This is a genomic window from Musicola paradisiaca NCPPB 2511 (genome assembly GCF_000400505.1).
In the GTDB taxonomy this organism is placed as follows: domain Bacteria; phylum Pseudomonadota; class Gammaproteobacteria; order Enterobacterales; family Enterobacteriaceae; genus Musicola; species Musicola paradisiaca.
Genome location: NZ_CM001857.1, coordinates 1326731 through 1384401, shown reverse-complemented (window position 1 = coordinate 1384401; position 57671 = coordinate 1326731). Strand labels below are relative to the sequence as shown.

The window sequence follows — 57671 nt, the reverse complement described above, 5'->3', positions numbered from 1 at the left end:
CGATCTGATAGTAGGGGAAGTTCCAGGGTTCAATCGCCAGCAGCACACCGAGAGGTTCATGGACAATGTGTGATGTGGCGTGCTTATCCGCGGTGGGAAGCGCCTCCGGCGCCAGCAACCGTTCAGCATTGTGAACATAGTATTCGAAAATCTGCGCCGACAATTCCACCTCGGCACGCGCTTCAGACAACAATTTGCCCATCTCCAGCGTCAGGAATCGGGCAAACTCGTCCGCGTTTTGTCGCAGGATATCGGCAGCCTTCTGCAAGATGGCGCCACGTTCGGCAAACCCGGTTTGCCGCCAGGACAAAAACGCATTGTGCGCATTGGTTATTGATTCAGCAACTTCGCTATCCGTAGCATTGGGGAAAGTCTTTATCTGTTCTCCAGTATATGGATTTGTTGTTGCATATCCCATGATGACCTCCGTGAATAAATCCCGGCATACAGCAGGCGGTCTCCCGCAAAATAAGGAGCCCAAACCCGAGGGGACAGTCTGTCATACCGGGCAAGACCATTGTATATACCATCGCAACCATTGCGATCGGATCGGCATCCTTGACGTTGCCAATGGTGTCAAAGATGTCTAGCATCATACGCCGCCCAAAATGCAATACAAGTTTGGCCACCATACGATACAGGACCGATGAGTCATGCAAAAATCAGGGGGTATTCAGGTTATCTCGAAGGCCGTAAAAATACTGCGACTACTAGGCAGTCAAGGGATGAGCCTTGGAGATCTGGCGCGGCAGGCCGATCTTCCCCGCTCCACCGTTCAGCGCATTATCGATACGCTGGCGGAGGAAAATCTGGTGGAAACCGGCGTTTGCGGCGTCAGGCTGGGTTGGGGCATCAGTGAACTGGCCCAGAACGCCTATTCCAACGTGGCGGCGCGTTTGCGGCATCCGTTGGAGAAGCTGTTTGAAAGCACGCGGGAAACCGTCGATATTTCCACTTTTCACGGCCGGGAGGTGCTTTTTCTCGATCGTATTATTTGCGATCAGGCCGTCAGGGTCGTGCCGGTGTACGACCGGCTAAAACCGATGTATGCGATGGCGAACGGCAAGGCCATGCTGTCGCTGATGACTGATGAGGAGATCGTCCGGTTGGTGAATAATGATTTGTCGGCGTTGACGGAAAATACCATCACCGGCATCGACCCGTTGTTGGAGGAAATTCACCAGATCCGCGCAACCGGCGTCGCGATTGATCGTCAGGAACATGCCGAAGGCGTCTGTGCGATCGGTATTCCGTTAGTGGTTCCAGGCAAACAGACGCACGCCATTTCCGTCGTCGTCCCGTCCTACCGTTTCGAGGCGCGGCTGCCGGCTATCCGGGACGCGCTGGAAAATACGCGGGAAGCCTGCCGCACCCTACTGGCGGGCTGACGGCCGTCGTTCGGCGCCGCGCAGACTACAACCTTACACACTGATTGCGTCCTTTTTTCTTGGCCAGATACAAGGCCTGATCAGCGCCATCCTTAAGACGCTGCACATCACAGGGGTTGGCGCTGGAAAAGGAGTAAACGCCGACACTCACTGTGACAATGTGATCCGGCAGCAAGGACTCTTGATGCGGAATTGCGCATGCCCTTATCGCCTCAACCACCTGTGCACCCAGCAACTCCGCCTGCTCGCCGGTCACATTGGGTAGGATCACCGCGAACTCCTCGCCGCCATAGCGGGCCGGCAGCGCACCGGATGGCCAGACTCTTCCCAACAGCACACTGCCGATCTGCGACAGACAGCGATCGCCCCGTACATGCCCATAGGTGTCGTTAAAATATTTGAAGAAATCCACATCCATCATAATCAGCGACAACACCTTGCCTTCGTCACGCATTTTTTCCAGTGATTGCTCCAGATAGCTGTCGAAGCGACGCCGATTCGCCAGCCTGGTTAACGGGTCAACCAACGCCAGCTTTTGCAAAACCCGATTTTTATCGGTTTCCTCCTGGTGTAAACGTGTCAATACGTCCTTATTTCTGACCGTCAGCCGGATCTGTTTCAGCACCAGCGCCCCCATAAAAAGTATGGGAAACAGCACAAACACATTCAGCAGCATCGCCGGGAGATTTTCCATCAGCCAGCGTCGTTGTACCGCAGCTTTTTCCACACTGGCCGCCACCACCAGCGGATAACGTTTAAGCCTGACATACCCCACAATGCGCACTTTATTATCCAGCGTGGTACGCCAGGTTCCGCTACCGCTGGCGAGTTGCTGACGTTGCTGGTCAAACAATCCGCCGGTCGTAAAGTCGTCATTAATATAGGAGGCCGGATCGGGATAGATAAAAATAGCGTGGGCATCGGCATTCATCAGTGATAACACGCTGTTATAGTCGAGCGTAAAATAACGATAAAAATTACCGAAATAATTATGATCGATGGTCGCCAGAAAAATACCTTTGAATTCGCCATTTTCGCCAGTCAATCTTTTCGCCACAGGAATAATATGCCGCCCGGTCGTTGAACTGGTACTGACCCGACTAATATATAATGCCGACGTATTATGTTCTTTGAGCCAAAGAAAATATTCTCTTCGTCCTGCATTATAAATATAGAGCGGCCCTTTGGCGGTGGAGGAAACCAGATTTCCTCTTTCATCAAACAAATAAAACCCCACCAATTGTGGTAGCACCGCCCGATGGGTATCGAGAACGCTTCGCACTTTGCTGGAGTCCAGCATTCCGGTCTGTGCAAACTCCCGTAGCATATCGTCAATGGCGACTTCGACTGGGACGAAGGTATCCTCGGCCTGACGCGACATCGCGAATGATAAGTTGATCACATTATCTTCTGCTTCATCCAGACGGTGCAGATAAGAAGTCCAGAAGTTCCAGACGCTGGTGACGCAGAATATCAGCCCCAACATCACTAAAAATCCCATCATGGTGATGCCCGGTGACGAAAAACGCCGGAACAGGAGCAAAAAGCGGCTAACATGCATAGGGGGAGGATTATTCGATGGCATATCCACTCTCGGAAAAACAGCTCTAAAAACAACTAATTAACAAATTAAACTCTAATTTTAGAGCAAATTATCAGAATAAAACCCCGTTTCATTCTTAATAATCTCACTTTTGTAAGCATAATAGCTAAAAACCCCTCACCTCACCACATACGAGTTCGCATTTCGTCCATCTGTCGGCCTTGCCCTTTTTCAGGGCATAATGCGATACGCCCTCCGCCGGAAAACTCGTTGATGCATCGAAAAAGCGCGCTTTATTAACGCACTCATCAAGCCTTATTATTATTGCATTAACATTTAACAATAATTATCTCTGCCATGATTATTACACCGTGCAATAGCACCAAAATAATGCAAAGGCTGCACGTATAAGACTTTTTTATTACCAGAGCATGTCATGATTTATAAAAGTCGGCACATATTCATTTTTTAACTTTTTTTAGTTTTTTATTTCTAACACAATCAATAAACCGCCATACAACAACATCAAAAAGGCAAAACACTGGCATAAAATTCTTATTTTTTACTAATATTGACAACATAACACTGCTTGGTAATATCAAACACAACACAATTCAGTGTGATTCCACTGTGATGACGATCTGATTTTATTGTTCGCCATCAACCCTGTTATTTCATCGTCGCATAATTAGCGATACGGCGGCCTATTGTCTTGAGTTTTATTTCAGGAATGGAGAATGTAATGAATATTAAAAAACCTTATTTGTTGTTTTTAGGTGACGCTCATGACCAACTGGCCGCCAAGGTGGCAATTGGTATTAAACAATGGCATCCGGAATATTGCGTCGGTCAATACCGTATGCCAGGTTGCCATGCCGATTGCGATTTGCCGGATTTGGACATCCCCGCCGCCCGCGCCGCCGGCGCGCAAACATTGGTCATCGGCGTCGCCAACCGCGGCGGCATCATCTCCGAAGCCTGGATCGCCGTTCTGCGCCAAGCGCTGGAATGCGGCATGGATTTGGCGGCAGGCCTGCACAATAAACTGGCCGACGTGCCGGAACTGAGCGAGCTGGCAGCCCGCCTGGGGCGTTCGCTGTTCGATGTGCGCCATCCAACGCAAACCTATCCGGTAGCCAGCGGACGTAAACGTAGCGGCAAACGCCTGTTGCCGGTCGGCACCGACTGTTCCTGCGGCAAAATGTACACCGCGCTGGCAATTGAAAAAGAACTGCTGTCGCGTAACCGAAAAGCCACATTCCGCGCCACCGGTCAGACCGGGATCCTGATCTCCGGCGCGGGCGTCAGTATCGATGCCGTGGTTTCCGATTTCATCGCCGGCGCGGTGGAAACCTTAGCACCGGATAACGATGCCGATCACTGGGACGTGATTGAAGGCCAGGGTTCGCTGTTCCACCCGTCGTTCGCCGGCGTCACCACCGGGATCATCCACGGCGCGCAGCCGGACGCCCTGGTGCTGTGCCACGAACCTACCCGCACCCACATGCGCGGCGTCGATTATCCGCTGCCGGATCTGCAAGCCTGCATCGACCTTAATCTGGCCATGGCGCGCCTGACCAACCCTCACGCTCGTTTCGTCGGCGTATCCATCAATAGCGCTCATCTGATTGAAGCCGATGCGCTGTCTTATATGACGAAACTGGAACAACAACTTGGCCTACCCGTGGTGGATCCGTTCCGTCAGGGCGTTGGGCGCATCGTCGACCAACTCTGAGGAATTCGGCATGGCGGAACTGATTTTCACCCACGAAAGTTGGGCCCTGCGGGAAACGTTCACCATATCGCGCGGCAGCAAAACCCATGCGGAGGTGATTAAAGTCACCCTGAGCGACGGCAATCACGTCGGACATGGCGAAAGCGTTCCCTATGCCCGGTATGGCGAAAACATCAGCAATGTTGAAGCTCAATTGCACAGCGTAGCCGACGCGATACGACAAGGGATGACGCGAGAAACTTTGCAGGACGCGCTGCCCCCGGGCGCCGCACGCAATGCGCTGGACTGCGCCTACTGGGATTTGGCCAGTCGGCAGCAGGGCAAACCGGTGTGGCAGTTGGCCGGATTACCGCGCCCGACGCCGCTCGTCAGCGCTTATACGCTGTCGCTGGACACCCCGGAGCGTATGGCGCAATCCGCACAACGCAATGCTTACCGCCCATTGCTCAAACTCAAGCTGGCGGACGAACAGGATATCGATCGCGTAGCCGCTGTACGCCGCTGGGCGCCTGAATCGCGGTTGATCGTCGACGCCAACGAAGGTTGGGACGCCGCACTTTATCAGAGACTGGTACCGGAACTGCTGCGGCTGGGCGTCGCCATGATTGAACAGCCGCTACCCGCCCGCGAAGATGCGGCGCTGGCGTCGTTGCCGCGTCCGATTCCCATCTGTGCGGATGAATCCTGCCATGATCGCCGATCACTGGCTGGGCTTGCCGCACGCTATGACATGATCAACATCAAGCTGGATAAAAGCGGCGGGCTAACCGAAGCCCTGCATTTGCGCCATGCCGCACACGCCCAGGGGTTGAAAATCATGGTGGGATGCATGGTCAGCACCTCGCTGTCGATGGCGCCTGCCACGCTGGTGGCCCAAGGCGCTGACGTGGTCGACCTCGACGGCCCATTGCTATTGCAGGACGATCGCGTCGGTGGGCTCGAATGGCGCGATAGCCAATTGTACCTGCCGGAAAACGGCTTATGGGGCCAGGGTCAGTCCCGCACATGTTTAACAGGAGTAGCGTGATGTCTCGTACTGTTTATGTTAACGGGCAATATCTGCCTGAAGAAGCCGCCAAAGTCTCCGTGTTCGATCGCGGTTTTCTGTTCGCCGATGCGGTGTATGAAGTGACGGCCGTCGTCAACGGCCGGCTGGCGGAATACGACGGGCATATGGCGCGGCTGGCGCGTTCCTGCCGCGAGCTGAACCTGCGTCTGCCGGTCAGCATTGAAGCATTGCGAGAGATCCACCTCGCGCTGATAGAAAAAACCAACTTCAGGAAGGTGGCATCTACCTGCAACTTAGCCGGGGCAGCACCGGTGATCGCGACTTTGCGTTTCCCGCCGACGCCGAACCGACGCTGATCTTGTTTACACAGGCACGGCCGGTGATCCATCACCCCTGCGCCGAGAAAGGTATCAAGGTCATTACCTGCCCGGATCTGCGTTGGCACCGACGGGATATCAAAACCGTCAGCCTGCTGATGGCCTGCATGGCGAAGGAATGGGCGCACGAAAAAGGCGCCGACGACGCCTGGCTGGTTGAAAATGGCCTGGTGACGGAAGGCAGCTCCAGCAACTGCTACATTGTCGACGCCAACAACCACGTCATTACCCGTCCGCTCAGCAACGACATCCTGCACGGCATCACCCGTGCCGGCCTGCTGAAACTGGCGGCGCAGCACAACCTGGTGATTGAAGAACGCGCCTTTACACCAGAAGAAGCCCGCCACGCCAAAGAAGCCTTTATCAGCTCCGCCACCACCTTTGTCTGGCCAGTTGTAGAGATTGACGGCGTCACGATCGGCGATGGGCGTCCCGGCCCGTTGGCGCGTCAATTGCGTGAGATCTACGTCGGCATGGTGCAGGCTCAAACGGCTGGATAAACGACATACCGTTTTCTTTCCATCGTTTATCTAAAATCGCCACACCTATCCATCGGATAGATAATGCAAGGGGGAGGCCCGTTAGCGCCTCCCCCCCTTAATCTATTTGTTGCCGTCAGCGATAGGATTACGCTAATGGGAACGGCGGCCCAATCTCACCCTTTGCTGCACAGTGGATTGTCGCCGATTTTGACCTTACCGCATTGCCAGCGGGTTGTTCCATCACTGATGGTATAGCCATTAAGCTCCGGCTTCAGTTTAACATCGTCAGACTTCAGGCCTGACAACAGCACCGGCTCCACGCCCAGAAACCAGACGCGCTTGCCGTCCGTCACCAGTTTGTCCGTGCCACGGACAACCTTGATATCGTCAACGTTCACCCCTGCCGGTAAGCCGGGATAAACACGATCGAACACATAGAATTTCTGTTTATCCAGTGCCGCGTTGAACGTCAGGCAACGAAAGCTGGCGACATCCACATCCTTGCGCGACTCCCCGCGAAAGAACGCCACGCCGTCAACCGACGCCCAGCCGAAGCAATTGCCGAACGCAGCGACTTTCTTGCTGTAGGGAGTCACGGTGATTTCCCGCTCAGCGTAATAGTAATTTTTCTTGTCGAACGCCTGACTACGACCTATCGATTTGAAACTCTCGGCGTCCACGCCCTCCAGCTTCTCGCCGTCCGGCAGCCAGACATGGGTGCGATCGCGGAAGAAGGGGAAATCCAGCGCCTGAAAGGTATCGGCGTCAATATCGTGATTCATGCGTTCGCAACTGAGGTAGGAACCGACATTCGACACCAGGAAGAACTCACCGCGGATCCTGGCGCTTTCCGCATTAAAACCGGCGGGCAGTTGCCGCTGGTTGCAGTAAAAATTGTTGCCCGACGCAGCCAGGATCATGCCCCGACTCTTCTGCAACACCCGGAAATTCTCCGGCGTTGCCCCCGGCAACACCAGCGCGGGCACATTCACCGAAATCTGCAACGCCACCTTCCCATCCACCACCTTATAAGGCGGCGGAACATCCGCATAAGATGACAGCGTCACCATGCCCACACTCAAGGCGCTCAACCAGATCCTTTTCATGGTGCTTCCTTCCTGCTCCGTTATCCAATCAACGCATTACTGCGCATCCGTTTCTTCCCGTTGCATCATCGATATTGCTGATGCCCGATGCAATCTCATCACCGCGATTTCAACCGCGCATCAGAATACCGATCATCCCAAACACGTAACTCTGTACGGATGGCAATATAGCTTGTGCTAAACACCTCGACTCAACTATCTCTCCGTTTTGCGACATTCACCAATATCTGACTAAACGTAAACAGCGGGTTACAGTGAAATGGGCAACAAACGCGCCACCAATGCACTCCATAACTGAACGCCTGTTTCGAGCAGTTCATCATTGAAATCATAGAATGCGTTATGCAAAGGACGGGAAGGCGCCAGACCATCAGCCCCCAACCAGAAATAGGCGCCAGGACAATGCTCCAGCATGCAGGCAAAATCCTCCGATGCCATTGAAGGTTTAACCTGCCAATGTACGCGATCATCGCCCAGAAGCGCCCGGGCGACATCACTGACGGCCAGTGCGGCGGATGGGGTATTCATCGTGACCGGATAACCGGGGAAATAGCGGATTTCCCCCCTGACGCCAAACACCACCGGCAACTGAGCGACGAACTGATCGATCAGGGTTTTTACCCGCTCCCGCACGTCGGCCTGCAGGCATCGGAGCGTACCGCGCAAGATCACTTTTTCAGGAATAACATTGATAGCTTCACCGCCGATAATCTGCGTCACGCTGACCACCGCCGAGGATTGCGGCGACAAACATCGGGAGGTAATGGTTTGCAGCGACAGCACCAGTTGCGATGCGGCGACGATAGGATCCGCGCCGCTTTCCGGCATAGCGGCATGACAACTCTTCCCGGTCAGCTCGATTTCAAAAGAATCCAGCGACGCCATTATCGCCCCTTCGCTCACGCCGACATGCCCGGCGGGCAGCCCCGGCCAGTTATGCAGCGCGTAGATACTTTCCATCGGGAAATGCTGGAATAACCCGTCTTCCACCATCCGACGGGCGCCGCCCAGATTTTCTTCAGCGGGTTGAAAAACGAAATGCACCGTACCGTTGAAATGAGGCTGTTGACCAAGATGACGCGCGGTTGCCAGCAGAATGGCGGTATGACCATCGTGTCCGCAGGCATGCATCACGCCATCATGCAGGGATTTATGTTCGCAATGCCCCCGTTCCGTCACGGGCAGGGCGTCCATATCCGCACGCAACCCTATGGCTGGCCCGTCGCCATTTTTCAGCGTGCCAACGACGCCAGTACCCGCTAACCCGGTATGCACCTGTAAACCGAAGCTCGTCAGTAATTCCGCCACCATGCGTGATGTTTGATGTTCCTGATAGCCGAGTTCAGGACAGGAATGCAGTTGACGCCGCCACCTGACGGCCTGTTCCAGCAACGCCGGAGGAATGCTCATAATCGTCCTACCCCTTCGTTATGCGAGCCGGCAAGAACATACACCACACGCACACCGTTTTATCGATAACTTACTCTACGTCACCGGCCAAACAGAGTGAAATCACCGCTCTGCATAACTCATAACCGGATCCGCCTGCTGAATGGATGAGCATGGCGCGAGAGCAGAACGATAATGCTTACTCATCCCAATTGGCGGAGACCCGTCAGGCCCATACGTTGCGGTATCGTCGGATAAATCATGTTTCTTATCGTCCCTGCATCGCCCCTGTGTCACACTACTGCATTAGGCTGAGTCCCGTCGAAACCCCACCAAGGAGAAAAGATGAGTTACGTACCCGGAGCCGGTCTTTCCGCCAGCCAGGCGATCGATAAACTGGAAGCGCTCTATGACAATGCCGTCACCGCGCTGCGCGCCGCCATCAGCGCCTTTATCACCGACGGCTCGTTGCCGGATGAAGCCGCCCGCGCCAAAGGGCTGTTCGTCTACCCGGAATTGCGCATCAGTTGGGATGGACAATCCCAGAAACATAACAAGACCCGGGCCTACGGCAGACTGACCCACGGCGGCAGTTACAGCACGACCATCACTCGTCCGGCGTTGTTCCGAGCCTATCTGGCCGAACAATTGGCGATTCTGGAGAGTGAATATTCGGCGGTTATCGAAGTGGTTCCTTCCGATAAGGAAATCCCTTATCCCTACGTGATCGACGGGGCTAATCTCGGGTTGAACCGCACCATGAGCGTCGGACTGGCACAGCATTTCCCCACCACCGAACTGTCGCTGATCGGCGATGAAACCGCCGACGGCTTGTTGCCGGATAGCGAGCATTATCCGTTGTCCCATTTTGATGCATTGCGGACTGACTTTTCGCTGGCGCGGCTGCGCCACTACACCGGCACTCAGGCCGAACACTTTCAACCGTTCGTACTCTTTACCAATTACACCCGCTACGTGGATGAATTCGTTCGCTGGGCCTGTGACCAGATTGTCGACCCCGCCAGCCCGTATGAAGCGCTGGCGTGCGCGGGCGGTACGATCGTCACGGCGGATACCGCCTTTCCCGAACGCGCCGTGTCCGACCTGGCATGGAAAAATCATCAAATGCCGGCCTACCACCTTATTTCTCGCGAGGGACGGGGCATCACGCTGGTCAATATCGGCGTCGGGCCATCGAATGCCAAGACGATTTGCGATCACCTGGCCGTATTGCGTCCACACGCCTGGCTGATGATCGGCCACTGCGGCGGGCTGCGGGAAAGTCAGTCCATCGGCGATTACGTGCTGGCGCATGCCTATCTGCGCGACGATCATGTGCTGGATACGGTGCTGCCGCCGGACATTCCGATCCCCAGCATTGCCGAAGTGCAGCGAGCATTGTATGACGCCACCAAAAAAGTCAGCGGCATGCCGGGGGAAGAGGTGAAACAGCGTCTTCGTACCGGTACCGTCGTCACCACGGATGATCGCAATTGGGAGTTGCGCTACTCCGCATCGGCGCTGCGCTTTAATCTGAGTCGTGCGGTCGCCGTGGATATGGAAAGCGCCACTATCGCCGCGCAGGGTTATCGCTTTCGCGTCCCCTATGGAACGCTGCTGTGCGTGTCCGACAAACCGTTGCACGGTGAAATCAAACTACCGGGGCAAGCCAACCGTTTCTACGAAGGCGCGATTTCCGAGCATCTGCAAATCGGCATCTGCGCGGTGGATCTGTTGCGTGCCGAAGCTGAACATCTCCACTCTCGTAAACTGCGCACCTTCAACGAACCGCCATTCCGTTAAGTACAGCCTCCGCCCGTATCCACGCGGGCGGAGAACCTGTTGCCTGAAACCATGAGCCGCCAGATGCCCCCCACCATCAACAGGCATAGGCTTACATTGGCTGTGGGTATGATAACCACCGCAAATCGCTATAACAGGTATTCGCAAACAGCCATTCTCCGTATCGCTACGTATAATGACGTCATACAACCTGATTCATGACAGTAAAAAATCATTGTCTTTGCGCTGATAACGGATTTACATCAAGATCATGATGTTGTCACCCGGCCTTATGACCGACAGAGTTAGGTTTACACGTTAGGCCGCCATGCCTGAAACTGTCCCACATTGACATGCGGCCCGGTAATACTCACTGATGAGGAGAACATATATGTCTGGCAGTAAGAAGAAAAAAAGCCCAATCGGCCTTGATGTTCAGCTATCAGAAAAGATTTCCGGCAAGCTGAACAAGCTGTTGGCGAATTACCAGATTCTCTATATGAATGTACGCGGTTATCACTGGAACATTTCCGGCGCCGCCTTCTTTGAACTGCATGCCAAGTTTGAAGAGATCTACAACGATCTGTTGCTGAAAATCGACGAGCTGGCGGAAAGAATTTTGGCCCTGGGCGGGCAGCCGTTACACGCTTATAGCGATTATCTGAACGTGGCCGATATCAAGGAAGACGTCAACGTCACCGACGGGAAATCCACGCTGGAAGGGCTGCTGGCCGGTTATGCCGCCTTGTTGCAACAACAGCGTGAAATTCTGCCGCTGGCGGCGGAAGCCGGCGATGAAGGCACCGCCTCACTGATGACCGATTACATTCAGGAACAGGAAAAACAGATCTGGATGTATAACGCCTACCTGCGTTAATCCATTCAGCCACCGTCAGGCTGGTACAAACGACAACGGAGCAAGGTTGCAGGCACCCCGCTCCGTTTTTCATTTTACGCCGGCGGTGACGTCACGCCCGACAATCAGAACTCCACATTCACGCCCAGTTGGAAGGTTCGTCCCGGCATCACCGCCAGCTCCTTGTTGTAGAGATCCTGATTGGTCGCCAGCGTCAACTGACGGCTGCTGAGATAATCCCAGTATTTGCGATCGGTCAGGTTATACACGCCGCCGTTCAACCTAACGTGAGGCAGCACCTGCCAGTAGGCGGTCAGATCCACCAGCCCGTAACCGGGAATACGCAGGTAGCTGGACGACGAGTCCGTCAGCGCCGTACCGCTGTTGCTGTAGCTTTGGCGGTTGGTCGCCGTGGCCTGTTTACCTTTCTGGAAGGTGGCGTTAACCGCTGCGCCGTAGCGTTTTTCAGGGTCGTCCCATGCCAAACCGATCACTGCTTTCACCGGCGCCACGCTGTCCAGATCCACATAGCGATCGCCCAGATAGCTGGATTTCGACTTGCCTTCGCTATAGCCCACCGCCAGCGTGGTGCTCACCCCGTTCAAGGTGTTGAACCACGTTCCCCACTGAATACGGCTGCTGAATTCGGCGCCGTAAATATAGGCTTTGTCGCGGTTTTCCGCCTGATAAGCGGTGTAGATGTTGCTCGGAACAGTGGTAAACCGCTCCGGATTGGCGGCGCGGGTGTAACGGGTATAAGCGATAAAATCACGATAGTTGTTGTAGAACAGCGCGGAACGGAAGGCCACGCCTTCGGTAATATCGCCTTTCAGGCCCCATTCGTAGTTATCACTGGTTTCGGTTTTCAGCGAGGTGTTGCCAATCAGCGCGTACTGGGCGCGCCCGGCATAGTTGGATCCCAACCCCCAGGATCCGTACAGCTGGCCGGCATCCGGGAACTGCGCGCCGCGGCGGTACTGCAGATAGGTGCTCAGACGCGGCGCCAGCTCATACTGCAAACTCAGCGACGGCAATACCTGCGTATCGCTGTTCGTCTTATCGTACAACGCCGTCACATCGTCGCTGTCAATCACGCTGCTGCCCGCGCTCAGGCTGGAGAGATTACGCGGTTTGGTATTCTGGTAAGCCACTCGCACGCCCGGCGTGACGGACAGCGTTTTGCCTGCCACCTCGAAATCCATTTTATCCTGCGCAAAGCCGCCCAGGCTGTAGCTGCGGCTGTCCGCTTCCGGCTGCATGATCGCGTTGGCGTAGGTTTGCGTCGGCGCCTGATGGAACGGGCGCTCAGTGTTGGACTGTTGAGCGTTAAAGCCCCAGGTGAACTGATGCATGCCCCACTCTTTCAGCAGGCTGGTTTCGACACCGAAGGTCTTAACATTGTAATCCGAGTAGGTGGTATACATGCTGCCGCTGTCCTGCGGCAGATAGGTCTCGTCCTGCGCTTTGGAACGCTGGAAATACACCCTTGAATCCACCGCATCCACCAGGCCGCCGCTGGCCGCCGCCGTCCAGCTGTGGCGCAGGTTCATGCTCCAACGCTGGGTATCACTCTCCTGGTGCGACGTGCCGACGATGGCGTTGCCGCTGGAGTTCCAGCCGTCATAGTGGGTATGGGTGGTTTTGTCGTAGTAATCCAGCGTACCGGTGAAACGGTGCTGATCATTCGGCTGCCAGATGGCCGACGTCATGACCGCGGTAGAGTGCCAGTTCATGGGATAGGCCGACAACGCATCGCTGTTGGTACGGGTTTCCTGGCCGTCGCGACGACTGATCGCCACAATACCGCGCAATGTCTTATCGCCGCCGGCGACAGTGACGCCATTCTGCCAGCTGCGATTGGCGGAGTCATAACCGCTCTGGTAGCCGAAATAGTGGGTTTTCTGCGCCGAGAGATACTGATCCGGTGATTTAGGGCGGAAAGACACCGCGCCGCCGATGGCGTTGTTCGCCCGTTCAACCGGCGTGGCGCCGGCATCGATACTGATCAATCCATACATGTAAGGGTCGATGTAGTCGCGGCCGATACCGAAGGTGCCAAGCCCGGCGCGTCCGGCATAGCCACGGCTGGTCGCGTTCGGCAACGGAATACCGTCCACGTCGATCGCCACCCGGTTGCTCTCCAGTCCGCGGATGTTGTAGCCGGTATAACCGCTGCGATCGAAACCGCTCTTGCCGGAACCGGAACCACCACTGGAGCCGGTCGTCCCGACCAGCGGCTGATAACGCATAACGGAACCGAAATCGTTGCCGCCGTTTTTGCGGATCTCTTCCTCTGTCACCGTAATGGTGGTGCCGGGCTTTTTCACCCTGGGCGATAAGACGGTAATCTGATCGCCCGTTGGCTGAGATTTATCGGCGGCGGACTTTTCCGTTTTCCTGGTGGTTTCCTCTGCGGTGGATGTCTCTGCCGCCAATGTTTGGCAGGCCAGACCGGACAACACGCCGGTCAGAATAATCCGGCTCAGGCCGGTGCGATGTGTTTCTGTGTTTCGATGCAAGAACATACTGCAACCTCGATAAATAGTTGTCGTTATCTTCCTGCCCAGCATTACTTTTCAGTCTGTTTCGCCCGTTCGGAGCCAACCCCGACCACCCTGCCGCGATACCTAAGACGCACGGGCCTGACAGCCGATCGGTATTTCTCTTTCAGGTCTATTGTTATGGTTCGTCCGCCAAAGCAGACCAAGGTTCATCCCTGAACACGTCGCCATCATCAGCGACGCAATACAATCTGCGGCACCGCCGCTTCGGCATGCTGGCCGACCAGTACATCCGCCTGATACCAACGCGCGATAGACGCCGCATCCAGCACCTCGGCCGGCGCGCCTTCCGCCGCCTTGCGCCCATGGCATAGCACCAGCACGCGGTCAGCCCACAGGGATGCCAGATTCAGATCGTGCAACACGCAGCACACCGCCAGCCGGCCCGGTGCCGTCAGCGATCTGAGCAGGCGCAGCAATTGCTGCTGGTGATAGAGATCCAGCGCCGAGGTCGGTTCATCCAGAAACAACCACCCGCGCGGCCCATCGTCGTGCCACAGCTGCGCCAACGCCTGCGCCAGACGCACCCGCTGCTGCTCGCCGCCGGACAGTTGCGGATAGATGCGGTTACGCAGATGCGTGCAATCCGTCAGGTCAAGCACCGCGTCAAGCGAGCGCGGATCCGGCCGGGACGACCAGGGCGAGCGACCCATCGCCACAACTTCGGCGACGGAAAACGGCGCCGTCAGCGTATTTTCCTGACGCATCACCGCCCGTTGACGCGCCAGCAGGCCGGGGGCCAATCGGATAACGGGCGGTTCAACAACCGACAGTCACCCCGTTGAGGCGTGAAATAGCCGGTCAGCAACCGCAGCAACGTCGATTTGCCGGCGCCGTTCGGCCCGATCAACGCCACCAGCTCGCCCGGCGCCAGCGTCAGGGACACATCATCAATCAGAACACGCTCGGCCAGTTGGTAGCCGAGATGGCTGGCGATCAGCGTGCCCGTAGCGATCTCAGCCATGGCGCCGCCTCAGTATCAGCCATAAAACCAGGGGCCGCCGACCAGGCTGGTCAACAACCCGACCGGCATTTCCGCCGGCGCCGCCAGAGTCCGCGCCAGCGTATCCGCCAACAGCAGCAAGAATGCGCCGCCCAACGCAGAACCGGGTAACAGCCAGCGGTGATCCACACCCAGCGTGATACGCATCAGATGCGGCGTCACCAGCCCGACAAAACCGATAATGCCGCTCACCGATACCGCCGCCGCCACCAGCAATGCGCCCAGGATGACAATCCGACGCCGGGTGCGACGCACATCCACGCCAAGGTAGTGCGCCTCTTCCTCCCCCAGTTGCAACAGATTGAGCGGTTGCGCCAGCCGGTGCAGCCACGCACAGACCGGCACCACCAGCGACGCCACCGCGATCACCGTCGGCCACTGCGCCTGCCCCAGACTTCCCATGCCCCACAGCGACAATTGCCGCAGTTGTTGATCATTACTCAGCCAGGCAAGCACGCCGGTAAACGCGGTGCAGACGGCGTTGATGGCGATCCCCACCAACAGCAACTGCGCCAGCGAACGTGTTCCCGACACACTGAGCACGAACAGCAGCAGCATGACCAACAGGCCGCCGATAAACGCCGCCAGCAGCGGCAGATAAAGCGCCATCAGCACGGGCAGCGCCACAGGAAATAGAATGGCCAACGCCACGCCGAGCGCCGCGCCACTGCTGACCCCCAGCAACCCCGGATCCGCCAGCGGGTTACGAAACACCCCCTGCATAGCGGCGCCGGACAACGCCAGCGCCATGCCCACCAGTAACGCCAGCAATACGCGCGGCAAACGGATATGCAGCCACACCTGCCACGACAGGCTGTCCAGCGGGCTGGCTAACAGCAGCGCCGGCGAGAGTTGCATCGCTCCGCTGCCCGCCGCCGCCAGCGCCAGCAACACCAGCGCGCCGGCCAGCAAAGACAGCATCATCCCCGGCCTGATTCTCACTGTCCGGCTTCCACCGTTTGACGCAGGCGCAGCAGCTCTGCGGGCGTGTCCAGACTGAAGCCCAGCATCGCCATATCGTCCACCACCACCACACGGTGTTGCCGTCCCGCCGGCGTCATCGCCAGCCCCGGCAATGCCCAGATATCACCGCCGCCCAGCGAACGCATACCGTCCGTCGTCACCACCACCCAATCAGGCTGACTGGCGACCACACCTTCCTGCGACAGCGGCTGGTAGCGATTGACGTCCTGCATGGCGTTCTGCAACCCGGCGGCGCGAATCGCCGCGTCGGCGGCGGTACCTTGCCCGGCCGCCATCGCCGACATGCCGTGATGGCTGAGCACAAACAGCACTCGCGTCGGCAACGGTTGGGAAGGCAGCGCCGCCAGCTGTGCATCAAGCTGTTGCGTCAGATCGCGGCCCTTAGCCGCAATGCCCAGCGCCTCGGCAATGGCCGTAATCTTGGTATTGATGCCGGATAAGCTCTGCGGCGCGGGCACGGCGACGACGCGCACGCCGCGCCCGGCAACCTGCTCCAGCGCCGCCGATGGCTGGGCCAACGCGCTAACCAGTACCAGCGTGGGCTTCATCGACAAGATGCCCTCCGCATTCAGCTGGCGCATATACCCCACATCCGGCAAGGTTTTCACGGACGCCGGATGCAGGCTGGTACTATCGCGGGCGACCACTTGCCCGCCCGCGCCCAGCGCAAACACGATCTGGGTGACGTCGCCGCCGATGGCGACGATGCGCTCCGCCGCCAGCAGCGAACCGGGCAACAGCAATAACATCAGCCAAAAACGTTTCATGCCGTTTCCCCTACCGCCCGTTGCGCCGTGACCTGTTCACGCCAGCGCGTCTGTTCCGGCTCGCCCTCTGTGCGCTGCCCGAACAGCTGGGCGATCGGCGTACCATCGGCGGCGAACAGTTCCAGGCTGGTCACTACACCGTCTTGGGTGGGCTTGCGCGTGACCCAGCTTTCGGCAATGGCGCTTTCCAGCAGATGCAGGGTGAAGTCGCGGTTGAACACGTTGAGCCAATTCTCCATCGGCGTCACTTGCTCAATCACGCCGGTGAAAATCTGTACGCAGCCCCGATTGCCGACAAAAATCATGATTTCATTCCCGTCCTGCTGCGCTGCCGCCAGCACGCGAGCCAGCGCACGGTTATCCACCTGACAGGCCAGGTCGTCGTTCACCGCCCGAAACGCCTGCCGGCGCGTAACATGGTGGCGTTTAAGCAACGAGAAGAATTCATGGACGTCAGTCATCGCCCGCCATTCCCGCTCCAGCAACGCGACGTCCGCCGGCGCGCTATCCGACTCAGGAACAATCGGCGACAACGACAACGGCGGGTTATCCACCCATGTAAATTGCGCTACCACCGACTGCCAGGCGACCATATCCGTCTGCGCCGTGGCATACACTTTCAGCACCGCATCGCCGTGCAGATCGAAGAACTGAATGCTGTGACGGTCGCCGCGCGCCGTATTTTCCGTCAGCGCGAAAATGCTGCCCCACTGCTGTGGAAACCAGCGCAGGTCGAGTCCGCGCGGGTTCAGCACCAGCCCGGCATGTTCGCCAAACCGCTGATTACGGTAATAACCGACTTGTTCATGCACGGCGTATTCGTTGCGGGTAATCGATTTGGTTTCCCCCACGGTCTCCAGCGTGGCCAGCAACACGCCGGCACCGCCAGACAGACGGCAGGCGTCATAACCGACGCGCAAAAAAGCCAGCTCCGCCTCACGTCCGCCCATCATATGCGCTAAATCGCGGGCATATTTACGTGGGTGCGCGGCTTTAAGTTGTTGATAATGGGTGTAATCGTGATGCATGTGAGAAACTCCATCAAACGCGCCATCCGCTGGCAATGTGAAACAAGATTCGCTTAGTTGTTAATAATAATTATTATCATTACAAAAAATTAAAAACAAGATGATTAACAACAACTGATTTACATCATTCTCACAATATAACTATGGCTATATCACCGTACCGGGTGAATGGAGGCCAGCCTGACACCCCCTCCCGTCGAGGATAAATATTCCAGCACTGAGAACCGCTACGCAGGGAAAAAATAACGTTTTGAAATAAGGCACAAGAATAAAATCATGCAGATTAATTCATTGCTAATCACTAAAATAAATATAACTCAATACATTAACCATCGATTGAAAACCATAAAAAGCACGTTTTATCAACGGCTATAAAATTAACCACACGATATCCCCCGTCAGTAAAACCTCTTTTTATTATCCTCTTCGGCTATCGGGCCTTAACTATTTGTCATGCATCTATTGTTGAGGCAACAAGAAATAAAAAGACCATGACGGCGTTATCGTCAGCGACGAAACATAGCGGCGACATACCTCAATCATTCGAATTGCCAAACCATCAGCCGACGCACTGAACAAGACAACACCGTAAATCTTCAGGGCCAGGTTAAACATGATGTGCGCCACGCAGTGATGCGGCGACTCCGCACGCCTGACGGCTACAGGGTTTTTACCAGACGGCACAGAGATAAATCGCTGGTTTAATGTCATACAATTTTAGGGAGAAAACCGATAGGTTAAACGGCGTTGAATAACCACCAGGATGGCTGAAAAAAAATAATAAAGACTCTCTATTATATCCTTAAATAAAAAATGCTTTTTAAATAAACCCGAAACGAATTTATATTTTTCTTTTTATTTTCACTTTCCCTCAATCAACCCTCAACCATGTTCACACAACGATTTTGTGACTATTTTTTCTCATTATAATTTCCTGACTCGATACATCGCCAAATATTTTTCGACTTGCAATACCGAATATTCAGGAAACTATAATGAGCACTACATCGCCGCTGGCGCTTTTCTGCCAGCTTGTCACGGGTCATTTTCTATCAGAAAAAATCTGGCACAAAAATGATATTAAAGCCAAATTCCTGTTGCGCTCGGCAACACTGCCATTGACTACCCGGCGACATCTGCAAAATATTTTATCCATTCCGGCAATGCGTACTGCGGTAAAAGCCAGGCCTATGCTGCCGACAAAAATACATCGCCCTTATTTACATGCGGGTATGCGTGCGACCGATCGCGTTGACGCCATCGGGCATCATTACCGGTTTATCGATACCATCGGCAATCCCTTTCTAAAGCAGGCGTTTCTCACCATGGGAGACCACTGCCTGGCTCGTTTTTCCGGCAAAAACAACGAGATATTCTCGCTGCTGTGCAGCATTTCCCGTTATGACAAAGAGGGCGAAACGACACTACGCATCCGCTTTAATGGCGTCATCCTCGCGTCGTTGTCGTTCACGGTGATTCCCCATCAAAACGGACACGCAATCATGATCGGCGGGCTGCAGGGAAAAGGGAACGACAATACGCGGGAGCGCACCAAGGAGGCGACCAAGGCCAGCTTCGGTCTGTTTCCCAAGCGTCTGCTGCTGGAATGTTTACTGACGCTGGCGGAAACGCTGAAGATTGATACGATCCTCGCCGTCGGCGACGGTAGCCATGTCTATCAGAACCTACGCTACTATTTCCGTAAAAAGAAAGTGCTGTTCGCCAGCTACAGTGAATTCTGGGCTGCCGTGAACGCGGTTGAAATGCCGCAGCAGCTTTACCGCATCCCAGCAGCGATCCCGAGAAAGAATATGGCAGACTTACCCAGCCGCAAGCGTTCGGAGTATCAACGCCGCTATCAGTTACTGGATGACGTTCAGAACCGGATACGCAACCTGAACCCTTACAGCAAAGACGTTACCCCGTTCACACCGGCACCGACGTTCGACACGGACACATCGACACAGGAAGCGTTACCGGTATCGTCATAACCCGCCTGGCTACATTTCCGGCAGGAACAGATAGTCGGCGGCGGTCAGCGAACCGCCCGGAGCACGGTCGTAAGCCACCGTATCAGGTTGGATCGCCGCGCTCCGGATGGCGGACAGCACCGCGTCCGAAAGCGTAGTTAGCCAGCATCCGCGAAATACCACGCCAAACGCCGTGCGCCCCGCGCCCTGTTGTTCGCCAGTCATCACCACCAGCCGCAGCTGTCCGGCGGCTTCCCCCAGGTACGGTGCCACCGCCGCCGCCGCAAAAATACGCACGGTTTCATAGGCCATCAATCGATCGCTTCCGGCGGCGCCAGACGCCAGCGAAGATTGCGCAATCAGCGCCAAAGGCGGCTGGCCGCCAACGAAAGTGACCGGGAGGCGCCCCATACCTGGAATAAAAATAAAATCAACAGGATAACCCGTCACCAGACCAAAGGCCTCTGACGGTGCAGTACGACACATGACATTTCCCAACGGTTTATCGAATTCTCTTTATTGCACTTTATATTAAAAAAGAACAATGACAAGCAATGAGAAAATCATGAATAAAAATTAACCCAATGAAAAACAGATAAATTATCGCCACACCACATACATGGGCATTGTTTTATATCGATAGATAAATCGGTCATACCCGGTTACGCAGGTATAATGACGTATCCCTGATGCTGGCAGACACGATGATGACTCTTACTCCGCTACAGGCACGCATTGTGCGTGCGCTCATCACCCATATCCGTCGGGAAAAACTGGCGGTGGGGCACCACCTGGCCGAATCCGTACTGGCGCAAGCGCTGGGAACATCCCGCACCCCGGTCAAGCAGGTTATGCAATACCTGATGGAAAAAGGCGTGGTTATCTACGATCGCAATCGTGGTTTTTTTCTGGCGCAGCACGCGGAAGCATTGAGAGATTTGCTGACCGAGTTGCTGGATCAGGCAGAAGACCCGCTCTATCTGCAACTGGTCGAGTGGCGCGTCACCCGTCAGTTGCCGGAACAGTTTTCAGAAACGGAACTGCTGCTGCAATTGGAGGTGAAGCGGCCGACGCTGCACAAAGCCTTACTGCGTTGTCAGCAGGAAGGATGGCTGGAACACCTGGCCGGGCAAGGATGGCGCTCGCTGCCGGTTATCGACTCGGTGGCGGCGTATGAAGAAAGCTTCGCCCTGCGGACGATCATCGAACCGGCGGCGCTGTTAACCGCCTCATTTCACATTGAACCACAGCAGCTGGCCGCCTGCCGCCAACAGCAGGAATATCTGGCCGAAGAAGGGTATCTGACGATGACGCCGCTCGAAATGTTCGAAACCAACGCGGGTTTCCACGAACTGTTGGCGCAATGTTCAGGCAATCGCTTTCTGTTGCAAACCGTCAGACACCTGACGCGGCTGCGAAAACTCGTCGGGTTGGTGGAGTACCGGCAGGAAAAATTCCGCCCGCAGCGCAAACACCATGCGCAGGAACATCTGCAAATCATTCACTATCTGGAGTGCGGCGACAGGCTGAGCGCGGCCGACTTTATGCGGGTTCATCTGGAAAAAGCGCGACGACAAAAAGTCATTGCGGAACTGTTTGTCGCTCATCCGACACCGTAGCGGCAGACAGACTGTCGACGCAAACCGAGCACCCCCGGCCGCGATTTTTAGCCTGATAAAGCGCCATATCCGCCGCTCTCATCCAGGCCCGGTGATCGGACATCTCCGAGCTAAACTGCACCAAACCGGCACTGATGCCAATACGCAACAAGGGCGTATGGTGCAACTGCACACTTTCCAGGTACTCCCGCAGGCGCTCGACCACCAACCTCGCCTCATCCACCCGGGTTTCCGGAAACACAATGCCGAACTCATCACCGCCGAAGCGCCCGATGATATCCGCTTGCCGCAATGTCGATTTCAGACCGTTGCTCAGCAAAAGCAGCGCATCGTCCCCGACATGGTGGCCGAAATTATCATTGATGGTTTTGAAGTGATCGACATCCAGCAATGCCAGCGTTGCCACGCGCTGATAACGGGCACAGATGTCGAACTCGTTCTGCAGTAGTTGTTCCCAATGCTGGCGATTGTAAAGACGGGTCATGCCATCATGGATGCTCATCTCTTTTAGCCGCCGTTTGTGTTCGGCTAATTTCATCGCTGTGCGATAAGTGACTAACCCGACGGAAATAGGATAAATAAACAACATGGGTAGGCAAAAATAGAGTTGTATCGTCGTGGTGGCGGTGTTGATGGGGCTCTGTATCAGCAACAAGAACACAGCAACGCAAAGCACCTGAACCCCCAATCCTTGCAAGAAAAGTTTCAGACCGCCCGCCGCGATATTATTCATCCCCATCATCGACATAATCAGTACCGAAGGCAGACCATTCAACCCCATGACACCAATCCAGATCCCGCCAAACGCAGCATCTATCAGCAGGTTGCCATACTCCCTGCGCATCGGATCTCTGGCGCGGGATGACACCAGGTAAGCGATGTGAGGCCAGAGGAAACCATGGGCGACCAACAGACCCCAAGCCCAGACGGGCAACTGTCTGCCATACAGCGCAGCTGCTACATAAAAGAATCCCAGACCCAGTCCAATCGCCCGAGGCATATACACACGCCGGGCAAATGCCAACCCCGTTCGGCGACGTTCAGACTCTGCGTAAGTAATGGAGGATGACAACGTCATTCCATACTCCTTGTAGCGACCTTATGGTCAAAAATGGCCGGTTATTATTGCCGAAATTCCGACAATATAAAGCGATGAAAAGGGATATTTTTATGACAAAAAAATGCATCGACATGCAGAAATGTCGCCGGTAATGGCTCGCCTCGTTAAAAAGCAGGTTATTTATCGCGTATGTAGGGGAGCATTGCAGGAAGGCGACGCGTGAGCCGACAAACTCGCACCAGTCAGTGATGAGGGTAAACAAATCTGCCGGTAGCCGATGTGAACACAGCGTGCGGCAGCCCAGAAAGAGCGAGCCCCAGGGATAGACCAGGTATGCAACGTGAGGTATGAGGGGTATAAACGCGGTATTCCGCCCGCATAAATTGCGGGCGGTGGCAAAACATCAATGATGGCCGCCATCAAAATGTTGATAGTGGAATCCACCCGGCCCGCCATGACCGCCGCCACCTCCACCAGGGCCGCCACCCGGCCCCCAGATTGGCGGGAAAAGACATCCGCTGAGAGAAGCTATCAACGCCAGTAAACCCGCCACCCTGACTACTTGTTTCATTATGAACCTCATTTGACTACTGTTTGGCTGGATCATAAGAATCCCACCGGGCGGCAACAAGACCATTATTCTTAAAAAGCTTATTATTTACAGTAAGTTGTATTGATTACTCGCTATTTCCAAAAAACGATCACTATCCTTACATTTCGGCCGTAAAAAAGCCGGATAGCAACAACTAGCCGGCTTTGCGATAGGGCAATCAGAAATGCAACAGGCGGTTTATTCCAGCCATTCGGTATGGAATACGCCTTCCTTGTCGATACGTTTGTATGTGTGCGCCCCGAAGTAGTCACGCTGCGCCTGAATCAGGTTGGCAGGCAACACGGCGGAGCGGTAGCTGTCGTAATAGGCGATGGCTGCCGAGAAGGTAGGGGTAGGGATCCCCTGTTGAACGGCATAGGCGACCACGTCGCGCAACGCCTGCTGATACTCATCGGCAATTCGGCGAAAATACGGCGCCAGCAGCAGGTTGGCGATAGCCGCGTTCTCATTGTAAGCATCGGTGATTTTTTGCAGGAACTGAGCGCGAATGATGCAGCCCGCCCGGAAAATCTTAGCGATTTCGCCGTAGTTCAGATCCCAATTGTTTTCATCGGAAGCCGCTTTTAACTGTGAGAACCCCTGGGCATAAGACACAATTTTGCCCAGATACAACGCACGGCGGACTTTCTCAACAAACTCGGCCTTATCGCCCGCAAAAGCTTGCGCCGCCGGGCCACTCAGTACGCTGGAGGCGGCGACACGCTGCGATTTCAGCGACGACAGATAACGCGCAAATACCGATTCAGTGATCAGCGACAGCGGTTCGCCCAGATCCAGCGAACTCTGGCTAGTCCATTTACCCGTCCCCTTGTTGGCGGCTTCATCCAGAATTACATCGACCAGGTACTTACCGTCTTCGTCTTTCTTAGTAAAGATATCTGCTGTAATTTCAATCAAATAGCTACTAAGTTCGCCTTTATTCCATTCAGAAAAAGTATCGGCCAATTGCACATTGCTGAGACCCAACGCCTGTTTCAGCAAAGAATAGGCCTCTGCGATCAACTGCATATCACCGTATTCAATACCGTTGTGTACCATTTTTACATAATGGCCGGCACCGTCGGCGCCAATGTAGGTGACACAGGGTTCGCCATCGGCGCGCGCGGCAATTTTTTCCAGAATCGGAGCAACCAGTTCATACGCTTCTTTCTGCCCGCCCGGCATGATGGAAGGGCCTTTCAGCGCACCCTCTTCACCACCGGAAACGCCAGTACCGATAAAATTGAAGCCTTCCGCAGACAGCTCGCGATTACGGCGAATGGTATCCTTGTAGAAGGTGTTGCCGCCGTCAATCAGGATGTCGCCTTTTTCCAGATACGGTTTCAACGACTCGATAGTTTTATCGGTCGCTTCACCTGCTTTGACCATCAGCAGGATGCGGCGCGGTTTTTCCAGAGATTCAACAAATTCCTCAACGGTATAGCAAGGAACCAGCTTCTTGCCCGGATTCTCTGCAATAACTTCATCCGTCTTGTCGGTGGAACGGTTGAAAACAGAAACGGTATAACCGCGGCTTTCAATATTCAGGGCCAGATTGCGCCCCATCACCGCCATACCAACAACGCCAATTTGCTGTTTGGACATTCAAGCAACTCCTGTCTGAAGGGTAATCTATCTGCGATCCGTTTTCGCCGCAGACAATAAAAATCAGGGTGACATGGTACCCTAGCTCTCGCCGGGAGGGTAGTGATTGGTACCGTGACGCCGGGGCCGCCTTGTGGAATACATCCCCCAGGCGATTTGTCGGGCAGAGGCCATAAAAAAAGCGAGGACTCCCGGGAGCCTCGCTTCAAAACGGATTGACGCGCCAGTCGCACTCGCTCAGAACGAAGGCGAGCGCTTATTTTGCCAACAACTGTTTGATATTGGCTTTAAAATCTTCACCCAGTTCGGCATTACGCAGGCCATACGAAACAAACGCCTGAACATAGCCCATCTTTCTGCCGCAGTTGAAACTGCGCCCGGCCATTTGCACCGCATCCACCTGCTGAGTTTTGATCAGCTCGGCGATAGCATCGGTAAGTTGAATACGCCCCCATGCTCCCGGCAGGATTTTTTCCAGAATCGGCCAGGCTTGCGCCGTCAGCACATAACGCCCTACCGCAGACAGATCAGACCCTTCAACCGGGGCCAGTTCTGGTTTTTCAATCATGGAAACAATCGCGGATGCGTCACCTTCCTGTGTTAGAGGAGACTGACATTCAATGATGGAATACTCCGGCAGCACTTCATATGGCCGGTGTTTGACCAACACCTGGCTGTGACCAGTCTCTTCAAAACGTGAAATCAGCTGGGCCAGATTATCTTTTGACTGATCAGCGGAATACTCATCCATCACGACGTCCGGCAACACCACCACAAACGGAGCATCGCCAACGATCGGCCGCGCACAAGAAACCGCATGCCCCAACCCCAACGTTTGCCCCTGGCGAACGTTCATAATGGTGACGCCAGGAGGACAAATCGATTTCACTTCCGCCAGCAATTGGCGTTTAGCACGCTCTTCCAGCAGGGATTCCAGCTCAAAGGAGGTATCAAAATGGTTTTCGATGGCATTTTTGGAGGCATGAGTCACCAACACGATTTCTTTGATACCGGCGTTGGCGCACTCGTTGACGATCTTTTCAATAACCGGTCGATCCACTAACGGCAGCATTTCTTTCGGAATTGCTTTAGTGACCGGCAATAAATTCATCCCCAAACCAGCAACGGGGATAATCGCTTTTAATGTTGTCATTTAATAGTCTCTCAAAAGCATGCAGCTAGCTGTTGCAGTGATGGGCAAGACCCCCACCCGATAAGTACCGTACCTTACACCTAATCAGAACCAAAGAGATCGCGGGTATAAACTTTTTCTGCAACATCAGATAATTCTGTCGCCATGCGGTTGGAAAGAATCACATCGGACATCTGTTTGAACGTTTCCAGATCGCGAATAACGCGCGAACGGAAGAATTCATCTTCTTTCAGCGACGGTTCATAGATCACCACATCAATCCCTTTCGCCTTGATGCGTTTCATAACCCCCTGGATAGCAGAGGCGCGGAAGTTATCTGAACCGCTCTTCATCACCAGACGGTAGATGCCGACCACTTTAGGGTTGCGCCGAATCACCGAATCCGCAATAAAATCCTTGCGCGTAGTATTGGCATCGACAATCGCCCGAATCAGGTTATTCGGCACAGACTCATAGTTCGCCAACAGTTGCTTAGTGTCTTTCGGCAAACAGTAACCGCCATAACCAAACGATGGGTTGTTGTAATGCTGACCGATGCGCGGATCCAACCCGACGCCTTCAATGATCTGTTTACTGTCCAGTCCCAGCGTCTGCGCATAAGTGTCCAGTTCGTTGAAATACGCGACGCGCATTGCCAGATAAGTGTTGGCAAACAGTTTGATGGCTTCCGCTTCCGTTGGGTCGGTGAACAACACAGGAATATCCGTTTTGATCGCCCCTTGAACCAACAGCCCGGCGAATTTTTCCGCCCGCGCCGAACGCTCGCCCACCACAATACGGGAAGGGTAGAGGTTGTCGTACAGTGCACGGCCTTCCCGCAGAAACTCCGGCGAAAAGATAATATTATCAATGCCGAACAACTCACGAATCTGCTGGACATACCCCACCGGGATGGTGGATTTAATCACCATCACCGCATCCGGATTGACCGCCAGCACGGTACGAATCACCGATTCCACCGAACCGGTATTGAAATAGTTACTCTTCGGATCGTAATCGGTGGGTGTGGCGATAATAACGAAATCAGCACCCTGGTAAGCCGATTCCGCATCAGTCGTGGCTCGAAAATTCAGTTCTGGCTTACGAAGATAAGCTTCAATTTCCTTGTCCACGATCGGAGAGATACCCTGGTTAAGCATCTCTACTTTCTCGGCGACAATATCCACCGCCACCACTTCATTATGTTGAGCCAGCAGGATAGCGTTGGACAAACCAACATAGCCGGTACCTGCAATCGCAATTTTCATCATCGGGTTACATCATCCTATGTGGTACTCAAGGTACGCATCACACGAGCAACAGCGAGAGGAAAAACGCACCTTCCCTGATGCTGCCGCTCTCTTCAGCCTGCATGTTATCAGGCGTGATAATACTCGCGATACCATTCGACAAACGCTCGAACCCCCTGCTCCACGCCAACTCTCGGGCGATAGCCGGTTACAGCGAACAGATCGTCGGTATCTGCGTAAGTCTGGTAAACATCGCCAGCTTGCATCGGCATGAAATTCTTGATGGCTTCGATACCCAATTCCCGCTCCAACGCGGTCACAAAGTCCATCAGCTTCACTGGTTGGCCATTGCCGATATTATAAATGCGGTATGGTGCAGAACTGGTGGCGGGGGTTCCCTGCTCCACCGTCCAGGAGGGATCGCGCTGCGGGATCAAATCCGCGACGCTGATAACCCCATCGACAATATCGGTGACGTAGGTGAAATCACGCCACATGTCGCCGTGATTGTAGATATCGATACTTTCGCCAGCCAGGATAGCGCGGGTAAATTTGAACAGCGCCATATCCGGGCGCCCCCACGGCCCATAAACCGTGAAGAAACGTAACCCGGTCGTGGGAATGCCATACAGATGAGAATATGCGTGCGCCATCAATTCATTGGATTTCTTGGTGGCGGCATACAATGAAATCGGGTGATCGACGCTATCGCCGGTGGAGAACGGCGTTTTGCTATTCAAACCGTATACCGAACTGGAGGAGGCATAAACCAGATGGCCGACGCCGCTGTGGCGACATCCTTCCAGAATGTTCAGATGCCCGATGACATTACTCTCGGCGTACACCATCGGGTTTTCCAGCGAATAACGCACCCCGGCCTGAGCCGCCAGATGCACGACGCGATCAAACCGCTCCGCCGCAAATAGCGCCGCCACCGCCGGGCTATCCGCAATATCCATACGTTCGAAGCGGAACCCGGGCAATTCTCGCAGGATCGCCAGCCGCGCGTCCTTGAGCGAAACATCATAGTAACTATTGAGGCTATCAATCCCCACCACGTCATGGCCCGCATCGGACAATGACTGACACAAGTGAAAGCCGATAAAACCGGCTGCTCCGGTAACAAGAAATTTCATGCGAAAACTCTTACAGTCAAACGAATGGCGCAGATAATAGCATCCGTCGCCTCAATTCAGAATCCACAACAGGCGAAAACACCGCATCACGCAGACGACGGTACATCATGGGTTAGGCAGCGAGACCGTCTCGCAACACGCTTGGTTGATATCCGTATCACCTGATACGCTATGCGGATATTAGGGTATACAAAAGGTAAAACTGCCATATGGAATGGATCGCCGATCCAACAATCTGGGCTGGTCTGGCAACCCTCGTAGTGCTGGAACTGGTGTTGGGCATCGATAATCTGGTTTTTATCGCCATTCTTGCAGAGAAGCTCCCGGAAAAATCGCGTGACCGCGCCCGCGTCGTCGGCCTGTTGCTGGCGTTGCTGATGCGTTTCGTCCTGCTCTCATCCATTGCCTGGCTGGCATCGTTGACGCAGCCGATTTTCAGCGTATACCACAACGCTTTCAGCGCCCGCGATCTCATCATGTTGACGGGAGGGCTATTTTTACTGTTCAAAGCCACAACCGAACTTAACGAACGGCTTGAAGGCAAAGATCAACACCAACAGACCAACCGCAAAGGCGCACGCTTCTGGCCAGTCGTCGCGCAAATTGTGGTGCTGGACGCTATTTTTTCGCTCGATTCGGTCATCACCGCCGTAGGTATGACCGAACACCTGCTGGTGATGATGGCCGCCGTCACAATCGCCATCAGCCTGATGTTGCTGGCCAGCAAACCGTTGACGCGCTTCGTCAACGCGCATCCCACCATCGTTATTCTGTGTCTGAGTTTCCTGCTGATGATCGGCTTCAGTCTGGTGGCGGATGCGTTTGGCTACCCGATACCGAAAGGCTACCTGTATGCCGCGATTGGCTTCTCGGTGATGATCGAGATGCTTAACCAGGTCGCCCAATTCAACCGTCGCCGTTTTCTGTCTTCAGCCATGCCATTGCGTCAGCGCACGGCTGAAGCCGTACTGCGACTGCTGCGCGGCGAACCTGAAGCCCAGGAACTGGACAAACCGGCATCCGACAAAACGGCCGAAAACAGCGGCACCGTAAACCAGCAGGTTTTCAATCAGCAGGAACAGCGCATGATCGAGCGCGTGCTTGGCATGTCGCAGCGCTCCGTCAGTAGCATCATGACCATCCGTCATGACATCGAACACATTGATATTCATACGCTTCCAGAACATTTTCCGATGCTGATGGAAAAAAACCAGCATACCCGTCTGGTCATCGTGGACGGCAATCAATCCAACGAACCGTTGGGCATCGTGCACGTCATCGACCTGTTGCGCCAACAACTACAGCAGCAGGCGCTGGATCTGCGCGCGCTGATCCGCCAGCCCCTGGTGTTTCCCGAACAATTGTCGTTGCTGGCCGCGTTGGAACAGTTTCGCGAAGCGCATACCCACTTCGCTTTCGTCGCCGATGAATTTGGCTCGGTGGAAGGCATCGTCACCCTGAGCGACGTGATGGAAACCATTGCCGGCAATCTGCCGCTGGAAGGCGAAGGGCTGGATGCCCGCCACGATATACAGGAAAACGATGACGGCTCACTGACGGCTAACGGCTACCTGCCGGTCGAGGACTTGCAGATGTACGTGCCGCTGAACCTGGATGAAAAGCGCGAATACCACACGCTGGCGGGTTTGCTGATGGAATATGCGCAGAAGATCCCTCAGGAGGGTGACGAGATACACATCGAAGGCACCCTGTTCAGGGTGCTGACGGTGGAAAGCCATCGTATCGTCAAGGTGCTGATCGTTCCCCGTAACGAGTCACTACCCGACTACGAAGTCTGAAACGCGCGTCGGCAGCGTTCCGAAGGCGTCGGTAGAGGCGACAAAGCGCCCGCAGCATTACCGGCTGCGAGCGCCGATGAGCGCCACGCCCGGCCGCAAAGCCAGACCGGGCACTCACACGCCAGTAGACGGAATGCGGCCTAGCCTTTGGAAGGCTGTTGAATCCGCTCGGACCACTCGCCCAGACGTTTTTTCAACTCATCCTGTAAACGCTTGCGTACCAGTTGATCCACCTGGAGCTGGTAATTCAGATTGTTGATATCGCCGTATAAGCGGAAAGGGATCGCCGTATCCTGTAGCATTTGCACCATTTGCTCATCGCCGGCCCATCCCTTCATCACCTTGACATCCAGATTGATATCGCACTGCTGAGCCGGCAAATCAAATTGACCAGACCCCGTCAACGCTAAAATGTCGGACTCGCCGGACACATCCTGCAACTGCAATTGACCACGGTTTAATACCGCCTGCGCACCGATATGCCGGATTTCGGTGAAACGGGAATAGCTGTCCTGTCCCTGCACCCCGACATTATTACGCGCAACAGCCTGCTGAATCAGTTGTTGGATATTCAGCACCGGCAATCTCAACTGCTCAATCTGTACCGACCCTTTACCCCGCCATTGAGAAATCAATGCCGCCAGCGACAACGCATCACCGCTTAAACTCCCTTGCAGACTGAGACGACCGCTCAGGCTATCCGGCAGCCCCAGGATATGCAGCACCTGCGACACCTCAATATTCTGCAACAGTGGCGAGACGATGATAGCCGGCACCCTTCCTATCTCCAGCGTTGTCGGCAACGAGAAGCGCCCGTCGCCCAACCGGCCACTAAAATCACTCACGTCAAGCTTGCCGCGCTGATTGTCGCCTTGCAGATTGAACTGATCGACAGTGACGCCGCGATAGATCAGTTTGTCCGCCGCCACCGCCACCCGAGCGCGGAAATCCCGCAACGCCTGATCAGGTTCGGTGGTCTGCTCACGGGAAATGACCGGCGCCGCCGTCGTCTTGTCGGCCTTGCCGGCATCCCCATCCGCTTTCTGGGTCAACCCCAGCAGCGTATCGACATCGAGTCGCTCCGATTTCAACGTCAACTGATAATCGGGAACCGCCCCCAACACCGCGCTGGCAGAGCCCACTAATGCACTGTTGTTGGCCGTCAGAGAAAACGACCCGATCGTCACGCTTTCCGGCTGACGCTGGTAATTCACCTGCATCGAACCCTGACCGCGGATCCCTTCCGGAGGGACGCCAGCCCCCTGCAACTGATAATCCAACGACGCGATATTCATCGCCACTTGCTGCGGGTAGGCCTGCATATCAAGCCGTGCTTTCATCGCGAAAGAGAGTTCCCGCTGATCGCGATTAATGCGGCTGGAAAATGCCGCTTGCACCTGACGCTGCCCGACGCTCTCCATCGTCAGATTGATATCCCGCACATTGATGGGGGGCGAATCGCCGCGCTGAAACACCAGCAAGCTGTCGACAATCTCAACGCGGCCAAGATCAAAATGCCAGCGGCTGTCGGTTTCCGGTTCGGGCGAACCTGCCGGCGCGATCGGCACCGATGCGGCCTTCCGGGCTTCGCTCTCCGTCGTCAACCGCACCACGGCGTCTTTGAGCATGACCTGCCTGATTTCCAGCTGGTGCGACAACAGCGGCCACAGCTTCACATCCAGCCGCATATTCTCCGCGCTGACGACCGGAACGGCGGCGCCCGGCGCACTCAGCGACATGCCGCCGGACAGGATGCTCAGTTGCGGCCAAACGTGCCAACGCAGCTCGCCCGATAGCGTCAGCCGGTATCCGGTTCTCGCTTCCACCTGACGCACCATATAATCCCGAAAATCATTCGGGTTTATCAGCAACACCAGGGCGGACATCCCCGCCGCCAGCACCACCAGCAAAATAATCAGGGCGGTAAATAATCTTCTCATGCCATCCTCATCATCGACGCGAACCGACGCCGACTAGTCTTTATCTATCCGGCTGGCTACCGCGCCCTGCTGATCGCGATATTTGGCGTCCTCGCGGCGGTTATAAGGGCGAGCCGCCGGGCCGGACAAAGGTTCGAAACTCAACGCGCCGATCATCATGCCCGGACGCAGCGCCAGCGGCAGTTTGCCTGAATTATAGAACTCCAGCACGATGCACCCCTGCCAGCCCGGATCGATACGATGCGCGGTGACGTGCACCATCAACCCCAACCGCGCCAGCGAAGAACGCCCATCCAACCAGCCGACCAGATTATCCGGCAACGTCACCGACTCCAGCGTCACCGCCAGCGCCAGTTCGCCCGGATGCAAAAAAAAGGCCTCGCCTTCCGGCAGATTGATTTCATCGCTCATAACACGGTCAAGCGCGGCGCTGACTTCGTCTTTCGGGCCGCTCAGATCGATGAACGGCGCGGTATGCCCACGAAATACCCGAAACTGGTTGCCCAAACGCACATCCACGGTCGCACCGTTAATCCGCTCCGCGGGTGGACGGGGGGTTATCGCCAGGAGACCTTCATCCAGCCACTTTTCTATGTCACGGTCACACAGTCTCATCATCTTTTCCCTTCGATTTCGGCAGGTGATAAAACTGCCACAGCAGGCGGGTAAATGCCATGCCGGCGCACCCGCACAACAGATTATTCAAAGAATTGGCTGATTTTCGCCTTCAGAATATCAATCGCGATACGGTTCTTGCCCCCGCGCGGCACGATAATATCCGCATACTGCTTTGACGGTTCGATGAACTGCAAAAACATCGGCCGCACGGTTTTCTGATACTGCTCCATAACGGAATCCATTGAGCGGCCACGTTCATTCACATCGCGGCGCATACGGCGCATCAGACAAATATCCAGCGGCGTATCGACAAAGATCGAGAAATTCAGCTCTTCACGCAAACGGGCGTCGGTCAGCAGCAGAATGCCTTCCAGAATAATCACTTTCTTCGGCGCCAGATGCACCGTCTCCGTCAGGCGCGTGTGTTCAACGTAACTGTACTGCGGCAGCGCGATAGGTTCGCCGGCCTTAAGACGCTGCAAATGTTGCAGCAGCAGGCTGTGATCCATGGCATTAGGGTGGTCGTAGTTGGTTTTGACCCGTTCGCTCATGGTCAGATGGGATTGATCTTTGTAATAACTGTCTTCCGGAATAACGCCGATATGCTCGTCGCCCACCTGATCACGCAGCTCGCGATAGAGGGTACTGGCAATAAGGCTTTTTCCGGACGCGGAAGCGCCGGCAATCCCGATAATGACACACTGGCGAGACTTATCAGTCATGACGATAACGACCTGATTAACAAATAAAGAATTAAGGAGGGAAGCGCCCGGGCTTCAACACCGAGGGGCTGAACGCGGCAATTATAGGGAGTTACCACACAACGCGCCAGCATTACGCGGAATCACGGAGGTAAAGTCTGGGAAAACGTCAAAACGCCGTTCTGACCGGCAGAGGTACTGAAATAAATAACGCCGGCGGTTGCCGGCGTCGTCTGAGCGTCGGCGTCAAACCGCCCGGAAAGCAATTTCAGTGGGAATGACTTCGCCCTGCCAGTAAAGCTGAGCGGCCACCTGCCCCGCCAGTTCGCGATATAGCGAGGTAAACTCACTCTCCGGCTTACTGACGACCGTCGGCTCGCCGCGGTCGAGATCCTCACGCAGCGAGATATGCAACGGCAGTTGCCCCAGCAAGGCGCAATGGTATTTTTCCGCCAGCTTCTGCGCGCCGCCGGTACCGAAAATCGGCTCCAGATGACCACAGTTGCTGCAGATATGCACGCTCATGTTCTCCACAATGCCCAGCACCGGCACCTTGACCTTTTCAAACATGACGATGCCCTTCATCGCATCCACCAGCGCGATGTCCTGCGGCGTAGTGACGACTACCGCGCCCGTGACCGGCACGTTTTGCGCCAGCGTCAGTTGAATGTCGCCGGTGCCCGGCGGCATATCCAGCACCAGGTAATCCAATTCGGGCCACAACGTATCTTGCAATAACTGCAGCAACGCTTTGCTGGCCATCGGCCCGCGCCACACCATGGCGTTATCGTCAGTCACCAGATAGCCGATCGAGTTGGTCGCCAGACCATGCGCCACGATCGGCGCCATATGCTGCCCGTCCGGCGAGGTGGGCCGCTCGCTGGCCGCGCCCAGCATGGTGGGAATGGACGGCCCGTAGATATCGGCATCCAGAATCCCCACGCTGGCGCCTTCCGCGGCCAGCGCCAGCGCCAGATTCACCGCCGTACTGGATTTACCGACGCCGCCCTTGCCGGAGCTGACGGCGATAATGTTTTTAACGCCCTTCACGCCGGGCTGGTCATTGGCGCGCCGCAGCGTGGCGATATTGTGGGTCAGACGCCACTCGACTTCACGCGCGCCGGTCAGGCGCAGCAATTCTTCACTCACGGTGTCTTTCAACACCGTCAGCCCGCCCAGCCAGACAAACGGCATGGTCAATTCAATATGCAGAACGCCGTCCAGCAACGCGCAATGGTGCAGCGCGTTAAGAGCGGTCAGATTGTTTTTCAGCGTCGGGTGCTTAAATGTAGACAGGACGCCATTCACAATGGCGCGCAATGCATCGGGGTTTTGCGCAGGGAGTTTCTCGTTCATCCCGGCTCCTTGAAGTTGAATAATAATGTCGTCAATGCCGCCATAGCATAACAGAACGCCACACAACCGGTGTACCTGAGAGCAAAAACCGTGCCCGCACCGACAAACATGCTTTTATTGACCAGGGGGAGCACCAAGGTTTACGCCCCAAGGCGCGATGGGGTAACATCAGCACTCCTTCTTATTCACCCAACAACATGCAAGTTCCCCACTATGACTCAAGTCGCAAGAAAAATTTTGGTAACGTGCGCGCTGCCTTACGCTAACGGTCCGATTCACCTTGGCCACATGCTCGAACACATTCAGGCGGATATCTGGGTTCGTTACCAGCGAATGCGCGGCAACCAGGTTCACTTCATCTGTGCGGACGACGCACACGGCACGCCGATCATGCTGAAAGCTCAGCAGATGGGTCTGGCGCCGGAGCAGATGATTGAACAGGTGAGTCAGGAACATCAGCGGGACTTTACCGGTTTCGATATCAGTTTCGACAACTATCACTCCACGCACAGCGAAGAAAACCGCGAGCTGTCCGGGCTGATTTACCGTCGTCTGAAAGAAAACGGCTTTATCAAAAGCCGCACCATTTCCCAGTTGTTCGACCCGGAAAAAAGCATGTTCCTGCCGGATCGTTTTGTAAAAGGCACCTGCCCGAAATGCAAAGCGCCGGATCAGTACGGCGACAACTGCGAGGTGTGCGGCGCTACCTACAGCCCCACCGAGCTTATCGACCCGAAATCCGCCGTTTCCGGTGCTACACCGGTGATGCGCGACTCCGAACACTTCTTCTTCGACCTGCCGGCCTTCAGCGACATGCTGCAAAGCTGGACTCGCTCCGGTGCATTGCAAGAGCAGGTCGCCAACAAGATGCAAGAGTGGTTCGACGCCGGTCTGCAACAGTGGGACATCTCCCGCGATGCGCCCTACTTCGGCTTTGAAGTGCCGGATGCGCCGGGCAAATACTTCTACGTTTGGCTGGATGCGCCGATCGGTTACATGGGGTCGTTCAAAAACCTGTGCGACAAACGCGGCGACATCCATTTCGACGAGTTCTGGAGCAAGGACTCCACCGCCGATCTTTACCACTTCATCGGCAAAGACATCGTCTACTTCCACAGCCTGTTCTGGCCGGCCATGCTGGAAGGCAGCGGTTTCCGCAAGCCGACCAACCTGTTCGTGCACGGTTACGTCACGGTCAACGGCGCCAAGATGTCCAAATCCCGCGGCACCTTTATCAAGGCGGAAACCTACCTGAAACACCTGGATGCCGACTGCCTGCGTTACTACTACGCCGCCAAGTTGTCGTCCCGTATCGACGACATCGACCTCAATCTGGAAGACTTCATCCAGCGCGTCAACGCAGACATCGTCAACAAGGTGGTCAATCTGGCCTCCCGCAACGCCGGCTTCATTAACAAGCGTTTTGCCGGCAAGCTGGCGGATCACATCGCCGACCCGGCGCTGTACCAGACGTTTATCGAGGCAGCGCAAACCATCGCCGATGCCTATGACAGCCGTGAATCCGGCAAGGCGGTTCGTGAAATCATGGCGCTGGCCGATTTGGCCAACCGGTATGTGGACGAACAGGCGCCGTGGGTGGTGGCGAAAGAAGAAGGCCGCGATGCCGAGCTGCAATCCATTTGCTCCATGGGCATCCACCTGTTCCGCGTACTGATGACCTACCTGAAACCGGTGCTGCCCGCACTGGCCGCACGCGCCGAAGCCTTCCTGAACGCGGAACTGCGCTGGGACACGCTGGCGCAGCCGCTCAACGGCCATACCGTCAACGCATTCAAGGCGTTGTTTAATCGTATCGACGGCGCCCAGGTGCAGAATATGGTCGATGCGTCGAAAGAAGAAGCCGCGGCGGCGGCCAAGCCGGTCAGCGGGCCGCTGGCGGACGCGCCGATTCAGGGCACCATCGACTTCGCCGATTTCGACAAAGTGGATATGCGCGTGGCGCGTATCGAGAAAGCCGATCGGGTGGAGGGCTCCGACAAGCTGCTGCGTCTGACGCTGGATTTAGGCGGCGAAACCCGCCAGGTGTTCTCCGGCATCCGTTCCGCCTACCCGGATCCGGCGGCGCTGGTCGGCCGTCTGACCATCATGGTCGCCAATCTGGCGCCGCGCAAAATGCGTTTCGGCGTATCCGAAGGCATGGTGATGGCGGCTGGCCCCGGCGGGAAAGACATTTTCCTGCTGAGCCCCGACAGCGGCGCCCAGCCTGGCATGCAGGTGAAATAAGTCCCTATATCGGGCCGGTACTGTCCGGCCCGTTTTTCTCCGCCCCACATGCTACCTACCGATAGCGCTGCGCTGCCCCGCCTCCCCCGGTTGACACCTCCGACCATGTCGGTATTCGGATAAACGGCATAGCACTTCCACCGCCGCCGTGATAGAAAGTACCTCGTCGTGATTGTCACGCCACGCACTTAGCTGCGTGCGCTGTTGGCCTGCACCTTCACGTTGTGCGTGATGATCCGACACCTATCATCGATCATGGAGGAATATCGAATGTCCCGTATGACCCCTTTGCTGCTGGGTGCAGCACTGCTTGCCGTCACCGCGCCAGTTATGGCGTCCAACGCATTGAAAAGCACCGATGCCGTGATCACTGCCCTGACTCAAGGACGCAGTGTGAATGTCACTATCGATTTGTCCGCCTGTACACCACAAGAGGGTACCCCAGCCAGCAAAACCCGCGGCGGACTACATATCAGCGCCTATCGTCTGATTGATAACGGTACGCTGTCCTTCAGCGATGAACATTTCACCGTTGCCAACGATGGCACGCCGATTCAGCAATTCATGCGGTATCAGCTGCTGCCGGACAATACCATCCGCTTCACGACCTTTATGTTTAACCTGCCCAGCCTGCAACAGCGCGGCAACACCCTGAGTTACCAGTGCAAACTCGGTCAGGATATCGGCTTTTTCGTGCAGTAAGTCTTACCCAGCGCGCCCAGCCGACCAGGTCGGGCGCGTTTATTTCGTCTCGTCTCCCGCAGGCCGCCAGTCCATCTATCACATTGAACGAAAAGTTATAAGCTAAGCCCAAAAGGCATAATTCGCCCCCTTTCCACGCTGCGCAGTTACCCGCTATGATTCCTCATTATTCAAATAGACATCCAGACATAAAGATATCCATATACCCTGAATAATTCGCGTTGTAGGACAACCGGCTGGCGTGTTGTCCTGCAACCTGAAGTATGACGGGGAGACGCTGGCAAACCTGATTTCACAACACCGAGGATTGATCATGAAGAAATTCCCCATCGCACTGCTGGCCCTAAGCCTGTCGTCGTTAAGTACATGGGCTGCCGAAACACCGGCTACCGCAGCGCCGGTGCCGGCCGTCATCGCCGGCCATCAGGGGCCGGTACGTATCGCCGTCATCCGTAATCTGGGTTCCGACGATAACACCACGCAGTTCATCTCTGGGGTGTTGGAAGAGGGTAAAGCGTTGGGCTTCAAGATCAGTACCTTCCTCAGCAACGGCGATGACGCCAAATTTCAGGACTTCGTCAATCAGGCCATCAGTCAGAAATACGACGGCATTATTTTGTCGCAAGGCCGCGCGCCCTATTCGACCGAGCTGGTACAACGCATCGTCGACAGCGGCATCAAGGTGTCTGTATTCGACACTGCGGTCGACCGCACCATTGCAGGCGTCACCGTCACCCAGCAGGACGATGCCTCGTTGGCCAACGAATCACTCGGGCAACTGGTGAAAGACTTCAACGGCCAAGCCAACATCGTTAAATTGTGGGTCGCCGGCTTCCCACCAATGGAGCGGCGTCAGGTGGCTTACCAGAGGATCCTGAAGGACAACCCGGGCATCAAAGAGCTGGAATCCATCGGCGCGGTATCCTCCGATGTACAGGGCGACACCGCTAACAAGGTCGGCGCGATCCTGGCGAAATACCCGAAAGGCAAGATCGATGCGATTTGGGGAGCCTGGGATGCGTTCAGCCAAGGCGCTTACAAGGCGTTGAAAGAGAACGGCCGCACCGAAATCAAACTCTACAGCATCGACATCTCCAATCAGGATCTGCAATTGATGCGTGAAGCCGGCAGCCCGTGGAAAGTCAGCGTAGCGGTAGATCCGAAACTGATCGGCAAAGTCAACCTGCGTCTGGTCGCCAACAAAATTGCCGGGGAAACAACGCCGGCCAGCTACGAATTCCGTGCGGCCGCCATCCCACAGGCGCTGCTGCTAAGCCAACCGGGCCCGGTGAACGTGGCCGGTCTGGCGAAAATCATCCCCGGCTGGGGTCAAACCAATGATTTTGTCGCCCCGTGGTTTGCTACACTGGCGGCTAAAGCGAAATAACACGCTGCTGCAATCACCAGGAAACCAACGTGGGGAGGCTGCCGCCAAGGCGCCTCCCCAACGCCATTACGTACCGATAGACCCGTATCAACAATCACGGAGGCTTGTTATGGCATCAGCGCCTTTACCCACGCCAGAGTACAGCCGCAACATGCGGTTGATTGGTTACAGCGATCAGGGCGGCCGTCCTGATGGCGTTCAGGTTATGGTTCATCGGGGATATGCCTACATTGGGCACATGGTGTCGCAAGGGGTGTCCATCGTCGACGTGCGCGATCCGAAAAACCCCAAACCGGCCGGCTTCATCGCCGCGCCGCCCGGCACCTGGAACATCCATCTGCAAACCCACGACGATCTGTTGCTGGTGGTCAACGCGCGCGACCTGTTCGCCGATGCCCGCTTCGCGGAAGAAAAGGTCTACTACACCCGTTCCGTGGCGGATACGGTCAGCACCCGGCAGCAGGACAAAACCTGGAGCGCCGGGCTGCGGATTTTTGATATCTCCACACCGCACCGTCCGCAGGAAATCAGCTTTCTGCCGCTCGACGGCATCGGCATCCATCGCATCTGGTATGTGGGCGGCCGCTGGGCTTATGTCTCTGCGCTGCTCGACGGTTACAGCGACTATATTTTCCTGACCATCGATCTGGCCGACCCACGCAGGCCGGAGGTCGCCGGCCGCTATTGGCTGCCGGGGATGTACACTGCGGGCGGCGAGCAACCCGGCTGGCCGGAGGGCAAACGCTACGCACTGCACCATGCGATCGTCAGCGGCGATACCGCTTACGGCAGTTGGCGCGACGGCGGCCTGACACTGCTGGATGTCAGCGATCGCACCCAACCGACGCTCATCAGCCACCGCAACTGGAGCCCGCCGTTTGGCGGCGGTACGCATACCGCGCTGCCATTGCCGGATCGCGATTTGCTGATCGTACTGGATGAGGCGGTGCTGGATAATCAGGAAGATGGCGAGAAACTGATTTGGGTCTTCGACATCCGCTCACCGGCTAACCCGGTGAGCATCGCCACCTTCCCGCAGCCGCATGAAACGGATTACGTCAAAAAAGGCGCGCACTTCGGCCCGCACAATTTGCATGAAAATCGACCGGGCAGTTTCATCAGCTCCTCGCTGATCTTCGCTACCTATCAGAATGCCGGGGTACGCGCCTACGACATCAGCAACCCATATCGTCCCAAAGAAACCGGCGCGCTGGTGCCCGCCGCGCCGGAACGCATGGTCGACCAACGCCCGGGACGCCCTCGGGTTATTCAGTCATGCGATGTGTTTGTGGATGCGCAAGGGATTATCTACAGCACCGACTACAACGCGGGTCTGTCGATTATCGAGTACCGCGGATAGTCCGCGTGCATTCAGGAGGAATCACTGCCGCAGCGGGCTGTCCACGGATGTCGGCATACACCGCGACATGATACCGGCAACGTTAGTCAGAAAAATACGCCGGCTAACGTCGCGATACCACAATCGCAATACCACAATCGCGATACCACATACCAATAAAAACGACAGGGCTTCACGGTTCACACGCCGTGAAGCCCTGTCGTCTTCGTTAATGCTATGCCAATCGCACCCGCTGACCGTTAGCGGTTGTGGAACCAGCGCGGATCGATATTACCCATGTCATTGCCGTACAGGCTGGAAATCGACAGCAACGCGGCGAGCCAGTGATAAGCCTCACGCTTGTCGCGTTCAGCATTCAGTGTTTCTTTCGGGATAGCGCGTTTTCCAATCCCGCTGAAACGTTTTGCGACAGCAAGCATCATGTTCACCTCCACCTGTTGGTTCAAACCGGAATACTCTTCAGAGGTTGAGTTAATCGAAGAATGCGCCCAAAAGGAAATAGGGCTTTCTGCAGTAGATATCCGGAAATAGGCTAAGGGCCGGTGGGAGTAGGTTTGCCGCCGGTTATCGGGTTGGCGAGTTGGCGGGAGACGGGCACATAGCGATTCCGACTTGCCCGGTTACTTATGCGCTGTCCGCGTTCAGGACAACGGCGCCGCGCCAGCGTGAGCCCGTTCTCGGCATCGCCCGTCGTCCGTGTTCCGCCCGTTTCGCCTCAGGCGAAATACTGACGCATCAACATCTCCGCACCGTCATCAATCGCCTTGTGGATCGCCCCGACGCTGCGTTCGCTATCGCCTGCCGCCAGCGCCTCCAGCAATTCATCGTAATTGTGGTGCCCCTGCGCCGTTTCGGTGGACTGCGGGTAGAGATAGTTAAAACAGGGACCGATGCGCACCCAAAGCTGTTCGATCAACGAGGTTAACGTCGGCATCCGCGCATCGTCATACAGCCGGAAACGAAATGTCCGATTAGCCTGCAACGCCAATTCAACGTTACCTGCCAGCTTGGCGTCGCGAAACGCGCCGCAGAGCCCAGCCAGCACCGCCCGCTCCTCCTCCGTCATCCGCTGCGACGCCGCCGCAACGGCCATCCCCTCCAGATTCTTGCGAATCAGCGTGATCTCCTGATAACAGGCCAGCGAAATCTCCGGCACCATGAACGCCTGGGCGGGAGCGGCATCCAGCGCGCCGGACGACGCCAGCCGCAGCAACGCCTCGCGAACCGGCGTGATACTGGTGCCCAACTGTTCGGCAATCTCTTTCGTGACCAGTCTGGCGCCCGGTTTCAACGCCCCCACAATCAACGCGCTCTTCAGTTTTCCCTCGACCTGCATGGTCAGGCTCACACGTTGCGCTTTTTCTAACTCCAGCATGCTTTTTTCCTATAGCAAAAAACCAAATTTGCAATTGCGGTTTACTGATTGGCCTGTCATATATGAAGTATATAGGATATATCATGTATCTTTAAGCTCAATATATACACCGGCTGACGCTGTCCATAGTGTGAGCTCAGCCCGGAAAAGCCGGATACCACGTTTGCTGTTATCAGGCTGTGTTCCTCAATGAACCCGGCGCGGCAGGTTCGCCATCAAACACGGCTGAGACACCATTCGTGTCTGAGCGGTTGGTGAACACGCCGCGGCGACGACATCCTCGGCCGTCACGCCATTGAGGAACACAGCCTGTATTTTCCAGTCATGTCCGTTGCCGGACACAGGTATAAGGATTGATGTAATGAAACATTCTGTCCGTACTATTGCTTCTTTGGTTGTGCTGTTCAGTCTGCTTTCGCCCGTCGGCCGGGCTAGCGAACTGGTGATTGGCCAACCTGCTTCCGCCACCGCCATGGATCCCGGCTTCCTCAAGGAAGCCGCCACCCTCGTCGACAACATTTTCGATACGCTGGTGTTGCGCGACGCCGATATGCAGCTGCAACCCGGCCTCGCCACCGCCTGGAAAGCGCTGGATACCACCACCTGGCAGTTCGATCTTCGTCAAGGGGTCACGTTCACCAACGGAGAACCGGTCAACGCGGCGGCGGTGAAATTCTCCATCGATCGGATTCTGGATCCGGCCAATAAGGCGCCGACCATCTCCTATATCCGTACTATCGCCTCGGTGGAAGTCACCGGCGATTATCAGGTACGTATTCACACGCAGGGCCCGGATCCGCTGCTACCCACGCGCATGAGTCGCTACCCGACGTACATCGTTCCCCCCGCCTACGTCAGCCGGGTCGGCGCGGCGGAATTCGCCCGCAAGCCGATCGGCAGCGGCGCCTATATTCTGAAAGAGTTCATTCCCGACGAACGGGTGGTGATGCAGGCCAACCCGAACTACTGGCGCGGCAAGCCCACCATCGATCAGGTCATCTGGCGCCCGATACCTGAAGCCACCGCCCGCATCACTGCCTTATTGACCGGCGAGGTTCAGCTGGTGGACGGTGTGCCGGCCAACCTGGTGCCGACGTTGCAAAACAAGCCCGGCATACGGTTGGAACAGGTGAAAGGCGGCGGATTGACTCTCTATCTGGGGCTGAAAAACAACCAGAAACCGCTGGATGACGTGCGGGTGCGTCAGGCCATCTCGCTGGCGCTGAACCGTCAGGCATACACCAGTCAGTTGCTGCATAACTTCGGCACCCCAACCGGCACCCTGCCGCGGCCGAAAGATTTCGGCTATCTGGATATTCCGGCGCCGAAGCAAGACATCGCCAAAGCCAAAGCCCTGTTACGGGAAGCCGGCTACCCAGATGGATTCAGCCTGAAATTCCAGGCGCCGCGCCGCTATATCGCCAGCGCCGAAGTGGCGCAGGCCATCGTGCAGGATCTGGCCGCCGTGGGCATCAACGCGCAGTTGGACGTGCCGGAATGGTCGGTGTACACCCAGCAGGTGGCCTCCGGCAAGCAGGCGGAGCTGTATATGCTGGCCTGGGGATCGACCCAAACGCTGGATGCGGACGCCGCGCTCTACCCGGTGCTGCATTCGGGCGAACCCTACTCCACCGTCAATGCGCCGGAGTTGGATACCTTGCTGAACGACAGCCGCGCCACCGTCGACAGCCAGAAGCGCGAGCAGATCCTGCATAAAATCCAGCAGTGGGTGGCCGAGCAACAGCCGCTGATCCCGCTCTACCGAGAAGATTCGCTCTACGCCGGCAGCGACAAGTTGCATTTCACCGGCCGGGCCGATGCCCGCATCCCACTGTTCGATCTGACGCTGCCATGATCGCCGCGCCTCGCCGTTCCGCCCACCGTCGCCGTTTCCACGGCGACGGCATACTCGGCGGCCTGCTGATCGTCATGGTGCTGGCGGCGGCCTTGCTGACGCCGCTGCTGCCGCTGGCCGACCCGCTAGCCGGCAATCTGACGGACATCTTCCTGCCGCCGGGTAGCGTCACCGCTTCCGGCCACCACTGGCTGGGCACCGATCAGCTGGGCCGCGATTTGCTGTCCCGCATACTGGCAGGCACGCGCCTGTCGCTGACGGTGGTGATACTGGCAGCCTCCATCGCCGTGGTGATCGGCAGCCTGCTTGGTATGCTCGCCGGTTATGTCGGCGGTGGGCTTGACGCACTGATCATGCGTCTTATCGATATCCAACTGGCCGTGCCCTTTATTTTGCTGATCCTGCTGGTGATGGCGCTGTTCGGCACCAACCTGCAAAACATCGTCATCATCATGGGCGTCACCAGTTGGGCGGTTTACGCCCGCGTCGCACGGGCCAAGACGCTGGAAATTCGGGAGCTGGAATTCATTGAGGCGGTTCGCGCCATGGGTTTTTCCGCCCCGCGCATACTGTTGCGCCATATTCTGCCCAATCTGGCGACGCCGCTGGTGGTGCTGTTGACGTTGGATATTCCGCGGCTGATCGTGCTGGAAGCGTCGATCGGCTTTCTCGGCATGGGCGTCCAGCCGCCGACCCCCACCCTCGGCAATCTTATCGGCGAAGGGCGCTCTTATCTGCTGCTGGCGCAATGGCTGGTGCTGTGGCCCGGCGTAGTTATCGCCGCGCTGGTCGTCGGCTGCAACCTGCTGGGCGACGCGCTGCTGCGCCGCACCCACACGAGGCTCGAATAATATGCCGCGCTATATTCTCTCCCGCATCGGGCAAGCCGTGTTGGTGATGTTCGGCGTATCGCTGCTGATTTTTTACAGCCTGCATCTGACCGGCGATCCGGCGGCCGTCATGATGCCGCCGGGCTCCAGCCAACAGGAGATCGATGTTTTTCGTCACAGCATGGGATTCGACCAGCCGTTATTGCAGCAGTACGGCCATTACCTCGGCAACGTGTTGCGCGGCGATCTCGGCGCCTCGCTGCGTTACGAGCAGCCGGTGGTCAGCCTGATCGCAGCACGAATTCCCGCAACGCTGCTGCTGGCGGTGGCCGCGCTGGTCTGGAGCACAGCGGCCGGCCTGTTGCTCGGCATAATCAGCGCCGTCAGGCGAGATTCGGTCTGGGATCTACTCGCCAGGCTGCTGGCGTTCAGCGGACAGGCCATTCCGGTGTTCTGGCTTGGGCTACTGCTGATTATCCTGTTCAGCCTCAATCTGCACTGGTTGCCCTCCGGCGGCTACGGCAGCGCCAGTCAGTTGCTGATGCCCGCCGTCAGCCTGGGCGCCTACTACATGAGCGCCATCGCCCGGCTGGTGCGGGCCAGCCTGATCGACGTATTGCAGCAGGAATATATCCGCACCGCGCAGGCCAAAGGGCTAAGCCAGACGCGCATTCTGTTCCTCCACGCGCTGCGCAATGCGCTGATCCCGGTCGTGACCGTTCAGGGCATGTATTTCGCGTCCTTGTTGGGAGGCGCGCTGGTCACTGAGATCATTTTCGCCTGGCCGGGCATTGGTCGGCTGGCGGTACAAGCGATCCAAAACCGCGACTTCCCGCTGGTGCAGGCCATCGTATTGCTGGCGGCGCTGGTGTTCGTGGTCATCAACCTGCTGATCGACCTGCTGTATGTGGTGCTCAACCCGAGGATAAAACTGTGACCGGGCAACAGACCGACCTGTTGGAAGAAACGCTGGCATTGCTGACGACCATTACGCCGTTTCAAAGCGTTAGCGGCAATCTGTCGCCGCAGCGCGCGCTGGCCGCCTGGCTGGAGCAGTGGCTGCAGACCCACCTCAACGCACAGGTTATCTACCCGGTCAGCCGGCAATGGCAGCTCGACCGGCCGCCGCTGGTGCACGTAAGGATCGACACCGGCGCCCGCACCTCACTGACGCTCTACAACATGTACGATGTGATGCCCGCCGACGCCGAAGGCTGGCAGTCCGACCCCTTCAACGGTGTCATCACCCACTGGGCGGACAAAGGCGACGTGTTTGTCGCGCGCGGCGCGGAAAACAACAAAGGGCCGCTGGCGGGCATGCTGGCGGTCGTGCGTCAGCTGTGGCAGTCCGGCCGGCTGCACGTCAATCTGGATATTTTGCTGGAAGGGGAAGAGGAAACCGGCAGCGGCCACCTGCGGCGCTATCTGGCCCGGCAGCCTTGCCCGGTCGCCGCGTCGCAGGCCGTGTTGTTTCCGTCGCTGTGCGAATACGGCGGCGGCGCGCCGCGCGTTTATCTGGGCTTTACCGGGCTGACCTCCGCACGATTGCAGGTGAGCGGCGGCGATTGGGGCGGCCCGCAGGCGGCAATCCACGCCAGTAACGCCGCCTGGATCGCCAACCCGGCCTGGCGGCTGACGCAGGCGCTCGGCCGGATAGCGCCCGCCGAGCAAAACGGCGTATTGCTCACCCGCCGGCCGGACGACGACGCGCAGGCGCTGCTGGAACCGTTGGCTTCCCGTTTCACTCTCGCCGACGAGCTGCGCTTTCGCCGCAGCGCCCGGCTGGCGATCGAGGGCGATACTCTGCACTGCCTCAACCACTTGCTGGGCAGCGCGGTGCTCAACATCGCCGAAATCCACACCCTGCCCGTCGGCGGACGCGGCGTGATCCCCTACGCCGCATCCGCCGAACTGGCACTGCGCGTGCCGCCGCATCTCGACCCGCAAACGCTACTGCATGATATCCGGCACGCCTTGTCGCGCCCGGAACTGGACGGCGTCGCGCTGCATATCGCCGACAGCTATCCCGGTTGTCGCTTCGGTATGCAGGATACGGGGGTGGCCGAGCTGCTGCACAGCTATCGCCGACAACAGGCCGAGCCGGATATCTGGCCGTGGGCGCCGGGATGCGCCCCCGCTTACGCCTTTGCGTCGATCGCGCCCGCCTTTCTGATTGGCGGGCTGGGTGAAGGCGGTAACGCGCACGGCGTCAACGAATTCGCCACGCTGCGCGGCCTGACGCGATTTACCCAATCGCTTGCCGATTGGCTGGGCGCTTTTTCCGACTCTCCCTACCCCGCTGGGGAACACACCGAAAACAGGAATGACTTATGAAAACGCTGGCTGATTTTGAACGTGTCACGTTGGGATTTTTCCCCACCCCACTGGAGTCGCTACCGCGGCTGGGCGACGATCTCGGCATTGCACTGTCGATTAAACGCGACGACTACACCGGATTCGGCGGCGGCGGCAACAAAGTACGCAAGCTGGAATACCTGATGGCCGACGCCTGCCGCCGACAGGTGAACGTGGTGATCACCACCGGCGGCCATCAGTCCAACCATGCCCGCATGGTGGCGGCCGCAGCGCGTAAATACGGCATGAAACCGGTACTGGTGCTACGCGGCCATGCGCCCGACGCCTACCAGGGCAATCTGCTGCTCGATAGGTTGTTCGGCGCAGAACTGGAATTTCTTGACCCGGACGCCTATTTCACCCAGATCGACGGCGCCATGCAGGCGCACGCCGATGCGGCCTCGGCCCGCGGTGAAAAACCGCTGATCATCCCGCTGGGCGGCGCGACGCCGCTCGGCGCGCTGGGTTACGTCCGAGCGGTTGAAGAAATGGCGGCGCAGTTGAGCGAACGCGGCGAGAATCCGCCGGATTATCTCATCGCCCCTTGTGGCTCCGGCGGAACGCTGGCGGGCCTCTACGTCGGCGCCCGTCGCTACTGGCCGCAGACGCGCATCATCGGCATCAGCGTCAGCGCCAAATCCGAATGGTTTCAGGCGCGCATCGCCGCCATGGCGCAGGCATGTGCCGATCTGCTGGAGTGGGGACAGCGCTGGCAGCCCGAAGAGATCCAGGTCGCGGACGACTACGTGGGCGCTGCCTACGGCGTGCCCTCGCCCGGCGGCATCGATGCTATCTATCAGGCGGCGCGGCGCGAAGGCGTGCTGCTTGATCCGGTCTATACCGGTAAAGCCATGCATGGCCTATTCGCGCTGGTGGCACAGCAACGCATCCAGCCGGGCAGCCGGGTCGTCTTTATCCACTGTGGCGGCTCCCCCGCGCTGTACCCCTTTGCACAACGCTTACTGGAGGCCTGAACATGTCGGCGCCGTTACGCGTTCTGAATCAGGCCCAGGTACGCGCACTGGGCGGCGAAGACCCGCAGCAGGCGTTTCTCGACGTGGTGGATACCGTACATCTGCTGCGTCAGGGAGCGGCGAGTATGCCGGCGGAAACCCACGTCGGGTTAGACACGCCCGGGGGAAAAGTCTATGCCCTGCCCGCTCGCGTCGGCGGCCGATTCAACAGCACCGGGGTGAAATGGACCGCGCATCGCCCCGACGCCGGCGATGGTTTCCCCATGGCGATGACGCTGACGCTGCTCAACCGGGCGGACAACGGCGTCCCCCGTCGGGGTTGTTGGAGAGCGGTGGTCTGACTGCGGCCCGTACCGCCGCCGTATCGGCGGTAGCGCTGCATTACGCCGCGCCCAGGCCGGTGGAACGGGTATTGCTGCTGGGCGCCGGCATGCAGGCCCGCGCCCACCTCACCATGCTGCAAACCTTGTTCCCGCATCTCGCCCAAGTCACCTGCTGGAATCGTACCCCCGCGCACTTAACGCAGATGTTGGTCAACGCCGAACGCTCCCCTTGGCCCATCGTCGCCAAAACCACACTGCAGGACGCCCTGCGACACCCCTACGATGCGCTAATCAGTTGCACCGGCAGCCCGACGCCCATACTGGCGCCCGACGCGATGCGCGATGGCACGCTGCTGATCCAGGCGGGCTACCACGAAGCCGCGTTTGATACCATCCGGCATGCCACGCAGGTCGTAGTGGATGCCTGGGGCGATTTCTGCCACACCAGCGCCAAAAGCTTGTTTCAAATGTTCCGCGCCGGCCAGTTCGCCGAACGCCAGGTCGCCGCCGATCTGACGCAGCTGATTGTGGATGGCTGGCGGGCGACGCCGGACGATCGGGTCTACTTTTCGTCGTTCGGACTCAACGTGTTCGATATCGCGCTGGCGGCACGGGTGTTGCAACAAGCCGCCGTCAGCAACACCGGTACAGCGTTGCCGCTGTTTACAGGATCCCCGTTATGCTGATTGATGCTTCCACCCTGCGCCGACGACTGGCGGCGGGGGAAAAATTCGACCTGATTGATGTACGAGATCACGCCGACTGGCAACAGGCCACCCTGCCCAACGCCCACCATCTCAATGTGTATGACTATTTCATTCCCGACGCCACCGAAGCCGGCGTGCAGCAGATGGCGGCATCGTTCCTGCACGCCTGGCGACAACTGCCGCGTCGCCCTGATGCTATCCCGGTGTTTTTCGAACAACAGGTGGGCATGCGATCGCCTCGCGGCGTTTGGTTTTGCGAACTGACAGGCGAGCGCAGCATGCTGCTGGATGGCGGATTGGACGCCTGGCGGCTGGCGGGGGGAACGGTATTACCAGGCCAAGGGATCAGCGCCGTCGTCAGCGCGTCGCGCCACCTGCCGCTGCCGGTCGATTTCCGACGCGAATGTACCGCCACCCGTGATGAAGTCATCCGCGCAGACGGTGTAACGACCGTCATTCTCGATGCTCGCCGCCCCGCCGAATTCGACGGTAGCTTTGTGCATCCGTGCTGCCCGCGCGCGGGCCGGATCCCCGGCGCAACACTGCTGTTCTGGGAAGATATGGTGCAGGACGGGCGTTTTCTGCCGCCGGAAGAGATCGCCCGTCGGGCGCAGGCCGCCGGGTTGCAACCGCATCAGCGCATTATCGCCTACTGCCACCGCGGCGCGCGCGCGGCCACCGTCACCACCGCATTACGGCTGGCAGGCTATACCCGGCTGGCGGTATACGTCGGCTCCTGGCACGAATGGGCTGAACACGAGGAGCTGCCGCTGCAACGCGGCGAGCCGACGGACGCCGGCCCTCAAGCCTGATCTCGAGCACTGGCCGGCCCGTCATTGGCGCGACGCTGCGCCAGCGATTGACGGATATCCGGCGCCGCGGCCACCAGCCGCCGGGTGTACTCATGGGCGGGCCGATCGAGCACCTGTTCGGTCGTTCCGCGCTCAACGATAACCCCGTGATACAACACCACCACCCGATCGCAGATCTGGCGCACCGCGCCCAGGTCGTGGCTGATAAACAGGATGCTCAGCCCCAGCGTCGCCCGCAGTTGGCCGAGCAGCGCCAGTATCTGCCCACGCACCGATAAATCCAGTGCGGACACCGCTTCGTCCGCCACCAGCAGTTCAGGCTCTAACGCCAACGCCCGCGCAATGACGATACGCTGGCGCTGACCACCGGAAAATGCGCCGGGTCGCCGCCCAGCATGGTGCGGCTCCAGTCCGACGCGCGTCAGCAACGCCGCTACCCGGGCTGGGATCTCGTCGGCCGGGCACAGCCGATGTACCCGCAGCGGTTCGGCAATTTGTTCACCGACGCTCATTGCCGGGTCAAGGCTGGCGTAGGGATCCTGAAAAATAATCTGCGCTCGCCGGCGCAGTTGCCGACGCTGACGGCAATTCGCCCGACCAAGATTGATACCGTCGAATTCCACCACGCCGTCATCCGCCGGGATCAGCCCAATCGCCATACGCCCCAGCGTCGTCTTGCCCGACCCCGACTCCCCGATCAGCCCGACAATTTCTCCCCGTTCCACGGTGATCGAGGCGGCATGCAGCACGGTATGGGATCGCCCGGGGAAAAATGGCACGGCGGCAGGCTGCGCGTAGGATTTAGTGACGTTCTCCAGTTTGATCAACGGGTTATCGCTCTCCGACACCTGCCGGAAAGCGGCCGGTTCCGGCTGCGATGCGGCGATCAGTTTACGGGTGTAGGCCGCTTGCGGACAGCTCAGCAAAACCGGAACCTCCCCTTGTTCGACGATGTTCCCCTGATGCATCACGCAGGCACGATGGGCATAGCGCGCCACTACGCCGAGATCGTGGGTAATAAGCAGCACGCCCATTCCCCGTTCCCGTTGCAGCTCCTGCAACAAGTCCAGGATCTGCGCCTGAATGATGACATCCAGGGCGGTGGTCGGTTCATCGGCTATCAGCAGCGACGGTTTACAGCTGATGGCGCTGGCGATCATCACCGCTGCCGCATACCGCCGGAAAGCTGATGGATATATTGCCTGGCGCGCCGGGCCGGTTCGACGATGCCGACCCGCTCCAATAGCGCAATGGCCTCCCGTTGCGCCTGACGCCAGCCCAGACGCTGATGCCGCACCAGCACTTCCGCAATCTGCTCGCCGACCGTCAACACCGGATTCATGCTGCTCATCGGTTCCTGGAACACCATGCCGATGCGCTGCCCACGAACCTGCGGCGCGTAGGCGTTTCCCGGCGTAGCGATCGTCTGCCCATCAAGACATACTTCGCCAGCGGCATGGTGCAGCCCTTCCGGCAGTAATCCCACCAGCGACAAAGCGCTCAGGGTTTTACCGGAACCGGATTCCCCCACCAGCGCCACAATCTCTCCGGCGTGGACACTGAATGCAATGTGATTCACCAGCGGTTTATCTCGGGAAGTGCGAATCGCCAGATCGGTAACAGTCAACAGTGGGGATGCGGAGGTCATAGCGGTATACCGGTCAGAAAACGGAGTGATGATATATAATATATTCTTCATGCGACTCCGGCTCAATCGTAGGGTCAGTCAATTTTCTGATGACTTATAGCCAGGGGTTATCAGGGACGCGGAATGCCCGCCGACGCAGGACGATGTCGAATAAAAAACGGCTTATCTTGACGATCTCGCGGCGTGGAGGGCCGTCGCTGACGGCCAGTACGGGGCAACGCTACCGTGCAGAAAAATAAGGCCGCGCCGCCGTCACTTAAACCTGTTTGGGCCGGGAAACACCGGTGAGGCGACGCCAGGAAGGACGTCGCGCCGGCGCTCGCCCCGCGAATCATACCGGTTAACGGGCTCGCATGACGCAGGGCGCGGACTTACCTATGCCGCCACTCAGGACAGCGCCAGCACCGACACCCACATCGGCCCCTGGCCGACCGCATAACGCGCCAGCGGCGTCAGCCCGCCGTTGCCCGCATCAATACGATACACTTCGATATGGTGGGATTTCTGTCCGGCGGAAATCAGGTATTGGCCGGTATGGTCGAGATTAAAACCGCGCGGCTGGGTTTCCGTCGGTTGATGGCCGAGTAGCGTCAACGCACTGCCGTCTTCCGCCACCTGGAAGATACTGATCAGGCTGGCGGTGCGATCGGTGGTGTAAAGATGGCGTCCGTCCGGCGTGATATGGATATCCGCCGACCAGCAAGTACCGTTGAAATCCGCCGGCATCGCATGCAGCGTCTGCACCCGGCGAATCTGTCCGTCGAGTGCATAGACATCCACGGTGCTATCCAGCTCATTCACACAGTAGGCGAAACGCCGGTTCGGGTGGTACGCCATATGACGCGGGCCCGCGCCTGCCACCGTGTTCTGTTCTTCCGGCTGATGCGGCGTCAACGTGCCGTCGATGCCGAGGTCATACAAACGGATACGATCTTGTTTCAGACAGGGCGCCCACAGAACGCGGTTTTCCGGATCGATATTGGAAGAGTGGCATCCTTCCAGACCGTCTAGCTGCTGAATCGGTGCGGCCACTACCCCGTCGGCGCCGATCGGGCTGACGCTGAGGCAGGCGTTACTATAGGAAGCGCTAAACAAAAAACGTCCCTGCAAATCGGTGGACAGGTGAGTCGGGCTACCCGGCAACGGCGCGACGCCCGCCTGCGTCAGGCGCCCTTGTTCATCAATGCGATAGCTAATCACCCGGAACGCCGGCCGCACACCGACGTACAGATGACGGTTGTCCGGTGCAATTGTCATCGGCTGTACCTGCCCAGGAACGTCAACCACCTGGAGCAGACTCAGTTCACCACTGGCCGCCAGTTGCCAGACGTGAATCTGCTGGCTTTCCGGGCTGGCGATATAAACCACTTGCTGCATTCAATTCTCCTTGTTAATTCGGGTGGCCGGCTGCGCCGACGCCATCGCTGATAAATCGGATCATTTCTCATGCCGTACACAGGGAAACGGGAATAAATCACAGAATAAAGAACCCTTAACCTGTCGACCTGCCTGCATCCAGTGTACCATCGCCAGGAATGCTTCTGACAACCGGATGAGAGATCGATGACCTACCGTGTAATCGCCCTAGACCTTGACGGCACCCTGTTAACCCAAAAGAAAACCATTCTTCCCGAATCGCTGATGGCGCTGGAACTGGCCAAACAAGCGGGCATCCAGGTACTGATCGTCACCGGGCGGCACCATTCGGCCATTCACCCTTTTTATCAGGCGCTAGAGCTGGATACTCCCGCTATCTGCTGCAACGGCACTTATCTGTATGATTATCAGGCCCAGCGGGCATCCTGCGCCAATCCACTGCAACCACGCCAGGCGCGCCAGGTGCTGGACATGCTGGAGCACTTCGCTATCCACGGGCTGATGTACGCCGACGACGCCATGATGTATCAGCACACCACCGGTCATATCACCCGTTCGCTGGCCTGGTCGCAGACGCTGCCGGAGCATCAACGCCCGGCGTTCCAGCAGGTGGAAAATCTGCACGCCGCCACTCACGATGCCGGTAACATTTGGAAATTCGCCACCTCGCACGCCGACAGCGCGGCGCTGAATGAATTCGCCGCTTCGGTGGAGCGCGAACTGGGTTTGGCCTGTGAGTGGTCGTGGATCGATCAGATCGATGTGGCGCAAACCGGCAACAGCAAAGGCAACCTGTTGCAGCGCTGGGCGGCATCGCAAGGCATCGCCATGACCGAGATCGTGGCCTTTGGCGATAACTTCAACGACATCAGCATGTTGTCCAGCGTAGGGCTAGGCGTGGCGATGGGCAACAGCGCCGACGACGTAAAAGCGCGTGCCGATCTGGTGATCGGCCACAATGAACAACCGGGCATCGCCGATATCATCATGAGCAGAGTGTTGAATTAAACCGGAATGATTATCCCGGTGTGCGGCAGGAAGTGCGCCCGGCGCGCCGTCACTCTCAGTAACGGCGCGCCGGGCGTTTTCTGTTTTTGCGTCGCCACAAAGTTACCGCGACATTATGACGTGATAGAGACGCTTTTTATCTGAGCATACAGCCACTGATAGGGCCGCAACGCCAGCTCATCCCGCGCCCAGGTGGTGATTCTGGCCCACAACACCTGCTCGCCAATCGCCAGCTTAACCTCCACCTGATCACCCACGTCGATGCATTCCAGCACCTTGGTCGCCAGAATATTGCGGATACTGCTGACCGGTGGCCGCTGCATCACCAGCGAGACGTCGGCGGCGTTGACGCGAATGCGCAACGTCTCCCCTTTCGGTGCGTCGAGCCGCCCCACCCACAGGTGTTGTTCGCCCAGCGACAGCGCCGTCATCGCATAATTCGGATGGTGTTCCAGCACGGTGACTTTCAGCACGCTACTCTGTTCACCCTGCGGCAGCCAGGCACGCAACGCGGTGCTGGCCCAGACTTCTTCCAGCGGCCCCTGCGCCTTGATCTGGCCTTTGTCCAACACCACCACGCGATCCGCCAGACGCAGTACCTCTTCCAGGCTGTGGCTAACGTACAAGATCGGGGTGTTGACCTCTTTTGAGAGCCGTTCCAGGTAGGGCATCAGCTCACGCTTGCGGGGAAGATCCAGCGACGCCAGCGGCTCATCCATCAGCAGCAATTCCGGCGCCGTCAACAACGCGCGCCCTATCGCCACCCGCTGTTTTTCACCGCCCGAGAGCGTCATTGGATAACGGCGCAACAGAGGGTCGATACCCAATAGCTGTACGATATCGTCAAACTGCGCCGCCATTTTTTCCGCCATGCCATAGCGCAGATTACCCTGTACGCGGTAGTGGGGAAACAGACGAGCATCCTGGAAGACGTAACCGATCCGTCGTTGTTCCGGCGGTAGGAAAACCCGCGTGTAACTGTCGGACAGCACCCGTTCATTAAGCTGAATGCGTCCTTGATCGGGTTTGGTCAACCCGACAATAGCGTTGATCAGCGAGGTTTTCCCGGCACCGGATACGCCAAACACCGCAGTAATGCCGCTGGACGGCAGCGTGGTTTTCACGCACAGCGACAAATCGCCCAGTTGCTGGGTAAAATCCAATTGCAGCATTATCCCCCCAGCCGCTTACGGCCCCACTGTGTCAGCCACTCCGATAGCAGCAACGAAAGCAATGAAAGCGCAATAGCGATAACACAAAGCCGGGCGGCCAGCATTTCCGCCCCCGGCGTTTCGATCAAGGTATACATGGCCGATGGGATGGTACGGGTTTCGCCCGGGATATTGGAAACAAAGGTGATGGTCGCGCCGAACTCCCCCAGCGAGCGGGCGAAGGCCAGCACGGTGCCCACCACAATGCCGGGCAGCGTCAGCGGCAAGGTGATGGTGAAAAACACCCGCCACGGGCCGGCGCCCAACGTGCGGGCCGCCAGTTCGAGCCGGCGATCCACCGCTTCCAGCGCCAGTCGTATCGCCCGCACCATCAGCGGAAACGACACCACCGCCGAGGCCAGCGCGGCGCCGTGCCAACTGAAGCTGAAGCTGAAACCAAACCATTCATACAACCAGGCGCCGATCACTCCCTTGCGGCCCATCCCTATCAACAGCAGGTAGCCAATCACCACCGGCGGCAACACCAGCGGCAAATGGATAATGCTGTCGAGCAGGGATTTGCCGGGGAACCGACAACGCACCAACACCCAGGAAGCCAGAATCCCCAGCGGCAGGCTGAAAAACACCGCCACCACCGAAACGCGGAGACTGAGTTCTACGGCCTGCCATTCATAGTCGTTGAGTATCATCAGCGCGGTGTAAAGCCGTAACGTTTGAACACCTCAGCCGCCTGAGGCGTCTTCAGGTAGTCAAAGAACGCTTTAACCACCGGGGTATTGCGGCCTTTCACGATCGCCATCGGGTATTCCACCGGTTTATGGGTATCGGCCGGGAAAATGCCGACCACTTTTACTTTGGCGCTGGCGACAGCATCGGAACCATACACAATACCCAGCGGCGCTTCTTCGCGTTCCACCAGCACCATGGCGGCACGCACATCGTTAGCGCGCGCCATCAACGGAGAGAGCGTATCCCAGGCATTCAGTTTCTGTAGCGCCTCTTTGGCGTAAATGCCGGCCGGTACATGATCCGGATCGCCGACGGACAAACGGCCGCCTTTCAGCAGACTTTTCCAGTCAGTGGCGTTGTTGATTTTAATACCCTTGATCTCGGAGGACTTCGGCGCAATCACTACCAGCTCATTGCCCAGTAGGGTATAGCGCGTATCGGTTTCCATCAGTTGTTTGCCCTGCGCGTAATCCATCCACTGCTGATCAGCGGAAATGAACAGGTCGGCGGGCGCCCCTTGTTCAATCTGACGAGCCAGTGTTGATGAAGACGCAAAAGAGGACACGATGGACACCTCTTTACCTTGCTGATACTGCGTGGCGATCTCCTGCAGCGCGTTGGTCAACGACGCTGCGGCGAACACGGTGACTTTTTCCTGTGCGGCATAAGCGCCTGCGCTCATTCCCAGCGTCAACGCGGCGGTAGCCAACCATTTAGTCCACTGTAATTGCATAGATTTCTCCCAGTATTTATCGTTGTGTAAAAAACAATATAACGTTAAATATCGAATCTACTACGAATTTTCATTGTTCTGACGCAAAAAAACGCTGTTCGTCACGCGCCAGAGGCATAAAAAACGCCGGGAACGTTTTTCAATCGCGCCTCACGTCTGCGCATTGATGGCGTACAGAGATGTACGTCATAAAAAAACCCGGCGTCGCATAAACGGCGACGCCGGGTTTTTATTGGGATTCGCAATAAAATATGGTGTTATTTGCTCACCAAGGAAGAATCACGGCGGCCGCCCGTACCAATGGCGGAGAACAGGTTGAACAGCTCGCCCAACCCATAAATAGCGCCCAAAATCACCGCCATCATCACCGGCACCATACATACTGCAAACAACAGACTTTTCAGCAATTCCAACATGTTGACCTCACTTCTTACCAGACTGACCGCATTCAGCCGGCAATGCTTTTATTCAGGGTGGGTTATCATACGGCAGTCTACCTGAACCGAGGGAATTCATACGTCCATTTGTGCGATTTCCTCACCGATATATACCCTAAATCACTCAGGTGCAGGCCGCCATAGACACATCGGCATGTTATGCGTCGGCGCCTCGGGACACTCTTGATCCGCGCCTTGTCACGCAATAACCGGAGGAATACCCAAAAACTGACCTCGGTAAACGGCAGGATCGAACGACGACGTTGCCGTGGGTTGCGGCGAAAACAGCGAGTTGTGTCGCGAAAGAGGCAAGCCCATGGATGGGATGAGTAATGCAGTCAAGGGGATGACAGGTATAATCTATTGAATAATCACTAATACGGAACCTTGCCATGCAAGCAGAAATTCTTCTTACCCTCAAACTGCAGGAACGTCTGTTCGCCGATCCCCGACGTATTACCCTGCTGAAACAGATCAAACAGACCGGCTCGATCAGCCAGGGAGCAAAACTGGCCGGTATCAGCTACAAAAGCGCCTGGGATGCCATCAACGACATGAATTTGTTGTCGGAACAAACCATCGTAGAACGCTCCACCGGCGGCAAAGGCGGTGGCGGCGCGCTACTGACGCGCTACGGCGACCGGCTGCTGCAACTGTATGATCTACTGGCGCAAATCCAGCAAAAAGCGTTTGACACGCTGCAACAGGACAACCTGCCGCTCGACAGCCTGTTAGCGGCCATCGCCCGTTTTTCACTACAAACCAGCGCCCGCAACCAATTCTTGGAACGGTGCTGGAACGGGATCATCAGCAGGTTCAGCAGCATTTGGCGATCCTGCTGGCAGACGGCAAAAA

The 57671-nt window shown here is 57.0% G+C and carries 42 protein-coding genes and 7 pseudogenes (1 of these 49 cut by a window edge); 22 read left to right on the top strand and 27 right to left on the bottom strand.

Annotated elements, in window-relative coordinates:
- Positions 1-418 (bottom strand): annotated as a pseudogene (locus tag DPA2511_RS21180) (NAD-dependent succinate-semialdehyde dehydrogenase) (it extends 970 nt beyond the left edge of the window).
- Positions 419-653: 235 nt separating this feature from the next.
- Here DPA2511_RS21180 and DPA2511_RS06285 point away from each other — a divergent pair.
- The gene (locus DPA2511_RS06285) at positions 654-1388 is read left to right on the top strand and encodes an IclR family transcriptional regulator (RefSeq protein WP_012764843.1); all 735 of its coding nucleotides are present in this window, start codon (positions 654-656) and stop codon (positions 1386-1388) included.
- 25 nt (positions 1389-1413) lie between these two features.
- On the opposite strand, the gene DPA2511_RS06280 is transcribed toward DPA2511_RS06285, so the two are convergent.
- Positions 1414-2892 carry a sensor domain-containing diguanylate cyclase gene (locus DPA2511_RS06280; protein ID WP_226376628.1) on the bottom strand — a complete coding sequence of 493 codons (1479 nt, stop codon included), beginning with the start codon at positions 2890-2892 and terminating at the stop codon, positions 1414-1416.
- 781 nt (positions 2893-3673) lie between these two features.
- Here DPA2511_RS06280 and dgcN point away from each other — a divergent pair.
- The 3 genes and pseudogenes from dgcN to DPA2511_RS21175 all read left to right on the top strand — a co-directional run bounded on the left by dgcN (position 3674) and on the right by DPA2511_RS21175 (position 6552).
- Positions 3674-4666 (top strand): N-acetyltransferase DgcN, encoded by a 993-nt coding sequence (gene dgcN, locus DPA2511_RS06275; RefSeq protein ID WP_012764841.1) that lies wholly within the window; start codon positions 3674-3676, stop codon positions 4664-4666.
- Positions 4667-4676: 10 nt separating this feature from the next.
- Entirely contained in the window at positions 4677-5693 is a 1017-nt protein-coding gene (gene dgcA / locus DPA2511_RS06270) for an N-acetyl-D-Glu racemase DgcA (protein ID WP_012764840.1), read from the top strand.
- A pseudogene (locus tag DPA2511_RS21175) lies at positions 5648-6552 on the top strand (D-amino-acid transaminase). Before dgcA ends, DPA2511_RS21175 begins: the two are co-directional and overlap by 46 nt.
- 155 nt (positions 6553-6707) lie before the next feature.
- Here DPA2511_RS21175 and DPA2511_RS06260 read toward each other — a convergent pair.
- Together DPA2511_RS06260 and DPA2511_RS06255 are read right to left on the bottom strand one after the other, a co-directional pair.
- Complete coding sequence (locus DPA2511_RS06260; protein WP_012764838.1) at positions 6708-7640, bottom strand: DKNYY domain-containing protein; 933 nt, start codon at positions 7638-7640, stop codon at positions 6708-6710.
- A gap of 249 nt (positions 7641-7889) precedes the next feature.
- Positions 7890-9050, bottom strand: coding sequence for a M20 aminoacylase family protein (locus DPA2511_RS06255; protein WP_012764837.1), 1161 nt, complete (start codon positions 9048-9050; stop codon positions 7890-7892).
- 324 nt (positions 9051-9374) lie between these two features.
- Here DPA2511_RS06255 and DPA2511_RS06250 point away from each other — a divergent pair, with 324 nt between their 5' ends.
- Both DPA2511_RS06250 and DPA2511_RS06245 read left to right on the top strand, forming a co-directional pair.
- Positions 9375-10832 carry an AMP nucleosidase gene (locus DPA2511_RS06250; RefSeq protein ID WP_012764836.1) on the top strand — a complete coding sequence of 486 codons (1458 nt, stop codon included), beginning with the start codon at positions 9375-9377 and terminating at the stop codon, positions 10830-10832.
- A 370-nt stretch (positions 10833-11202) separates the two neighbouring features.
- Positions 11203-11688 carry a Dps family protein gene (locus DPA2511_RS06245; protein ID WP_012764835.1) on the top strand — a complete coding sequence of 162 codons (486 nt, stop codon included), beginning with the start codon at positions 11203-11205 and terminating at the stop codon, positions 11686-11688.
- Between the two features lie 104 nt (positions 11689-11792).
- On the opposite strand, the gene DPA2511_RS06240 is transcribed toward DPA2511_RS06245, so the two are convergent.
- The 5 genes and pseudogenes from DPA2511_RS06240 to DPA2511_RS06220 form a co-directional block, all read right to left on the bottom strand.
- Positions 11793-14192: a TonB-dependent receptor domain-containing protein gene (locus tag DPA2511_RS06240; protein WP_012764834.1), complete on the bottom strand. Its 2400-nt coding sequence runs from the start codon at positions 14190-14192 to the stop codon at positions 11793-11795.
- Positions 14193-14401: 209 nt separating this feature from the next.
- A pseudogene (locus DPA2511_RS21170) lies at positions 14402-15192 on the bottom strand (heme ABC transporter ATP-binding protein).
- A pseudogene (locus tag DPA2511_RS21165) lies at positions 15185-16155 on the bottom strand (FecCD family ABC transporter permease). The pseudogenes DPA2511_RS21170 and DPA2511_RS21165 overlap by 8 nt, the downstream one beginning before the upstream one ends.
- A gap of 14 nt (positions 16156-16169) precedes the next feature.
- Positions 16170-16982 carry a heme/hemin ABC transporter substrate-binding protein gene (locus DPA2511_RS06225; protein WP_012764831.1) on the bottom strand — a complete coding sequence of 271 codons (813 nt, stop codon included), beginning with the start codon at positions 16980-16982 and terminating at the stop codon, positions 16170-16172.
- Positions 16979-18010, bottom strand: coding sequence for a hemin-degrading factor (locus DPA2511_RS06220; RefSeq protein ID WP_012764830.1), 1032 nt, complete (start codon positions 18008-18010; stop codon positions 16979-16981). Before DPA2511_RS06220 ends, DPA2511_RS06225 begins: the two co-directional genes overlap by 4 nt.
- A 995-nt stretch (positions 18011-19005) precedes the next feature.
- On the opposite strand from DPA2511_RS06220, the gene DPA2511_RS06215 reads away from it, so the two are divergent.
- Entirely contained in the window at positions 19006-20001 is a 996-nt protein-coding gene (locus DPA2511_RS06215) for a VirK/YbjX family protein (RefSeq protein ID WP_012764829.1), read from the top strand.
- 9 nt (positions 20002-20010) lie between these two features.
- Here the strand turns inward: DPA2511_RS06215 and DPA2511_RS06210 are convergent, their stop codons facing one another.
- On the bottom strand, positions 20011-20466 hold the full coding sequence (locus tag DPA2511_RS06210) for a hypothetical protein (protein ID WP_012764828.1): 456 nt from the start codon (positions 20464-20466) through the stop codon (positions 20011-20013).
- Between the two features lie 218 nt (positions 20467-20684).
- Between DPA2511_RS06210 and DPA2511_RS06205 the strand changes: the two genes are divergently transcribed.
- On the top strand, positions 20685-21599 hold the full coding sequence (locus tag DPA2511_RS06205) for a GntR family transcriptional regulator (protein ID WP_026595130.1): 915 nt from the start codon (positions 20685-20687) through the stop codon (positions 21597-21599).
- On the opposite strand, the gene DPA2511_RS21160 is transcribed toward DPA2511_RS06205, so the two are convergent.
- The 5 genes from DPA2511_RS21160 to DPA2511_RS06180 all read right to left on the bottom strand — a co-directional run bounded on the left by DPA2511_RS21160 (position 21562) and on the right by DPA2511_RS06180 (position 28374).
- Positions 21562-22677 carry a diguanylate cyclase gene (locus DPA2511_RS21160; protein ID WP_012764826.1) on the bottom strand — a complete coding sequence of 372 codons (1116 nt, stop codon included), beginning with the start codon at positions 22675-22677 and terminating at the stop codon, positions 21562-21564. The two genes, DPA2511_RS06205 and DPA2511_RS21160, sit on opposite strands and share 38 nt — an antisense overlap.
- A 772-nt stretch (positions 22678-23449) precedes the next feature.
- Positions 23450-24856: an NADP-dependent phosphogluconate dehydrogenase gene (gene gndA / locus DPA2511_RS06195; RefSeq protein WP_012764825.1), complete on the bottom strand. Its 1407-nt coding sequence runs from the start codon at positions 24854-24856 to the stop codon at positions 23450-23452.
- A 256-nt stretch (positions 24857-25112) separates the two neighbouring features.
- The gene (locus DPA2511_RS06190; protein WP_012764824.1) at positions 25113-26009 is read right to left on the bottom strand and encodes a sugar phosphate nucleotidyltransferase; all 897 of its coding nucleotides are present in this window, start codon (positions 26007-26009) and stop codon (positions 25113-25115) included.
- Between the two features lie 80 nt (positions 26010-26089).
- Positions 26090-27256, bottom strand: a complete 1167-nt coding sequence (locus DPA2511_RS06185; RefSeq protein ID WP_023638192.1) for a nucleotide sugar dehydrogenase — start codon at positions 27254-27256, stop codon at positions 26090-26092.
- Between the two features lie 110 nt (positions 27257-27366).
- Positions 27367-28374 (bottom strand): NAD-dependent epimerase, encoded by a 1008-nt coding sequence (locus DPA2511_RS06180; protein WP_012764822.1) that lies wholly within the window; start codon positions 28372-28374, stop codon positions 27367-27369.
- Positions 28375-28583: 209 nt separating this feature from the next.
- On the opposite strand from DPA2511_RS06180, the gene DPA2511_RS06175 reads away from it, so the two are divergent.
- Positions 28584-30173, top strand: coding sequence for a TerC family protein (locus tag DPA2511_RS06175; RefSeq protein WP_012764821.1), 1590 nt, complete (start codon positions 28584-28586; stop codon positions 30171-30173).
- 140 nt (positions 30174-30313) lie between these two features.
- Here DPA2511_RS06175 and asmA read toward each other — a convergent pair whose 3' ends face one another.
- The 4 genes from asmA to apbC all read right to left on the bottom strand — a co-directional run bounded on the left by asmA (position 30314) and on the right by apbC (position 34788).
- A complete protein-coding gene (gene asmA, locus DPA2511_RS06170; protein ID WP_012764820.1) occupies positions 30314-32113 on the bottom strand; it encodes an outer membrane assembly protein AsmA in 1800 nt (599 codons plus the stop codon).
- 33 nt (positions 32114-32146) lie between these two features.
- Positions 32147-32728, bottom strand: coding sequence for a dCTP deaminase (gene dcd, locus DPA2511_RS06165; RefSeq protein ID WP_023638191.1), 582 nt, complete (start codon positions 32726-32728; stop codon positions 32147-32149).
- An 83-nt stretch (positions 32729-32811) separates the two neighbouring features.
- Positions 32812-33453 carry a uridine kinase gene (gene udk, locus DPA2511_RS06160; protein WP_012764818.1) on the bottom strand — a complete coding sequence of 214 codons (642 nt, stop codon included), beginning with the start codon at positions 33451-33453 and terminating at the stop codon, positions 32812-32814.
- Between the two features lie 225 nt (positions 33454-33678).
- Positions 33679-34788, bottom strand: coding sequence for an iron-sulfur cluster carrier protein ApbC (apbC, locus tag DPA2511_RS06155; RefSeq protein ID WP_012764817.1), 1110 nt, complete (start codon positions 34786-34788; stop codon positions 33679-33681).
- A gap of 213 nt (positions 34789-35001) precedes the next feature.
- Between apbC and metG the strand changes: the two genes are divergently transcribed.
- The 4 genes from metG to DPA2511_RS06135 all read left to right on the top strand — a co-directional run bounded on the left by metG (position 35002) and on the right by DPA2511_RS06135 (position 40481).
- Positions 35002-37032, top strand: coding sequence for a methionine--tRNA ligase (gene metG / locus DPA2511_RS06150; protein ID WP_012764816.1), 2031 nt, complete (start codon positions 35002-35004; stop codon positions 37030-37032).
- A 270-nt stretch (positions 37033-37302) separates the two neighbouring features.
- Positions 37303-37734: a VirK family protein gene (locus DPA2511_RS06145; protein ID WP_012764815.1), complete on the top strand. Its 432-nt coding sequence runs from the start codon at positions 37303-37305 to the stop codon at positions 37732-37734.
- Positions 37735-38047: 313 nt separating this feature from the next.
- Positions 38048-39121, top strand: coding sequence for a sugar ABC transporter substrate-binding protein (locus tag DPA2511_RS06140; protein WP_012764814.1), 1074 nt, complete (start codon positions 38048-38050; stop codon positions 39119-39121).
- Between the two features lie 109 nt (positions 39122-39230).
- Complete coding sequence (locus DPA2511_RS06135) at positions 39231-40481, top strand: LVIVD repeat-containing protein (protein ID WP_012764813.1); 1251 nt, start codon at positions 39231-39233, stop codon at positions 40479-40481.
- 239 nt (positions 40482-40720) lie between these two features.
- Here the strand turns inward: DPA2511_RS06135 and DPA2511_RS06125 are convergent, their stop codons facing one another.
- Complete coding sequence (locus DPA2511_RS06125) at positions 40721-40903, bottom strand: hypothetical protein (RefSeq protein WP_012764812.1); 183 nt, start codon at positions 40901-40903, stop codon at positions 40721-40723.
- Between the two features lie 293 nt (positions 40904-41196).
- Positions 41197-41856 carry a GntR family transcriptional regulator gene (locus tag DPA2511_RS06120; protein ID WP_012764811.1) on the bottom strand — a complete coding sequence of 220 codons (660 nt, stop codon included), beginning with the start codon at positions 41854-41856 and terminating at the stop codon, positions 41197-41199.
- 361 nt (positions 41857-42217) lie between these two features.
- Here DPA2511_RS06120 and DPA2511_RS06115 point away from each other — a divergent pair, with 361 nt between their 5' ends.
- The 7 genes and pseudogenes from DPA2511_RS06115 to DPA2511_RS06085 all read left to right on the top strand — a co-directional run bounded on the left by DPA2511_RS06115 (position 42218) and on the right by DPA2511_RS06085 (position 49712).
- Positions 42218-43711, top strand: coding sequence for an ABC transporter substrate-binding protein (locus DPA2511_RS06115; RefSeq protein ID WP_012764810.1), 1494 nt, complete (start codon positions 42218-42220; stop codon positions 43709-43711).
- Positions 43708-44562, top strand: coding sequence for an ABC transporter permease (locus tag DPA2511_RS06110; RefSeq protein ID WP_012764809.1), 855 nt, complete (start codon positions 43708-43710; stop codon positions 44560-44562). Before DPA2511_RS06115 ends, DPA2511_RS06110 begins: the two co-directional genes overlap by 4 nt.
- Position 44563: 1 nt before the next feature.
- Positions 44564-45478 carry an ABC transporter permease gene (locus tag DPA2511_RS06105; protein ID WP_012764808.1) on the top strand — a complete coding sequence of 305 codons (915 nt, stop codon included), beginning with the start codon at positions 44564-44566 and terminating at the stop codon, positions 45476-45478.
- Entirely contained in the window at positions 45475-46875 is a 1401-nt protein-coding gene (locus tag DPA2511_RS06100; protein ID WP_012764807.1) for a M20/M25/M40 family metallo-hydrolase, read from the top strand. The genes DPA2511_RS06105 and DPA2511_RS06100 overlap by 4 nt, the downstream gene beginning before the upstream one ends.
- Entirely contained in the window at positions 46872-47870 is a 999-nt protein-coding gene (locus DPA2511_RS06095) for a 1-aminocyclopropane-1-carboxylate deaminase/D-cysteine desulfhydrase (protein ID WP_012764806.1), read from the top strand. The genes DPA2511_RS06100 and DPA2511_RS06095 overlap by 4 nt, the downstream gene beginning before the upstream one ends.
- A 2-nt stretch (positions 47871-47872) precedes the next feature.
- Positions 47873-48879: pseudogene (locus DPA2511_RS21155) on the top strand (ornithine cyclodeaminase).
- Positions 48873-49712 (top strand): sulfurtransferase, encoded by an 840-nt coding sequence (locus tag DPA2511_RS06085; RefSeq protein ID WP_012764804.1) that lies wholly within the window; start codon positions 48873-48875, stop codon positions 49710-49712. Before DPA2511_RS21155 ends, DPA2511_RS06085 begins: the two are co-directional and overlap by 7 nt.
- On the opposite strand, the pseudogene DPA2511_RS22670 reads toward DPA2511_RS06085, so the two are convergent.
- Positions 49703-51360: pseudogene (locus DPA2511_RS22670) on the bottom strand (dipeptide ABC transporter ATP-binding protein). The gene DPA2511_RS06085 and the pseudogene DPA2511_RS22670 sit on opposite strands and share 10 nt — an antisense overlap.
- A gap of 387 nt (positions 51361-51747) precedes the next feature.
- The gene (pgl, locus tag DPA2511_RS06075) at positions 51748-52737 is read right to left on the bottom strand and encodes a 6-phosphogluconolactonase (RefSeq protein WP_012764802.1); all 990 of its coding nucleotides are present in this window, start codon (positions 52735-52737) and stop codon (positions 51748-51750) included.
- A gap of 186 nt (positions 52738-52923) precedes the next feature.
- Here pgl and DPA2511_RS06070 point away from each other — a divergent pair, with 186 nt between their 5' ends.
- Entirely contained in the window at positions 52924-53745 is an 822-nt protein-coding gene (locus DPA2511_RS06070) for a pyridoxal phosphatase (RefSeq protein WP_012764801.1), read from the top strand.
- 113 nt (positions 53746-53858) lie between these two features.
- On the opposite strand, the gene modC is transcribed toward DPA2511_RS06070, so the two are convergent.
- From modC to DPA2511_RS22665, 4 genes are all read right to left on the bottom strand, one after another.
- Positions 53859-54917 (bottom strand): molybdenum ABC transporter ATP-binding protein ModC, encoded by a 1059-nt coding sequence (gene modC, locus DPA2511_RS06065; protein WP_012764800.1) that lies wholly within the window; start codon positions 54915-54917, stop codon positions 53859-53861.
- A complete protein-coding gene (gene modB, locus DPA2511_RS06060; protein WP_012764799.1) occupies positions 54917-55606 on the bottom strand; it encodes a molybdate ABC transporter permease subunit in 690 nt (229 codons plus the stop codon). The genes modC and modB overlap by 1 nt, the downstream gene beginning before the upstream one ends.
- A complete protein-coding gene (modA, locus tag DPA2511_RS06055; RefSeq protein ID WP_012764798.1) occupies positions 55606-56379 on the bottom strand; it encodes a molybdate ABC transporter substrate-binding protein in 774 nt (257 codons plus the stop codon). The genes modB and modA overlap by 1 nt, the downstream gene beginning before the upstream one ends.
- A gap of 257 nt (positions 56380-56636) precedes the next feature.
- Complete coding sequence (locus tag DPA2511_RS22665) at positions 56637-56795, bottom strand: AcrZ family multidrug efflux pump-associated protein (protein ID WP_012764797.1); 159 nt, start codon at positions 56793-56795, stop codon at positions 56637-56639.
- A 413-nt stretch (positions 56796-57208) separates the two neighbouring features.
- Between DPA2511_RS22665 and DPA2511_RS22660 the strand changes: the two are divergent.
- Positions 57209-57671 (top strand): annotated as a pseudogene (locus DPA2511_RS22660) (molybdenum-dependent transcriptional regulator); the annotation flags it as partial.

Excerpts from the sequence above, each read along its gene's own strand:
- DPA2511_RS06190 (WP_012764824.1), bottom strand. The coding sequence starts at position 26,009 with ATGACAACATTAAAAGCGATTATCCCCGTTGCTGGTTTGGGGATGAAT.
- dcd (WP_023638191.1), bottom strand. The coding sequence starts at position 32,728 with ATGAGACTGTGTGACCGTGACATAGAAAAGTGGCTGGATGAAGGTCTC.
- udk (WP_012764818.1), bottom strand. The coding sequence starts at position 33,453 with ATGACTGATAAGTCTCGCCAGTGTGTCATTATCGGGATTGCCGGCGCT.
- DPA2511_RS06070 (WP_012764801.1), top strand. The coding sequence starts at position 52,924 with ATGACCTACCGTGTAATCGCCCTAGACCTTGACGGCACCCTGTTAACC.
- DPA2511_RS06285 (WP_012764843.1), top strand. The coding sequence starts at position 654 with ATGCAAAAATCAGGGGGTATTCAGGTTATCTCGAAGGCCGTAAAAATA.
- DPA2511_RS06260 (WP_012764838.1), bottom strand. The coding sequence starts at position 7,640 with ATGAAAAGGATCTGGTTGAGCGCCTTGAGTGTGGGCATGGTGACGCTG.
- DPA2511_RS06210 (WP_012764828.1), bottom strand. The coding sequence starts at position 20,466 with ATGTGTCGTACTGCACCGTCAGAGGCCTTTGGTCTGGTGACGGGTTAT.
- apbC (WP_012764817.1), bottom strand. The coding sequence starts at position 34,788 with ATGAACGAGAAACTCCCTGCGCAAAACCCCGATGCATTGCGCGCCATT.
- asmA (WP_012764820.1), bottom strand. The coding sequence starts at position 32,113 with ATGAGAAGATTATTTACCGCCCTGATTATTTTGCTGGTGGTGCTGGCG.
- dgcN (WP_012764841.1), top strand. The coding sequence starts at position 3,674 with ATGAATATTAAAAAACCTTATTTGTTGTTTTTAGGTGACGCTCATGAC.
- DPA2511_RS06245 (WP_012764835.1), top strand. The coding sequence starts at position 11,203 with ATGTCTGGCAGTAAGAAGAAAAAAAGCCCAATCGGCCTTGATGTTCAG.
- DPA2511_RS06115 (WP_012764810.1), top strand. The coding sequence starts at position 42,218 with ATGAAACATTCTGTCCGTACTATTGCTTCTTTGGTTGTGCTGTTCAGT.
- DPA2511_RS22665 (WP_012764797.1), bottom strand. The coding sequence starts at position 56,795 with ATGTTGGAATTGCTGAAAAGTCTGTTGTTTGCAGTATGTATGGTGCCG.
- DPA2511_RS06220 (WP_012764830.1), bottom strand. The coding sequence starts at position 18,010 with ATGCATCACGATTACACCCATTATCAACAACTTAAAGCCGCGCACCCA.
- dgcA (WP_012764840.1), top strand. The coding sequence starts at position 4,677 with ATGGCGGAACTGATTTTCACCCACGAAAGTTGGGCCCTGCGGGAAACG.
- DPA2511_RS06145 (WP_012764815.1), top strand. The coding sequence starts at position 37,303 with ATGTCCCGTATGACCCCTTTGCTGCTGGGTGCAGCACTGCTTGCCGTC.
- DPA2511_RS06110 (WP_012764809.1), top strand. The coding sequence starts at position 43,708 with ATGATCGCCGCGCCTCGCCGTTCCGCCCACCGTCGCCGTTTCCACGGC.
- DPA2511_RS06105 (WP_012764808.1), top strand. The coding sequence starts at position 44,564 with ATGCCGCGCTATATTCTCTCCCGCATCGGGCAAGCCGTGTTGGTGATG.
- pgl (WP_012764802.1), bottom strand. The coding sequence starts at position 52,737 with ATGCAGCAAGTGGTTTATATCGCCAGCCCGGAAAGCCAGCAGATTCAC.
- DPA2511_RS06255 (WP_012764837.1), bottom strand. The coding sequence starts at position 9,050 with ATGAGCATTCCTCCGGCGTTGCTGGAACAGGCCGTCAGGTGGCGGCGT.
- DPA2511_RS06240 (WP_012764834.1), bottom strand. The coding sequence starts at position 14,192 with ATGTTCTTGCATCGAAACACAGAAACACATCGCACCGGCCTGAGCCGG.
- DPA2511_RS06205 (WP_026595130.1), top strand. The coding sequence starts at position 20,685 with ATGATGACTCTTACTCCGCTACAGGCACGCATTGTGCGTGCGCTCATC.
- DPA2511_RS06280 (WP_226376628.1), bottom strand. The coding sequence starts at position 2,892 with ATGATGGGATTTTTAGTGATGTTGGGGCTGATATTCTGCGTCACCAGC.
- DPA2511_RS06180 (WP_012764822.1), bottom strand. The coding sequence starts at position 28,374 with ATGAAATTTCTTGTTACCGGAGCAGCCGGTTTTATCGGCTTTCACTTG.
- DPA2511_RS06225 (WP_012764831.1), bottom strand. The coding sequence starts at position 16,982 with ATGAAACGTTTTTGGCTGATGTTATTGCTGTTGCCCGGTTCGCTGCTG.
- DPA2511_RS06185 (WP_023638192.1), bottom strand. The coding sequence starts at position 27,256 with ATGAAAATTGCGATTGCAGGTACCGGCTATGTTGGTTTGTCCAACGCT.
- gndA (WP_012764825.1), bottom strand. The coding sequence starts at position 24,856 with ATGTCCAAACAGCAAATTGGCGTTGTTGGTATGGCGGTGATGGGGCGC.
- DPA2511_RS06095 (WP_012764806.1), top strand. The coding sequence starts at position 46,872 with ATGAAAACGCTGGCTGATTTTGAACGTGTCACGTTGGGATTTTTCCCC.
- DPA2511_RS06125 (WP_012764812.1), bottom strand. The coding sequence starts at position 40,903 with ATGATGCTTGCTGTCGCAAAACGTTTCAGCGGGATTGGAAAACGCGCT.
- metG (WP_012764816.1), top strand. The coding sequence starts at position 35,002 with ATGACTCAAGTCGCAAGAAAAATTTTGGTAACGTGCGCGCTGCCTTAC.
- DPA2511_RS06120 (WP_012764811.1), bottom strand. The coding sequence starts at position 41,856 with ATGCTGGAGTTAGAAAAAGCGCAACGTGTGAGCCTGACCATGCAGGTC.
- modC (WP_012764800.1), bottom strand. The coding sequence starts at position 54,917 with ATGCTGCAATTGGATTTTACCCAGCAACTGGGCGATTTGTCGCTGTGC.
- DPA2511_RS06215 (WP_012764829.1), top strand. The coding sequence starts at position 19,006 with ATGAGCACTACATCGCCGCTGGCGCTTTTCTGCCAGCTTGTCACGGGT.
- DPA2511_RS21160 (WP_012764826.1), bottom strand. The coding sequence starts at position 22,677 with ATGACGTTGTCATCCTCCATTACTTACGCAGAGTCTGAACGTCGCCGA.
- DPA2511_RS06085 (WP_012764804.1), top strand. The coding sequence starts at position 48,873 with ATGCTGATTGATGCTTCCACCCTGCGCCGACGACTGGCGGCGGGGGAA.
- DPA2511_RS06140 (WP_012764814.1), top strand. The coding sequence starts at position 38,048 with ATGAAGAAATTCCCCATCGCACTGCTGGCCCTAAGCCTGTCGTCGTTA.
- modB (WP_012764799.1), bottom strand. The coding sequence starts at position 55,606 with ATGATACTCAACGACTATGAATGGCAGGCCGTAGAACTCAGTCTCCGC.
- modA (WP_012764798.1), bottom strand. The coding sequence starts at position 56,379 with ATGCAATTACAGTGGACTAAATGGTTGGCTACCGCCGCGTTGACGCTG.
- DPA2511_RS06175 (WP_012764821.1), top strand. The coding sequence starts at position 28,584 with ATGGAATGGATCGCCGATCCAACAATCTGGGCTGGTCTGGCAACCCTC.
- DPA2511_RS06135 (WP_012764813.1), top strand. The coding sequence starts at position 39,231 with ATGGCATCAGCGCCTTTACCCACGCCAGAGTACAGCCGCAACATGCGG.
- DPA2511_RS06250 (WP_012764836.1), top strand. The coding sequence starts at position 9,375 with ATGAGTTACGTACCCGGAGCCGGTCTTTCCGCCAGCCAGGCGATCGAT.